A 56,977-nucleotide genomic window follows, 5' to 3' on the forward strand; every position below is an offset into this window, starting at 1 on the left:
AGGCGCGGTTCAATCTGGCCATGCAAAATAAAGCGAAACGCCAGTTCAAGGCAGAGAAACATCCCCGCCTGATAAACCATCAGCGAAAACACATCAGTTTTAATTGCCCGCCATAGCGCGCGAAATAGAGAGAAGCCTTCTATTTGTCTCAGGGCGAAAAATTGCAGCGCGACCCCAAAAATCAGCGACAGGATCAGCGACAGAATAGCGTGGGCGATCAACAAAGAGTGAAAAGGGATGTAGTTCAGCATTGAAATTATCGGAATCGCAACGATATCACCTAATACACAGCCGGCGGCACAGTGGCTGGTAGTGGAAAAAATTTGCTTTAACTCGGGTTGCTGCTTGCCTCGGGAGATGCGGAGTAAGGAGACCGAACGACTTTTCCGCGCAAAAAACCACCAAGCCAGCCAGCCAAAAAACGGCATATAAAGTCCGGTGATCGGCCACACCAGATTCATAATCCGCACCGGGTGCGGACGGCGTAGGATGTCTTTGATAATCATCAGGGAAGTACAAATGCCTAACAGGATAAACACCATCGCCAGTCTGTCTAACATCACTATTTCCTTACCGGTATAATGCGTCGAGGGAGGTTGGTTCTATTACATCCATTCAGCCAGTTAGATTATGGCTCTGCACCTGGCAAAAGCCAACGAGAGGTAAAGACTCATTTTAACGCAGTCAATCCCGCCGACAGACGGGTAAAACAGATTACGCTGATAAACCCTTTGGCGCATTAAGGTTATCATTCGTTTACTACAGCAATCTTTAACATTAAGCGGAAAGGCAAATATTCACCCTAAAAAATATAAATTTGTTTTATTTCATTGTGTTATTTGTTTTTACTATGGGTGGTAAAGGGCGGTTTAGGTGATTTAAATCGTCTAATCAGTAAAATGTTAGCAGGAATTATTAATCTTAGCAGGGTCAAAATTATTGAATATTTCCAGGAAAAATCCTATTCTAATTAGGTTAATGAGTTCGCGGGATGAGGCCTGTTTTTCGCGCTGCATAGGGAAAGTAAAGGCTCTTTTCCCGTTCTTTATAAATTTAATTGACTGGACTTTTAATGAATGCGGGTTTAACGCATCATTCGTCGGATGCAACAATCCGTAATTGCGGTTATTATCACCTGAAGGGAAAATTAATTTTATACATTAATTTTTTTTCTCGATTTAATTCATTTTTTTCCCACATCACTAAAAATTATAAGCAAAATTTGGGGCGATTTTCTCACCCTTGATGAGGAATAAATGACATCTGAGAATTATTTCAGTTGGCGTGAAAAAATACAGCTTGCATTCCTGAATGTCTCCGACATTTCAGAGATCACTGCGCTCATTGAGCAGCAGACGCTGGCGTTGGGATTTGACTTTTATGCGCTGTATATTCGCCATCCAGTGCCCTTTACCCGGCCTAAAATCTTTATTTACTCCAGCTATCCTAAAAAGTGGGTCAGCGCCTACCAGAAAGGGAATTTTGCCGCCATAGACCCGGTGATCGAAAATTGCCAGGTCCCGGGAAAAATAGTGTTATGGGATGAACCTCTCAGTCGTCGTGGGCAGAAAGTGTTTGATGCGGCGAAAGAGTATGGCATTCACAGTGGATTTTCCGCCTGCGCAATGGCTAAAAATAGATCCATTGGTATATTATCAATGGCATCGGGTAAGACTTTTGAAAAGATTATGTTAACGCCTGAAAAGCAACTTAAGCTTCAGTATTTATCGGTACTGATAATGGAGGCGTTACAACAGGTAAAAGATATTTCCATGTCGGTGATGAACATGGAATTAAGCCAGCGTGAGCTGGAAATCCTTAAATGGACGGCCGAGGGTAAAACTTCAGCAGAAATATCTCTGATCCTGTCCATTTCGGAGAATACGGTCAATTTCCATCAGAAAAAAATGCAAAAGAGGTTCAATGCACCCAACAAAACACAGGTGGCCTCTTACGCAGCCGCAATCGGTCTACTTTGAGGGAGATGCAACTACCAGATTTGGTAGTTTCGCAATATTAATCGGTTGTCTACCCTGCGCGCAGGGTAACAACCCTGATCTAGCCGTGAGGAGCGGCGTTCACGAGGGAATGCGATAGGGGATCAATGATGAAAATTATCCAAACGAAGCTCAGGGATATGCCGTCCTCTTTGCTGGCAGAACTGGGAAGTTACCGTTACAACGTCTTTGCCCGCGGGGAAGGGTGGTCAATTCCTTCCCGCCTGAGTACCCCGGGCCAGGAGTACGATCGTTTCGATCGCTCTGACGTGGTCTGGCTGATTGCCTGGAAGGCTCAACATGGCATCTGCGGCTGTGCCAGGTTGATGCAGTGGCAGGATCCGGAAGCCGGCTCGGCTGCCGATATTAACGAGAAAAAAAGCCAGGCGCCGGTGCCGGTCTGGGAAATGTCGCGTTTCTCGGCCAAGCTGGATATTGATGCCGAGCTGCCGTTAAGCATCTTATGGCACAGCGTGCAGCTAGCCGAGCAGTCGGGAATTGAGTATCTCTACAGCGCCGCTACGCCGATGCTTGAGCAGATGTTCGAGCAGCACCGGGTGGTTTATGAGCCGCTGAATGCTGGCGTGATCCAGTCGGAGGATAACCTGTTCGCGGTCAGGATCCCGGTGAATCAACCCGAGCTGGCGGAAAAGTTCCACGGTGCGCGTCGTTTCAGTCCGGAAGAAGTGTTACCCACGCTGGGTGTTTCCGTCAGCTGGAGTGCCAGAGGCCGCTAAGCGTGCCACTTGCTCCACAGCGTTATCAGCAGCCAGGCGGCCAGGCACCAACAGGCGACTGCGCTGCCGAGGGCATAGGGCAACCGCATCATGCTGACGAAATACCAGAGTGACAGTAGATAGATAAAATAGGGAATGATCGCCCACATACCAAAAATGATTGTGGTACGCAGCGCTTCAATGCCACGGTCGCTGGCCACAATATAGTGGGCTATCAGCGCAAAGGTGGGAAACAGAGGCAGAAGGCCGGCGATGTAATAGTTGCGGGTCTTCGATAACATGCCGATCAGCACAACGACCAGTGCACCGAGTACCGCTTTGATAAGTAAGCCCATTGTTCCATTCAGCTTGAGGGAAAATGTAACCATGTTACAACGCTGAAGGAAAAGCAATGGGCTAAGGCGTGGCAGAGAGAATTATTGGCGATAAGCCTGTTTGATCTGCTTGATGGTGCTGCTGAAGACGTCAGCCTGCTGCTGATCGGTCAGTTGATCAATGTACTTTTCCATATTAATGATGACTTTGCCGGCATCGGCCTGACCCATTCCCTTTAACATAAAGGTAACGAGGGCTTTCATGCAGGCCATTTCCTCTGACAGGGTTTTGGTTTCTTCACTGGTTGAAAAGTCAGTATTACTCATGATTTCTCCTTGTTGTCATCATCAATTCAACGCGGTATACGCACGGCGTTGAAAATGTAAATCAATAACAAGTATATCACATAACCCTGTGAGAGAAGCCACAGCGACAGTGGCTTACCTGAAATGCTTTCACCTGACAAAGTCCATTATTTCAGTTCTAACACCCGCTAAAAAGAGGTAAGATCCGGCCTCTTAACGCATCCTGAACCACGCTGGTAGTGCCCACTTGGAGAGACCTTTTTGATTAGCGTTTTTCTTGTTGATGACCATGAACTGGTCCGCGCGGGTATCCGTCGGATACTTGAAGATATAAAAGGTTTCCAGGTTACCGGAGAGGCAAGCTGCGGCGAAGATGCAGTGAAGTGGTGCCGTGCCAATAGCGTCAACGTTGTGCTGATGGACATGAACATGCCGGGCATTGGTGGGCTGGAGGCGACGCGCAAAATCGTGCGCTACAGCCCGGACATCAAAGTCATTATGCTGACCATCCACACGGAGAATCCGCTGCCCGCCAAAGTGATGCAGGCCGGTGCGTCGGGCTACCTCAGCAAAGGGGCAGCGCCGCAGGAAGTGGTTAATGCCATCCGTCAGGTCAACGCCGGACAGCGTTATATCGCGTCGGATATTGCTCAGCAGATGGCGCTCAGCCAGATTGAACCGCAAACATCCGATTCACCGTTCGACAGTTTGTCGGAACGCGAATTGCAGATTATGCTGATGATCACCAAGGGCCAGAAAGTTGCCGATATTTCCGAGCAGCTGAATCTGAGCCCTAAAACCGTTAACAGCTATCGTTACCGCATGTTCAGCAAGCTCAACATAAGCGGTGACGTTGAGTTAACGCACTTGGCCATTCGACATGGCCTGTTCAATGCGGAGTCGTTAATCAGTAGTGAATGAACAGTTTGATGCTAAATCCTTCCTGAAATCGGTTACCAGCCAGCCAGGCGTTTATCGCATGTATGATGCGGGTGGCACGGTTATCTATGTCGGCAAAGCCAAAGATCTGAAAAAACGGCTCACCAGTTACTTCCGCGGCAATTTAGCCAGCCGTAAGACGGAAGCGCTGGTTGAGGCCATTCGCCAGATAGATGTAACGGTCACCCATACCGAAACTGAAGCGCTGTTGCTGGAACACAACTACATCAAACTCTATCAGCCACGCTATAACGTGCTGTTGCGTGATGATAAATCCTATCCGTACATTTTTCTCAGTGCCGATGCGCATCCGCGCCTGGCAAGCCATCGCGGGGCGAAACACGCCAAGGGCGAGTACTTCGGTCCGTTCCCTAACGGCTATGCCGTGCGGGAAACCTTGTCGTTGCTGCAGAAGATTTTCCCGGTTCGCCAGTGTGAAAACAGCGTCTACCGCAATCGCTCACGTCCGTGCCTGCAATACCAGATTGGTCGTTGCCTGGGACCCTGCGTTACCGGGCTGGTCAGTGAAGAGGAATATGCGCAGCAGATTGAGTATGTGCGGCTGTTTCTCTCCGGCAAGGACGATCAGGTGCTCAATCAGCTGGTTGCCCGCATGGAAAGCGCCAGCATCAGCCTGAAATTTGAGGAAGCGGCCCGTTTGCGCGATCAAATTCAGGCGGTACGTCGGGTGACTGAACGCCAGTTTGTTTCCAATAATGGTGACGATCTGGATGTGATTGGCGTGGCGTTTGATAATGGCATGGCCTGTCTGCACGTGCTGTTTATCCGTCAGGGAAAAGTGCTGGGAAGCCGCAGCTACTTCCCCAAAGTGCCGAACGGCACCGAGCTGGCGGAAGTGGTGCAGACCTTTGTCGGGCAGTTCTACCTGCAGGGCAGTCAGGCGCGCACCTTGCCAACCGATATCCTGCTGGACTTTACCTTGCCGGAAAAAGATCTGCTGTCCGACTCGCTGACGGGGCTGGCTGGCCGCAAGGTTTCGATTCAAAGCAAGCCACGCGGTGACCGTGCACGCTATCTTAAGCTGGCGCGAACCAATGCCAGTACCGCGCTGGTCAGTAAGCTTTCCCAGCAGTCGACCATTCATCAACGCCTGAAGGCACTGGCTGAGATCCTCGATTTGCCTGAGATCACACGCATGGAGTGTTTTGATATCAGTCACACCATGGGTGAGCAGACCGTGGCGTCCTGCGTGGTGTTTGACCGCAATGGCCCGCTGCGGGCGGAGTATCGCCGCTATAACATTACCGGCATCACGCCGGGGGATGATTACGCTGCGATGAACCAGGTTTTACGCCGTCGTTATGGTAAAGATCTGGAAGAGAGCAAGATCCCGGATGTGATCCTGATTGACGGTGGTAAAGGCCAGTTAGGGCAGGCAAAGAATGTCTTCGCTGAACTGGATGTCGCCTGGGATAAAGATCGGCCTATTTTGTTGGGTATTGCCAAAGGCACCGATCGTAAAGCCGGACTGGAGACGCTGTTCTTTGAACCGGAAGGTGAGGGCTTTAACCTGCCACCGGACTCTCCGGCGTTGCATGTTCTACAGCATATTCGTGATGACTCTCACAATCATGCAATTACGGGCCACCGTAATAAGCGCGCGAAGGTGAAGAACACCAGTGCGCTGGAAACAATTGACGGAATTGGGCCTAAACGGCGTCAGATGCTGCTGAAATACATGGGCGGCCTGCAACCGTTGATGAATGCTTCGGTGGATGAAATAGCGAAAGTGCCTGGGATTTCACAGCTACTGGCGGAGAAAATCTTTTATTCGCTGAAACACTAAGCATTGCAACCCCTGGAGCAATGTAGGAACATAGGGACAAATTCTACTCTGCCCAAACAGTTAGCGTACCTATGCATTTTAACATTCCGACCTTACTTACCCTGTTTCGTGTCGTTTTGATCCCATTCTTTGTACTGGCTTTTTACCTGCCATTTGAATGGGCTCCTCTTGTATGTGCGTTGATCTTCATTTTTGCGGCGATCACCGACTGGTTCGACGGCTATCTTGCCCGTCGTTGGAAGCAAACCACCCGATTTGGTGCGTTTCTCGACCCGGTGGCGGACAAAGTAATGGTCGCCATGGCGCTGGTGCTGGTGGCTGAGTACTTCCACTCCTGGTGGATCACCTTGCCGGCGGCCACGATGATTGCCCGTGAGATTATTATCTCGGCGCTGCGTGAATGGATGGCGGAAATTGGCAAACGCAGCAGCGTGGCCGTTTCGTGGATCGGTAAAGTCAAAACCACCGCGCAGATGCTGTCGCTGTTTGCCTTGTTATGGCGTCCGGACAGTACCGTAGTGGGAATTGGCGTGGTGGCGTTGTACATTGCTGCCGTGCTGACTTTCTGGTCAATGTTCCAGTATCTCAACGCGTCACGCGGGGATTTGTTTGAACAGTGATCGATGCGATTCAAAAAGCAGCAAACGGACGGAAAGTGAGGATAATTGTGTTGACTCATTTCTCCAGGTCAGTAGAATGCAACGCATCGAAAGGCAGCTGGTCTGTCAGAAGATAAAGTAAATCAGCAAGTTCTGCGATTATCGCAGCTGTTGAATGCGGGAATAGCTCAGTTGGTAGAGCACGACCTTGCCAAGGTCGGGGTCGCGAGTTCGAGTCTCGTTTCCCGCTCCAAATTTTAATCATCAGAAAGTCTGGTGATACAGCAAGATTAAGGCGCGTTGGCAGAGTGGCCATGCAGCGGATTGCAAATCCGTTAACCTCGGTTCGACTCCGGGACGCGCCTCCACTTTACACCCATGCCCGGGTGGTGAAATCGGTAGACACAAGGGATTTAAAATCCCTCGGCTTATGGCTGTGCGGGTTCAAGTCCCGCCCCGGGCACCATATTTAGTACCGATTAAAATCGAATAAAATCAAAGCAATAAGCAGTGATGTCGTAACCGCCCAAGGGCGGTTTTTTTGTGCCTGAATTTCCTTTCATCTTACTTTCGCCATATGCTTTCGCCATTCATTATCCTCAAACTGGAACATCTCCAAGCTACGCCCATTTCTCTTAAGTCTATTGAACGTTAGTGTCTTTGACTGTGGTCAGGATTGTGTCGAAAGAATGCTGCTAAAAGGATTATGCATGCAATGATGAAACAGACTAAAAGGAGTTTTAAATGGCTATCCCCGCATATTTGTGGCTCAAAGATGATGGCGGTGCATCCATAAAAGGATCTGTTGATGTCAGGGATCGTGAGGGAAGTATCGAGGTACGTGGTTTTACCCATAACCTCAGCATTCCAACTGATGATAATACAGGAAAGTTAACCGGCACTCGTAAACATGCAGCAATGCTGATTGAGAAGGAATTTGATTCTTCCAGTCCCTATCTGTATAAGGCTGTGGCATCAGGACAGACGTTGAAAACGGCTGAGTTGAAATGGTACAAAATCAATGATGCTGGGCAGGAAGCGGAGTATTTTAATATGCTTATTGAAGGTGTGAAAATTGTATCAGTAACACCGGTAATGCATGATATAACCAGTGTCATTGGTACTGGGCACCTTGAGTCTGTCCAGTTACGTTATGAGAAAATTACCTGGAAGTACTGCGACGGCAACATTCAGTTCACTGATGCATGGAATGAGCGAAGTGGCGCTTGAATGAAAGGGGCTTTGCCCCTTAACCGTAAAGCCATCGACCAGCTTTTGCTGATTCGGCGAACATCCTTACACTCATTGGCTTACTTAGCTGGCTAATAGGTTTTTTGGTGAACCATTTTCTAAAAAACCACTCTGCACGCCAGGGATAATAATCATCAAGATTCAAATCAGCGGCGTCAATATTGAATCTCTCAAGTGCGTCATTGATAGCATAAATGACATCATCGGCATCGCAATAGGCTTGTAATACGTCGTCCATTTGCAAAGGTACAGGTCTGAACAGCAAAGTAGCCTGTTCTGGCAGTTTCTTTCTGAAAAAAACCAGCACCTCCTCGTCAGTCACCATATTTTATCACTCCCCCTCGCTATCCTGTTGTAATGAGAAGTTGCCTTAAAGGTTATCGTAACGAAATCATTGGTCAGTAGCACCCAGCCCGCGACGGGAACCGTACGGCCGACAAATTTACCCAGGTTATTAACCATCATGGGCTTCATGTAAGTGATGCTTTTATTTGTGAAGGTTGGCAGACGGAAGGGAAGCTCAACGTCCAAATACCGCCGCGCATATATTGAGGCAATGGAAGTGCCAACGGTAGCAGTGCGCATTTTTTGCCGGGTGGTCTGAGTCGGTTGCCCTAACAAAATTAGTGCGACAGCGCCCAGATCATCGAAACCTCCCATTTGTTCTGCAATCTCATCCAGGAGTATCCAGAAAAAAAGTTCACTGGCTGAAATGTTAGCAATACCTTTATAAAAATATGTCCCGTTTAACTCTTCGACTGAATCCATAGCTTGTTCCTTAAGCTTTATGAGTGATGGGCTAACTGGCCTGCGCAGGGATCAGGGATGTAAAGTGGCAGATGGCGTCAATGACCCGGGGATACTTTGTCGTTTTGAGGAAAGGGTGTAAAGAGTAAAAGGCCAAATTTTGCCGGGCAAAGGTTGCACCGACAAAGCCTGACGATCGATTACAACGATCAATGCGGCTGTATTGATCAGCTAAAGCAATTGGACTCAAATTCTCCAAGGCATAAAGTAACGTCAGGTAATCAATGGACCTAAAACGGGACAGGGAATGTGGGCTAAAAAGCATTGCAAGGGGTGCGGGAAACGGCGGGGATGGATCGAACGACTGGCGGGGCTTGATGACGAACTCTGTGATAACTGCTATTACCGTTTCTTTACTTCACTTCGTGAACGCCACGATGACGAGCAGGAAAGCACGCAGAAAAACAGCCCTGACGAGGATTGACGTCCCGCCACGAAGCCAGTTGAAATCAATTAAAAGTGAGCAGCCATAAAAAAAACCGGCCATAAAGACCGGTTTAAGCTGTGTGTTATCTTTGTTTTTATCCGTCAGCTTGCAGCATCCGGTGAGGTATTATCGGCAGCTGCCCGCAAATCATGAATGTCAGCGTCATTCGCCGTGGATACGTTGTTTCATCTCACGCTGGTGCTTGGAGTAGTCTTCGCCACAGTCAGCGGAGCAGAACGCGCTGTTGGGCACTACCGATTCATCTTCACACCAGATGCATTTGCCGTCAGGACTGGTGATCACCGGCTGCCGGGCTGACATGGCTGCCGTGATAAGGGCTTCCTCACGTTCTTGCGCTAAATCTACATCGTCCATTGCTTCTCCTCCTGTGAAACTTTACCGGTTTGGTTGAAGGGCCTGTACGCCGTCTTCAACCATGATGCGAAATCACATACTTTAATAAAACTTCTCAACACTATTAAAGTCAGGGCGACTATTATAGCCAAAGCGCATTCCCCTGCAAATTTTTCGCATCTGCAGACTTTCCTGAGTCTGCGGTAGGAAGATTGCCTGTGGGCGTGGGTGTGACAGCTAATGTGCTGATATTCAACCTGTATTTATGACATTGCCAAACGAATTACGGGAGGATAAATAAGCCTTTGCGGAGGTGTGTTGTCGTCATAAATAAAAATCCGCAGCGCGCGATGATAATAATTATATATTACGAATAAAGCATTAAATGCAGGCCCTGATAATCATTATTATCAGGGCGGGATAAGCGCTCGACGGCAAAAAATGAAATCAGCAAGTCACAAGGGTTTAACCAAATAGCTTTAGCTTTCCGGTGAGTTTACGCAGCGCTTTTTTCTCGCCAACGATGCCCAGGCCTAAATGCTGAAGTTGGTCAGTCGGGATCTGTCTGACGGCTGCTGAAAATGCGGCGTAGTCGACGGTCATCTGTCCTTCAACCGGGAACAAAATGGTATCGAAACCCTGTTCGGCACACTGACCGACCAATGATGCCAGCTGTTCATCACTGGCCGACAGCACCGGAATACCCACCGGGATCAGTCCTGGCCAGGCTTTTTCATCGCCATCAACCAGCTCTGTCCCGACAAATTGGGGATGGCGCTGCCCGAGAGTAAGGGAAATCACCGCCGCCGCATTAGCGGCTTTGCCGGCGGGCAGGTCGGCATTCAGGATAACTACACAGCGTAAATCGTTCATTGGGCTCTTCTTTAGGCAGGTAAAAACAGCAGGGTAGGGGATTGCTCAAGCGCCGTCTGGAAGATTTGTGCAGAGAGGCAAGTTGAATTTAAAGCGGCGTACAGCCTTGCTGATAGCGAGCCGGAGTTAACTGATAGGCGCGACGGAACCAGCGACCGAGATGGCTTTGGTCTGCAAAGCCCAGCTGGGCAGCCACGTTCGCCGGTGAAACGCCCTCAGCCAGTAACCGGCGTGCATGGGTGAGGCGCAGCTGGATCAGCCAGGCATGGGGCGGCAGGCCAAACTGGGCCTGAAACTCACGAGACAGACGAAAGCGATCAACTTCTAATGCCTGCGCCATATCACTCAGACCAATATTGTCGTGCAGATGATCGCTCAACCAGTCTCTGGCCTTCAGCGCCAGCGACGTTTCAACCTTCGGGGTAACCATCGACTGTCGCCAGTGCTGATGCTGGGTCAGTGCGGCAAACAGCTGCTGCATTGCCGCCTCCTTCACAATCTTTAACTCGCGGTCATACAGGCACTGAAAGGCATGGAACGTTGCGTGGGCCAGTCGGCGATCGCCGGAAAGCGTGCGGGCAAAATTCAGTTCAAAGCTGTCCGGAACATTGCCAAACACGGCTGCCAGCTGCTGGCGCATAAAGTCGGCATCGATATACAGCATCCGGTAGGTAAAGCCGATGTCATCAATGGCATCACCATCGTGCAGCTCACCCGGCTCAAGCAGAAAAACCGTACCGGGCCGACTCTGATGTTTCTTTCGGCGGGAGTGAAACTGTTGCACTCCCTGTTCGGTCACGCCAACCAGGTAGGTATCGTGCCAGTGCGGATCGTAGGCATGACCAGTGAAATGGGCACGGATCGCTTCCACCGGCATCTCATTATCTCTGGAAAGCTGCACCCAACCTGGCGTATTCATCACTCTGGCTCCCGTGGCGTTGTCCTGAGCAGGGTAAATTCTGCAGTAAACCCTGGCAACCGTTTGTTGATGACCTCATAGCGAAAACGCGGGTCTAAAAACGTAACTATTTCTCCATTTATTTACGTTTTTGTCACACCTTTCGCTTTCTAACGACTATGATCCTTGCATATAATTACCGCCATTATTTAGTTAGACCTCTAATTATCAGGCCTCTATATTTTGAACGCTCAGGAAGTCAACTTTTCCCGCTTACTCCATTTGACGGCCCATGCCTGGCGTCAGGCGATCGATCGCCGAATGAAAGACAACGGACTGAGCATGAGCAGCTGGATGGCGGTGGCCACCATTGCCATTCAGGAAACGCCAATCACCCAGAAAGAGCTGGCTCAGGCGCTGGGGCTGGAAGATGCCAGCGTGGTTCCCCTGATCGATCGCCTGGTTAAGCAACAGCTGGTCCAACGCTTTCAGCCGGAAGAGGATCGGCGCAAGCGTCTGCTGCACGTCACGCCGCAAGGTAACGCGCTGTATCAAAAGCTGAAGGTCGAAGCGGATAGCCTGCGCAATGAACTGCTGGCCGACATCAACAGCGATGAACTGGCCATTACCCAACGCGTGCTACAGCGTCTGCTGAAAGCCACCGAGGCGAAATAACATGCGCGGTACCCGACCCGATCCTTTCGCGCCGCGCGAGTGGGCACCAGGCGAAAAACCGATGCTGCCGGGATCGCCTTCCACACCGCTGCATCCCACCCATAAACGCATCGCCTTTGGCATCATCGGCCTGTTAATTTCTATTACAGGCGCGCTAAGTAATGCGCTGGTGACGGCGAATCTTACTAATCTGCAGGGCGTGTTCGGTGCCTACAGCAACGAAATTGCCTGGCTGCCCGCGGTGTATGTGATGGGGAACATCTCCATCAACTTGTTGTTGGTCAAATTCCGCCAGCAATTTGGCCTCCGCGCCTTCACCGAAGCCTTCCTGGTACTGTATGTGCTGGTGTCGTTTTTCCATCTGCTGGTCAATGACCTCAGCTCGGCCATTATTGTTCGCACCGCCCACGGCATGGTCGGCGCGGCGCTCAGCTCGTTGGGCATTTATTACCAGGTGCAGGCCTGGCCGGCGAAACACCGCCTGAAAGCCCTGACTATCGGCTTAGGCGCATCGCAACTGGCGATCCCGCTGGCGCGTCTGTTCTCGACAGAGCTTTTGCAGCTGGATGAGTGGCGCGGTCTGTATCTGTTTGAGCTGGGCCTGGCGATGATATGCCTGGGCGCGGTGCTGGTTTTAAAACTGCCACCCGGCGATCGCATCAAGGTCTTTGAGAAAAAAGACTTCCTGACCTTTATGCTGATGGCGCCCGGCATGGCGCTGTTCTGCGGCGTGCTGTCGCTGGGCCGCATTGAATGGTGGACCAGCACGCCGTGGCTGGGCATCTGCCTGGCATTGGGGCTGGTGCTGGTGATTGCCGCCGTGGTGCTGGAACATAACCGCAGTAACCCGCTGATCAATACCCGATGGCTGCGAACCGGGGCGATTTTCCGGCTGGGCATCGTGATGATCATGCTGCGCGTCACGCTGGCGGAGCAGAATACTGGCGCAATTGGCTATCTGCAGCAGGTCGGCCTGCTGAACGATCAGATGCAGCACCTTGCGATGGCGATCCTGGCGGGCGTGGTGACGGGGATTGTGGTCAGCGCCCTGACCATCAACGTTAAGCACCTGAGCTGGCCGATTGTCATGTCGCTGCTGTTGATCATCGTGGCCTCATTGATGGATTCACAGTCCAGCCCGCTGACGCGTGCAAACAATATGTATTTCAGCCAGTTTCTGCTGGGCTTTAGCAGCACCTTCTTTATTGCCCCGGCGCTGTTGCTGAATATTGGCAGCGTGGTGACGCAACCCAAAAACCTGGTCAGTCTGGTGGTGCTGTTTGGCATGAGCCAGAACATTGGCGGCCTGATGGGCTCTGCCCTGTTGGGAACGTTCCAGACCTGGCGGGAAAAATATCACTCCAGCCTGCTGGCCGATCAGTTGTCGTATCTCAATCCGAATGTCACCGACAGGCTGACCCAATACACCAATCTGTTTAACAGCTTTATTGGCGACAACGCGTTGCGCAGTGCGGAGGGCGCGGTGCAGCTGCAAACCGTCGCCACGCTGCAGGCCAGTGTGCTGGCCTATAACGATACCTATCTGCTGACGGCGGGCATGGCGTTTATCACCCTGATCTGGGTGCTGTGGCGTTTGTCACGGCTGCGCTATCTCAACTGGCAGCAGGCAAAACGTGAAGCAGCAGCCGAACTGCGCGCAATGCAACAATCCACATCTTCGATTAGCACGGGGCAATAATGAGTCAGCAGGAACAGAGCCAAATCTCTGAGCGTGAAAGAACCAACAGACTGCGTATTATCTCGATCGCCTTTGGCGCAGGCATTGCCTTAGTCGGCGTACTGGTGATCCTTTATGCCTGGCAACTTCCCCCGTTTACCAGCCAGATCCAGTCGACCGAAAACGCCTATGTCCGGGGTCAGGTCACCTTTATCAGCCCGCAGGTGAACGGTTACCTGACGTCGGTTGACGTGCTGGATTATCAGCCCGTCCGACAGGGCGATCTGCTGATGACCATTGATGACCGCATCTATAACCAGAAGGTGCACCAGGCGGACGCGCAGGTGGCGATGAAAAAAGCGGCGCTGGCCAACAACATTCAGCAACGCCGCAGCGCCCAGGCGGTGATCGAACGCAATCAGGCCGCGCTGCAAAATGCCAAAGCGCAGGCGGTCAAAAGCGGCCTGGATTTGAAGCGCGTCGAAAATCTGGTTTCTGACGGCTCGTTATCGATCCGTGAGGGCGATGCCTCCCGCGCCAGCAACAGCCAGACCATGGCCGATGTACAGCAGGCGAAAGCGACGCTGGACGTTTCGCGTCAGGATCTGCAAACGGTGATCGTCAATCGTGCTTCGCTGGAAGCCGATGTCGCTAGTGCGGAGGCGGCGCTGGAGCTGACCCAGATCGATCTGGCTAACACCAAAATCATCGCCCCACGCGACGGCCAACTGGGACAGATTTCTGTGCGCCAGGGCGCATATGTCACGGCGGGCACGCGGCTGACCTCAGTGGTACCAAAACAGCTGTGGGTGGTCGCCAATATGAAAGAAACCCAGATGGCGCGCATCAGGCCAGGCCTGCCGGTGAACTTTACGGTCGATGCGCTGAACGAAGAGCGCTTTGAGGGTGAGGTTGAATATATCTCGCCTGCCGCCGGGTCTGAATTCAGCGCCATCTCGCCGGATAACGCCACCGGGAACTTTGTGAAGATTGCTCAGCGTATTCCGGTGCGCATCAAAATCACCAGCGATAATGCTGCACACTTGCGTCCGGGCATGTCCGTCGAAGTGAATATTGATACGTCAGGCGAGCATGACGCGCAGGAGGCGAAGTAATGCGTTGGTCAACCTCACTGCTGGCGGCATTGTTGACCGCGCTGTTGGCAGGCTGTGCAACGGAAGTCGACAAAGCGCCGGGATCGCTGCCGATCCCTCAGCAATGGCGAAATCAGGTCGGGCCATCCTCTGCGGTGGAAGCCAACTGGTGGCGCGCCTTTGGTGATGCGGATCTGAACCGTCTGGTTGAGCAGGCGTTGCGCAATAACCTCGATATTCTTACTGCCCGTTCGCGGGTCGATCAGTATCGCGCGGAATTGCGTGGGGCGCAGGGGGACAACTTTCCCACCTTAGATGCCGGCGTTGCGGCCTCCCATGCGCGGGCGCTCTCATCGGTGACCGGCCAACCTTACGAATACGCGGTGTTCCAGGGGCTGCTGCAGGCGAATTATGAGGTGGATTTGTGGGGCGCGCGGAGCAGCAGTATTGATGCCGCAAAAGCCACGCTGGCCGCCCAACAGGCTGCCGCCTCTGCCGCTGAGTTAACCGTCGCCAGTTCGGTGGCTTCCGGTTACATGACGCTGGTCTCGCTGGATGAACAGCTGCAGGTTACGCAGGCGACGCTTGCCTCGCGGGAAGATTCCTCCAAACTGGCCCAGCGCCAGTATGAAACCGGCTATACCTCGAAACTCGAGTGGGTGCAGGCAGAATCCGAACTGCAAACGGCGAAAGCCCAGGTCCCGGTGTTGCAGCATCAGATCGCACAGCAAGAAAACGCGTTAAGCATTCTGGTGGGGATGAACCCAAGAGCGATTGCGCGACAAGGTCATCACGTTGCGCCGCAAACGCTGCCATCAGTGTTGCCTTCCGAACTGCTGCAGCGCCGGCCGGACATTGTTCAGGCTGAACGTCTGCTGCTGGCGGCCGACAGCTCGCTGGGATCCTCCCGGGCCAAATTACTGCCGTCGCTGAATCTGACCGCCACCGGCACAATGCAAAGTTCCGTGCTGCATCAGCTGATCGACGATCCTTTCCGCCTGTGGAGCATTGGTGGCAGCGTGCTTGCGCCGTTGCTGAACCGGGAAGCGTTAACCGCTCAGGTGGATGTATCGATGGCCTCACGGAATCAGGCGCTGTACAGCTATGAAAAGGTGGTCCGCAACGCCTTCAGTGAAGTGAATAACGATCTGGATGCGATAGATCGCTATAAGCAGCAGCTGGCAGAGCTGCAACAGCAGCAACAGGTCGTCAGCGAAGCACTGCGTATTTCCCGTAATCGCTATCAGAATGGTTATGCGTCGTATCTTGATGAGCTGGATGCGCAGCGCACCCTGTTCACCACTCAGCTGAACGTGGTACAGGTGAAAAACAATTTACTGCTGGCACAGATTGATCTCTACCGCGCGTTAGGTGGCGGCTGGAATCCGCAATAACCATTTCGCAGGCGGACAGGGACAGCGTCCGCTGATTTTCCTCTTTAAATACTGCCTTTCCGATCTGTGGTGGCGAAAAATCCACCCAGAATCCTCCGTAACAGTTATTCATGCTGATTAAAGTAGGCCTGTACTATTTGTGGACTTTTGCGCTTCGCATTCTTTAGCAACGGGTGCTATTATGCGCGCCATTATATTAAATAAACGCCACTAATGGCCGTTAATTGATTTTGGTGTTGCGACGTTTTTAACAACACACTGCCTATTTTTAAACAAATTTTAGGGTTATCTATGTATAAGAATCGTGTTATTCCTGCGCTGGCTATCGTATTTGCGCTGGCGGGTTGTGCCCGCACCGAACCTGTTCATAACATCAATGAAACTGTTTCCTTACAGTACAGCAATGAACAGCTGAAAGACGCCATCATTCAGGCCGGCCTGTCCCGTCAATGGGTGATGACGCCAGCCGCACCGGGGGTTATCAACGGCCATCTGTCACAGCGTGGACACACGGCGGATATTCGGGTGACCTATTCTTCCGGCAGCTACAGCATCAATTATGTCAGCAGCAGTAATTTGAAAGCGAGACGCGGTCAAATCCACAAAAATTATAATCACTGGATCAGCAACCTCGACCAGGATATTAAGCTGCGCCTCGCGTCTCAGGCTGCTAAATAAGCAAACGATCTGTTTATCCTCAAAAAATGCATCAGTAGTGTTAAAGAATAAGGATTGTCTGCCGACAATCCTTTCAGACAGCCCGTTGGGATAAACCAGAGACTCCCCGCAATTGCGGGTAAATCCGAGTGCTTTTCGGACCAGGCTGGCGCTATGCTTAGCGGAATGTTCTGCCCTGCAGTTAGCGGAACGCCTTGAGAAGATTGGACGTATGAAATTAGCTTTTACACCCCTCGACTGGCAGGCCAGCGCACCGGGACTGAACGAGCAGGCCGACTGGCAACAGTGGGCCTGCCAGACTCCCGAGATTGATGCCTCCCGGCCGATGGCCAAAACACGCTTTCTGCCGATGATGACGGCCCGACGACTGATGGGCGGAAGCCGCGCAGCCGTAGAAAGTGGTCTGGCCTTGATGGCGCGCCAGCGGGTCGATGCCATTGTGTTTACCAGCCGCCACGGCGAACTGGAGCGAAATCTGCGGATCCTTACCTCTCTGGCGAAGGAAGAAAGCCTTTCACCCACTGATTTCGCTATGTCGGTACACAATGCCGCCGTCGGCAGCCTGACGATTGCCGCCGCCGCGCCGCTGGTCAGTACCTCACTGGCCGCGGGCGTGGACTCTTTTCAGCAGGGGCTGGTCGAAGTCAGCGCGCTGCATTCCGCCGGTTACCAGCAGGTATTGCTGGTGGATTTTGACGGCGCGATCCCCGAATTTTATCACCCTCATGTCGCTGAGGGCGCGATGCACAGTCCTTATGCCGTCGCCTTATTACTGGCGGCGGGTGACGCCTGTTGCTGCCAGTCCAGCCCGGCCGACAATCAGGAAGCGGGCGGTTTGCCGCAAAGCCTGCTGTTTATCCATGCCTGGCTGGCCCGAACCTGTGCTTTTACTCTGAAAGGCGATCGGCTCAACTGGGCCTGGGAGTGTCGCTATGACTGACTCAACCTTTAGCCGCCGGTCAGGTACGTCGACCTTTAACCGCGCCTGGCGCATTGCGATGACGGGGATCTGTTTCACCCTGTTTGGCCTCGGTGGTCTGATGCTGTCGCTGGTGTGGTTCAATTTGCTGCTGCTGGTGCAGCGCAACCCTGAACGCCGACGCCAGTGGGCCCGCCGCAGTATTTCCTGCAGCTTTCGCTTCTTTATGCGCACCATGACCTTTCTGGGCGTGCTGGATTACCGCATTGAAGGGGCTGAAATCCTGCGCAGCGATCGCCGCTGCCTGGTGGTGGCTAACCATCCCTCGTTAATCGACTACGTGATGCTGGCATCGGTGATGCCGGACGTGGATTGCCTGGTGAAGGCCGATTTGCAGCGCAACGTTTTTCTGCGTGGCGTGGTGCGCTCAGCTAACTACCTGGTTAACAGCCAGGCCGAAACCCTGCTGCCCGATTGTCAGCAGCGTCTGGCGAAGGGCGAAGCAATCATGATCTTCCCGGAGGGAACCCGCACACGTTATGGTGAGCCGCTGAAACTCCAGCGCGGTGCGGCAAATATTGCCGTGCGCTGCCAGTGCGATTTGCGTATTGTGCACATCCGATGCAGCCAGCGAATGCTGGACAAACAGAGCCGCTGGTACGAGGTCCCGCCGGAAAAGCCGCTGTTCACCGTCACGGTGGGGCAGCGCATCGACAGTCAGCAATTTATGGCAGGGGATGAAGATGCACAGGCGCTGGCCGCCCGCCATCTGACCCACTATTTGCAACAGGCATTAACCCCAGAACATCAATAATTATTCGGAAACAGGTATGGAAGAGCTAGCGCTTGAAATAAAACAGATGATCATCGACACCCTCAATCTGGAAGAGATTGCCGCGGAAGAGATCGACAGCGAAGCCCCGTTATTCGGCGACGGACTGGGGCTGGACTCAATCGATGCGCTGGAACTTGGCCTGGCGGTGAAAAATCGCTACGGCGTGGTGCTCTCCGCCGAGAGCGAGGAGATGCGTCAGCATTTTTATTCCGTCTTCACGCTGGCGGCCTTTATCCTCAGCCAGCGCAAGCTGGGTGCCTGATCCTTAACATCGCGAGTTATTTATGGATAAGAATGAAATTTATCAGGAAGTTACCGGGCTGCTGGTAAAACTTTTTGAATTAGATGCGGATGACATTAAGCCTGAGTCGCGGCTGTATGAAGACCTGGAACTGGACAGCATTGATGCGGTGGACATGGTCGTGCATTTGCAGAAACGCATCGGGCGCAAAATCAAGCCTGAGATGTTTAAAGCCGTGCGCACGGTGCAGGATGTGGTCGACGCGGTTGACCAACTGATCCGCGAAGGGTAATCCGGCTTACATGCAGCGGCTGTTGCAGGCTGTCAGCGCGGTGATGATGATTGCCTGGCCGTTTCTGGTCTGGCTCTCTCTGACGCATCCGGCCTGGCGCTGGCTGTTGCCTTTGGCCGCGGTCCTGTTTTTACTGCGCTGGCTGGCATTACGCGGGCAACATGGCGCGCTTTCGCTGGTGGGGAAATGGCTGGCGCTGGCCGGGGCAGGGTTGAGCCTCAGCAGCCTGTTCCTTCGCGATCATCATCTGTTGTTGTGGTATCCGGTGATGGTCAATGGGCTGATGCTGCTGCTGTTTGGCAGTTCGTTATTCAGCCGGATGCCGCTGGTTGAACGGCTGGCGCGGCTGCGTGAACCCGATCTGCCGCCGCGCGCGATCCGATGGACCCGGCGCGTGACGCAAATCTGGTGTCTGTTCTTCATTTTTAATGGCAGCGTCGCGCTGGTGACCTGCCTGATTAACAATCTTCTTTGGTGGACGTGGTGGAACGGGCTGGTCAGTTATCTGTTGATGGGACTGTTGATGGCGAGCGAATGGCTGCTGCGTCAGCGAATGAGAAAGCAGGCATGAGCCAGGCGCTGCCTGTCGCACAATGGCTGACGTACTCCGCTGAAGGGCCAATCGCCCGCCGGGGATCTCAACTGTTCACGCGCCAGCACTGGCAGCGTGAGGTGCTGATCCTGGGCCACGCGTTGCTGGCCCGGCCGCAACAGAAGTGGGCGCTGTGCTTTGAGGACAGCTACCTGTTCAGCATCGCGCTGCTGGCCGCGCTGCATGCCGGCAAAGTCCCGGTGGTCCCCGGTCATTGCCGCGAATCTTTGTTGCAGGAACAGAGCAGCGAGTTTGACGCGGTGTTAACCGACATGCCGCTGGCGCTCAGCTGCCCGGTGGTCAACCTGACTGAATCTGCGGCCGGTAATGAGCCTCTGCCCGCGTTGCCGCCGATTGACCCGCAAGCCTGTATCGTCTTATTCACCTCCGGGTCGACCGGAACGCCGCGACAAATCGTTAAACCCGTGAGCTGCCTGGATGAAGAAGCCCGCTGGCTGGCGGATCGCTGGGGCGAGCGTCTTGAGGGATGCACCGTGATCGCCACGGTCAGCCATCAACATCTGTATGGTCTGACGTTCCGACTCATTTTGCCGTTAGCGCTCGGTCTGGTATTTGACTGCCGCCAGGTCTTTTACAGCGAGCAGCTGTCCGCGCAGGATCCGCACCTGAAATTCGCATTAATCAGCAGTCCGGCCTTTTTGCGCCGTCTGGATCGCACCCTTGCCGCACCGGATTGCCGACTGATCGTTTCGGCGGGCGGCGTACTGCCGTGGACCAGCGCGCAGGAGGTGAACAGCTGGCTTAAGCTGCCGGTGGATGAGATTTATGGCAGTACCGAAACCGGCGTGCTGGCGACCCGCAGCCGCGCAGCAGAAGACGAACTTTGGCAGCCGTTCAGCGGCGTGCAGTTCAGGCAGGATCATCAGCAGCGCTGGTGGGCCACGTCTCCGCTGATATCGGAGCCAGAAGGGCTGCAGCTGGACGATAAACTGCAGTTTACCGCCGTGGGCTTTCAGCTGTGTGGCCGCTACGATCGCATTGTGAAAATTGAAGACAAGCGCGTCTCGCTCAGTGAGATTGAACGACGATTGCTGGCGCTGCCGCAGGTGGTTGATGCCGTCGCACTTTCGGTCAGCCGCCCTGAGCGCAGTGGCATTGGCGTGGTACTGGTGCTGAATGCCGCCTACAGTGAGCAGCAGCTGATCCAGCTCAAGCGCGACTGGCGTCATGAGCTGCATCGCTGGCTGGAGCCCGTGGCCATGCCGCGTTACTGGCGGATCGTAGAGACGATCCCGCACAACAGTCAGAGCAAGCGTGCCTGGCCGCAAATACAGGAGTTATTTTATGCTGCCCGTTGAACTCTCCTGCCAGCAACAGGCTGATCAGGCGGAACTGGTATTGCTCGTTGATGCCGATCTGTTCTGGTTTCAGGGACATTTTCCCGCGCAACCGATCCTGCCCGGCGTTGCCCAGCTGGATTGGGTGATGCATTACGGCATCGCTTTGCTGGCGCCGGGCAAACAGTTCTCCGCCATCGAAAATATCAAATTTCAGCAGCCGATCCTGCCGGGGAAAACCCTCAGGCTGACGCTCAGCTGGCAGGAAGCGAAAAACTGGCTGCTTTTCGACTACCACATCCTCGACGGTGAACAGCCTTTGCGTGCCAGTAGCGGGAAAATCGCGCTGTGCTAACGGCAAACTTCTCGCCCTGCGTGGTGATCCCTTGCTACAACCACGGTGCGATGATGGCCTCGGTGCTGGCCAGGCTGGCGCCGTTTAATCTTGCGGTATTTATCGTTGATGACGGCAGTGATGAAGCGACACGCCTCCAGCTTGAGCCATTACGCAACGCGCAGGTGACGTTGATCCGTCTGGCTGAAAACCAGGGCAAGGGCGCGGCGGTGATGCGTGGGCTGCAGGTGGCTGCGGAGGCGGGATTCAGCCATGCGCTGCAGGTAGATGCCGATGGTCAGCACCAGATTGAAGACTGCCCGCAGATGCTGGCTGAAGCCCGGCAGCATCCGCAATGCCTGATTTCGGGCCAGCCGGTGTACGACGATTCAATACCAAAATCCCGCCTGTACGGCCGCTATATCACCCATTTCTGGGTCTGGGTCGAAACGTTGTCGTTCTCAATCAGGGACAGCATGTGCGGATTCCGCGTGTATCCGCTGGCCCCCACGCTGGCACTGGCCACCCGTCATCCCATCGGTCAGCGGATGGATTTCGATACCGAAATCATGGTGCGCCTGTACTGGGCCGGAACCCCAAGCCGCTTTATCGCCACCCGCGTGACCTATCCGCAGGACGGGGTGTCACACTTTGATGCCCTGCACGATAATGTGCGTATCTCGTGGATGCATACCCGGTTGTTCTTCGGCATGTTGCCGCGCATCCCGTCGCTGCTCAGGCGCCCGTGTGGCGAGCATTGGGCGCAGACGAAGGAGCGAAAAGGGCTGGCGGGCCTCAAGTTTATGCTGTGGATCTACCGCATTTTTGGTCGCGGCATCTTTACGCTGTTTCTCTGGCCGGTGATTGGCTTCTACTGGTTAAGCGGCGGCCCGCAGCGCGAGGCTTCACGCCAGTGGTTGCAGACGGTGAAAACGGTTGCGGCGCAAAAAAACCAGCCATTGCCCGCGCGCATGACCAGCTTTCATCATTTCCTGCGCTTCGGCGAGGCGATGCTGCAGAAGATCGCCAGCTGGCGCGGCGATCTGCGCTGGGGCAAAGAGATCGATTTTGCTGCGGGTGCAGAGCAGGCGCTGGCTGCGGGCCAGACTGGCGGCAGACTGATCCTCGCGTCGCATCTCGGTGATATCGAAGCCTGCCGCGCGCTGGCGCAACAGGTCAGCGGGCTGGTGATCAATGCGCTGGTGTTTACCGATAACGCCGAGCGTTTCCGTCAGGTAATGGATGAGATTGCGCCAGAAGCCAGCAAGCATGTGATCCCGGTCAGCAACATTGGCCCTGAGACCGCTATCCTGCTACAGCAGAAGCTGGACGCGGGCGAATGGGTGGCTATCGTTGGCGACCGCACGGCGGTGAACCGTCAGCGCGGCGGCGTAAGACGGGTGATCTGGAGCAACTTCCTTGGCAAGCCGGCCCCGTTTCCGCAGGGGCCCTTTGTGCTGGCTGCCGCACTGCGTTGTCCGGTGCTGCTGATGTTTGCCCTGCGCGAGCAGGGGCAACTGAAGCTGCATTGTGAACCCTTTGCCGATCCGCTGCTGTTGCCCCGGGCCACCCGGCAACAGGCATTGCAGGACGCGGTCGATCGTTATGCCGCCAGGCTGGAGCATCATGCGCTGATCGCGCCGCTGGACTGGTTTAATTTTTTTGATTACTGGCAGCTGCCGGATCAACCGCAAGATAAAGAGGAGTAACAGTGTTTAACGACCCGCGTTTTACTGTTGATGTTGAGCTGACCATTCCTTTCCATGATGTGGATGCGATGGGCGTGGTCTGGCACGGCAACTATTTCCGTTATTTTGAGATTGCCCGCGAAAAACTGCTCGGCACGTTCAACTACGGCTACCGCGAAATGAAAGCCTCCGGCTATCTGTGGCCGGTGGTGGATACCCGGGTGAAATACCGCGCGGCGCTGACCTTTGAGCAGACCATCCGCGTGCGCGCCACGCTGGACGAGATTGAAAACCGCCTGCGGATTAACTACCAGATTTTCGATGCCCACAGCGGCCAGCGGACCACCACCGGCTACACCATTCAGGTGGCGGTGGAAGAGGGCAGCCATGAGCTGAGCTTTGTCTCGCCGCCGATTTTGTTTGAGCGCCTGGGAGTGCAGCCATGATGAAGTCTCTGCTTGCGGGACTGCTGTTACTCAGCGCCGCCGCTCAGGCCGTCACGCTGGACGATTTACAGCAGCGTTTCGCCAGCCAGCCGGTGGTGCGGGCGGACTTCAGCCAGCTGCGTGAAATCAAAGGGATGGCGCAACCGCTGAAATCCAGCGGTGAACTGCTGATCGCGCAGGATAAAGGGCTGTGGTGGCATCAGGCCAAACCGTTCCCGCTGACGCTGGTGCTGGATGACAAGCGCATGGTGCAGGTGATGAACGGCCAGGCGCCGCAGATTATCACCGCCGACAGCAATCCGCAGATGTTCCAGTTTAACCATCTGATGCGGGCGCTATTCCAGGCCGATCGCCAGGTACTGGAGCAGAATTTTTCGCTGGACTTCAGCGATCTCGGCCAGCAGAAATGGCAGCTGGTGCTGACGCCGAAAACCTCGCCGCTGGATAAACTGTTCAACACCATCACCCTGCAGGGCGCGGAGTATCTGGATGTGATTAAGCTGAACGATCGTCAGGGTGACAACACCGACATCACGCTGAGTCACCAGCGCCTGACGCCTGCCAGCCTGACCGATGAAGAGCAGAAGCGTTTTGATTTCTAAGTCACCGCGCATACTGGCTCTCGCCTGGCTGGCGATTTGCCTGCTGCTTGCGGCGGTGCTGGTGATGCTACTGCCCAGAGCGACCATCAACAGCAGCGTGCTGGCTTTGCTGCCCGAGCAAACCATGGGCGACATTCCCAGCGATCTGCAACAGGGTTTTATGCAACGCCTGGATCGTCAACTGGTGTGGCTGGTGAGTGCCGGTGACAAAAACGATCCTCAGGTCGCCAACTGGATGCTTCAGCAGTTGCAGAGTCTGCCGGTACTGGAGAACGTTCAGGGGCCAATGACCGATGAACGACAGCAAGCCTGGGGCAAATTTGCCTGGCAGAACCGCAATGCGCTGATCGATCCGGCCACCCGCGCCAGGCTGCAACAGGCGGGTGCCGCGCAAGGCGACTGGGTGCTCGGCCAGCTCTATTCGGCCTTTGCCGGCGTCAGCGGCAAGGAGTTGACTCACGATCCGCTGCTGCTGGTGCGCGGCGCGCAACTGGCGATGCAGCAAAACAGCGGTCAGCTTGGGCTGAGCCAGGGCTGGCTGACCACCACCGATAAGCAGGGGAGGGTCTGGTATTTCCTGCACGCGGAACTGAAAGGTAGCTCCTTTGATATGCAGCAAAGCCATGCGCTGGTGGCGCAGCTTACGGCGTTCAAAGCCCGTCTGCAGGCGAAATATCCTGATGCCCAGCTGCTGTCCCGCGGCACGGTCTATTTCAGTGATTTTGCCAGCCAGCAGGCGAAGCATGATGTTTCTACCCTCGGCGTAGCGACGATTATTGGCGTGCTGCTGCTGGTGTTCTCGGTGTTCCGTTCTCCGCGTCCACTGATTTTGTGTGCTCTCTCGGTGGGCATCGGTGCGCTGGCGGGCATTACCGTGACGCTGCTGGTGTTTGGTGAGCTGCATCTGATGACGCTGGTGATGAGCCTGAGCATCGTAGGCATCTCGGCCGACTACACGCTGTACTATCTGACCGAACGGATGGTGCATGGCGCAGACGCCACGCCAGCCGAAAGCCTGAATAAGGTAATCCGCGCCTTGTTGCTGGCGCTGGGCACCACCGCCATTGCCTGGCTGATCATGGTATTTGCGCCGTTCCCGGGCATCCAACAGCTGGCCGTCTTTGCTGCGGTCGGGCTGACAGCGTCGTGCCTGACGGTGATCTGCTGGTATCCGCTGTTGGTGAAAGGGCTGCCGGTGCGGCCGGTGCCTGCCATTTCCCTGATGGGACGCTGGCTGGGCAGCTGGCGGCGCAATCGCACCGTTCGCGTCGGGCTGCCGCTGCTGGTCGCCGCGATTTCGCTGGCAGGGCTATGCAGACTGCATATCGATGATGATATTTCCCAACTGCAGACGCTGCCGCCGGCATTGATGGCACAGGAAAAGCAGATCACCCAGTTAACCGGTCAGAGCGCCGACCAAACCTGGATGGTGGTCTATGGCGACAGCGCGGAACAGACCCTGCAACGTCTTGAAGCGCTGGCGCCACAACTGGCAAAGGCCAAAAGTCAGCAGTGGCTGGGCAATTATCGCCTGTTGCCGCTGTCGTCACTGGCGATGCAGCAGAAAGATCATCAGCTGCTGCAACGTGCGGCACCGGGCGTGATGGCGCAACTGCGTCAGGCTGGGGTAGAGGTCGCCAACCCGGATCTGTCAGCAACCCATCTTACGCTGCAGCAATGGCTTTCCAGCCCGAACAGCGAAGGCTGGCGTCTGTTGTGGCTGACCGTCCCCGCCGGACGTAGCGGGGTGCTGGTGCCGATCGAAAGCGTGAAAAATAGCGCCGCGCTGGCCGGACTGGCAAAAAGCTTGCCTGGGGTGAGCTGGATCGATCGCAAGGCCAGCTTTGATCGGCTGTTCGCCTTCTATCGCACGCTGCTGGGCTGGCTGCTGGTCGCGGCACTGGTGGCGATCGCGCTAAGCTATATGCTGCGCCTCGGCCTGCGTCAGGGCGCAATCAGCGTTCTGCCGTCGATCCTCTCACTGGGCGGCGGCCTGGCTGCCTTAGCCTTGTCCGGCCATTCACTGAATCTGTTTTCGCTGCTGGCGCTGGTGCTGGTACTGGGTATCGGCATTAATTACACCCTGTTCTTCAGTAATCCGCGCGGCACGCCGATAACCTCGTTACTGGCCGTCACGCTGGCGATGGCGACCACTTTACTGACGCTGGGCATGCTGGTCTTCAGCAGCACCCAGGCGATTGCCAGTTTTGGCATTGTGCTGTGCAGCGGCATATTTACCGCCTTCCTGCTGGCTCCGCTGGCGATGCCGCCAAAAAGGAAAAAAAGATGAAAGTAATCGCGGCGGCCGCGCTGGCCGTGATGTTACTGGCCGGATGTGCCGGTAAACCCGATAGCAGTCAGCCCGAAGCCTGGCTCAAGCCAGGGGTAAAAGTGACGCTGCCGGCACCGGGGATCGATCCGGCATTCAATCAGCAGCAGCTGCTGACCGGCACCTTTAAAGGCAAACAGCAGTCGCTGTTGGTATTACTGAGCGCCGATCGACAGCAGTTGACGCTGGCCGGGCTCTCCTCGCTGGGGATCCGCTTGTTCAGGGTCACTTACGATGGCACCGGCATCCACACCGAGCAATCCATGGTGCTGCCTGAGATGCCGCCAGCCAGCCAGGTGCTGGCCGATATTATGTTGAGCCACTGGCCGATCGCCGCCTGGCAGCGGCACTTGCCTGAGGGCTGGACCCTTAAAGACAGCGGCGATCGCCGCCAGCTGCGTGACAATCACGGCAAGCTGATTACTGAGATCCGCTACCTGCAACGCGGGACGCAACGTGAGCCGATCAGCATTCAGCAGTTTGCGTTTGGCTATCAAATTCTTATTCAACATCTGGACGCCTGATGATCTACATTTCGGCAGTCGGCATGCTTAGCGCACTGGGTAACGACATGACCGCCACGGCGGAAAATCTGGCGAAGAATCATGCGCCAGGCATGCGCCCCGACAGCGGCTGGCTGTTGCAGGGCAAACCCTGTTGGAGTGGACGGATTGACGCGGCCTTGCCGCCGATCCCGGAGGCGCTGGCTGCGCACCGCAGCCGCAATAATCAGCTGTTGCTTGCCGCGTTACGGCAAATTCAGCCGCAGGTTGATGACGCCATCAGCACCTTTGGTGCCGACCGGGTGGCAGTGGTGCTCGGCACCAGCACCTCGGGATTGCATGAGGCCGACCTTCAGGTGGCCGAAAACGCCGAGGGCTACCACTACTATCAGCAGGAGCTGGGCGATCCGTCGCGGTTTCTGGCCCAGCATCTGCAGTTAACCGGCCCGGCATATACGCTCTCGACCGCCTGTTCTTCCAGCGCCCGGGCGATCATCAGCGGTCAGCGGCTGATTGCGTCAGGGATGGCGGATGTGGCAATCGTGGGTGGCGCGGATACCTTAAGCCGCATGCCGATGAACGGTTTTGACAGTCTCGAGTCCCTGTCGGCGGATCGGTGTGCGCCGTTCAGCAAGCAGCGTAACGGCATCACTATCGGCGAAGGTGCCGCATTAATGTTGCTGACTAACGTTCCGCAGAAAGTTGCCGTATTAGGCACAGGCGAGTCGTCAGATGCTTATCATATGTCGGCTCCCCATCCTGAAGGCGAAGGCGCGATCCGTGCCATTGAGATGGCGCTTAAGCAGGCGCAGCTGGCGCCGGGTGCGTTGGGCTACATCAATTTGCACGGCACCGCGACGCGGCTTAACGATCAGATTGAAGCCGGGGTGGTCAGCAAACTGTTTGGTACAGCAATCCCCTGCAGCTCTACCAAGCATCTGACCGGCCACACGCTGGGCGCGGCCGGGATCTGTGAAGCGGCGATAAGCTGGCTGATCCTGACGCAATCCGTTCCGCTGCCGGCGCAGGATTTCACCGACAACGAGCAGGATGATACGCTGCCTGCCTGTGGTGTGTTACTGCAGGCGCATCCGTTGCAGGGAACGGCGGTGATGAGTAATTCTTTTGCCTTTGGCGGCAATAATACCTGCCTGATTTTAGGAAAGAGTGATGGTTGAATATAAATGCGCGGCAGAGTATTTGCCCCACGATGCGCCGATGGTGCTGCTTGAAAAGGTGCTCTCCGTTGGTGAAGAGCAGGCCAGCTGTCAGGTGACGGTCGGCGAGGGCGTGCTGGCACCGTTTCTGACGCCGGATGGCGATCTGCCCGCCTGGTTTGGCATCGAAATTATCGCGCAAACCATCGGCGTCTGGTCCGGCTGGCATGGCCGCCAGCGCCATGACAGCAAGCCGTCGCCGGGCATGTTATTAGGCGGGCGCGGTTATCGCTGTCAGGCTGCGGTATTTCCGGCCGGCGCCACGCTGGAAATCACCGTCACGCTACTGATGCGCGACGAGAAAATCGGCAGTTTCGACGGCGTGATTACGATTGATGGCGAACGTTACGCCAGCGGCAGGTTGAACACTTATCAACCTGACCGGGAAGAACTCCACCAACTTTTGCAACAGGGTAATAACGGATGACGCGTTCAGTATTGGTCACGGGTGGCAGCAAGGGGATTGGACGGGCGATTGCCTGCCGCCTGGCTGCCGACGGTTTCACGGTGGTGGTTCACTACCACAGCGATCGCGCGGGCGCGGAAGAGACGCTGCGCCTGATACAGCAGGCTGGCGGTCAGGGGCGCTGTATCGGATTTGATATCGCCAACCGCGAACAGTGCCGCACCCTGATTGAACAGGATATTGAACAACACGGTGCCTTTTATGGCGTGGTCAGCAATGCCGGGATCACCCGCGATGGTGCTTTCCCGGCGCTGAGCGAAGATGACTGGGACAGCGTGATCCATACCAATCTGGACAGTTTTTATAACGTGATCCATCCGTGCATTATGCCGATGATTGGTCTGCGCAAAGGCGGCCGGATCGTTACGCTTTCGTCGGTTTCGGGCCTGATGGGCAATCGCGGCCAGGTGAACTACAGCGCGGCCAAAGCGGGCATTATTGGCGCCACGAAAGCGCTGGCGATTGAGTTGGCGAAGCGCAAAATCACCGTTAACTGCATCGCACCCGGCCTGATTGATACCGGGATGATCCAGATGGAGCCGGTGGCAGTTGAAGAGGCGATGAAGATGATCCCGATGAAGCGCATGGGGCAGGCTGATGAAGTCGCCGGGCTGGCAAGCTATCTGATGTCCGATATCGCCGCATACGTCACGCGTCAGGTGATTTCAATCAATGGAGGTATGCTGTGAACCGCAGGGTGGTGATTACAGGGATGGGCGGCGTCACCGCCTTTGGTAACAGCTGGCCAGAGATTGCCGACAGAATGCGGGCTGGCCGCAATGCGGTCCGTAAAATGCCCGAGTGGCAGGTTTATGACGGTCTGAATACGCTGTTGGGCGCGCCGGTGGATGATTTCACCTTGCCGGAACACTATACGCGTAAGCGCATTCGCTCAATGGGCCGGGTGTCGTTAATGGCGACACGGGCCAGTGAGCTGGCGCTGGAGCAGGCCGGTTTGTTGGGCAATGCCGTGCTGACCAATGGCGAAACTGGCATTGCCTACGGTTCGTCAACCGGCAGCACCGGGCCAGTCAGTGAATTCGCCACCATGCTGACCGAGAAGCACACCAATAACATTACCGGTACCACCTATGTGCAAATGATGCCGCACACCGCAGCGGTCAATGCCGGATTGTTCTTTGGTCTCCGCGGACGGGTCATCCCGACGTCCAGCGCCTGTACCTCGGGCAGCCAGGCGATCGGCTATGCGTGGGAAGCGATCCGTCACGGTTATCAGACGGTGATGGTCGCCGGTGGAGCCGAAGAGCTCTGTCCGTCAGAAGCGGCGGTGTTTGATACCCTGTTCGCCACCAGCCAGCGCAATGATGCGCCAGAGACCACGCCGTCGCCGTTTGATAAGCAGCGCGATGGCTTAGTGATCGGCGAGGGTGCCGGAACGCTGGTGCTGGAAGAGCTGGAACATGCCCGGGCGCGTGGCGCAACCATCTTCGCTGAGATCGTGGGTTTCTATACCAATTGCGATGCGGCACATATCACCCAGCCACAGCGGGAAACGATGCAGATTTGCATCGAAGGGGCGCTGCGCATGGCCGGACTGAAAGCGGAAGATATCGGCTATATCAATGCCCATGGCACCGCCACCGAGCGCGGTGATGTCGCTGAAAGTCAGGCAACCGCCGCGATATTTGGCGACCGGACACCGATTTCCTCGTTCAAAAGCTATTTCGGCCACACGCTGGGTGCCTGCGGTGCGCTGGAAGCGTGGTTGAGCATTGAAATGATGCGGGCAGGGTGGTTTGCTCAGACGCTGAACCTGACCGAGCCGTCAGAGGATTGCGGTAAGCTGGACTACATCATGCACCAGCCGCGCGAAATCCAAACCGACTACGTTCAGTCGAACAATTTCGCCTTCGGTGGCATTAACACCTCGCTGATATTCCGTCGCTGGACCGAATAGCATCGCGGTAACACGGCCACCTCATATCCGCCAGCTTCCCAGCGGAGCGCGGTGGCCTTACCTCATTAAGCCCAGTCAGACTCGCGCTTTTACCCCCTCTCAACCACCCGTTCAATACTTCAATACGCCTTAATAGTTCATCTTCTAAACGCTAACTGGCTGAAAATAAATCAGTTGAACAAATTGCCGCGATGCGTGCCCTGCTGACATTTTCAGCTTGCATTTCGGACTTCCCTGAGGATAATCGCAATCCGAATAATAATTATTATCAATTGTATTAATTATCAGGGAAATGTAATGGCCTCTTCTTCCACTCAGAATCGCTTCCGGTTATCACTGCTGGCAGCGTTGATTAGCACAGCGACTGCGCCCGCTCTGGCAGCAACCACCGACAGTACCACCGGTAAAAAATCGGCAACCCCCGAAGAAACCCTGACGGTGGTGGCGAAACCCGATGACAACTTCAAAGCGGGCGGCGACCAGCTGGTCCCTGCCTATCTTGATGGCCAGATCGCCAACGGCGGCCGTGTGGGCATGCTGGGCGAGCAGGACGCCAAAAACGTGCCGTTTAACGTTATCGGCTATACCAACAAAATGATCCAGGATCAGCAGGCGACCACGCTGAAAGACGTTGTCGCCAACGACGCTTCGGTGCAGAACGTGCAGGGCTACGGCAACTTTGCCGAAACCTACCGCATCCGGGGTTTTGATCTGGACGGCGACGACATGACTTTCGGCGGTCTGGCGGGCGTGATGCCGCGTCAGGTTGTCTCTACGCAGATGATTGATCGCGTTGAAGTGTTTAAAGGATCCAACGCGCTGATCAACGGCTCTGCCTCGTCTGGCGTGGGTGGGATGATCAACCTTGAGCCAAAGCATGCGGAAGACACGCCGCTGACCCGCATTGGCGTTGACTACACCTCCTCTTCACAGATTGGTACCACGCTGGATGCGGGCCGGCGTTTTGGTGACGATAACCAGTGGGGCGTGCGGGTAAACGTCCTGCACCGTGAAGGCGAAACGGCGATCGACAATGAGAAACGCCGCGCCACCGTGGCGTCAGTTGGGCTGGACTATCGTGGTGATAAGCTGCGCACCTCGCTGGACATGGGTTATCAGAAGCAGGAATACCACGGTGGCCGCCTTGGCGTGAACGTCAGCGGCGTGGATTTTATCCCTGAAGTCCCGCGTGCGACCAGCAACTACAGCCAGGACTGGGTTTACAGCAACCTGGAAAGCGAATTTGGTATGGCGCGTGCGGAATATGATATTGCACCAGACTGGACGCTTTACGGCGCAATGGGTGGCCAGCACTCGCACGAAACCGGCGCGTATGCTTCACCATCACTGAAGGATGAAGACGGCACGGCCACTATCGGCCGCATGGACACCAACAAAATCGTTGATGCCTTCAGCGGTATGGCCGGCGTTCGCGGTAAGTTCGATACCGGCTTTGTCAGCCACAGCGTTAACGTCGGCTACTCCGCGCTGACCAAGCGTGAAAAGACCTCTTACGGCATGGCGCTGACCCCGCAAGCCACCAATATTTATGACACCTCGCCGGTGGCCGCGCCAACTAACACCTACTTTGGTGGCGATCTTGATGACCCGCGTCCAACCAGCCGCGTGCGGACGGAAGGGCTGCTGCTGTCGGATACGCTGGGCTTTGTTGACGACAAAATCCTGCTCACCGTCGGTGCCCGTCATCAGAAAGTGGTGGTGCGTAACTATGCCTACGGCACCGCAGAGGAAGATACCGATGCGCGCTTCACCAAATCCCGCTGGACGCCGGGCTACGGTCTGGTGGTTAAGCCATGGGAGACCGTCTCGTTCTATGCTAACCACATTGAAGCGCTGCAGCCGGGTGACACCGCCAGCAGCGGGGCGGTCAACGTCGGTCAGGTAACCGGCATTTCCCTGTCGAAGCAGAATGAAGTGGGGATGAAGGTAGATTACGGCAACATAGGCGGCACGCTGGCGCTGTTTGAAATCAAAAAACCAACCGGTATCATCAACCCGCAAACCAACGTGTTTGGCCTGTACGGCGAACAGCGTAACCGCGGCGTGGAGCTGAACGTATTTGGTGAGCCGATCTACGGTGTGCGTCTGAACGGCAGCGCCACCTGGTTGGATCCGAAAATGAGTAAAACGGAAGATGGCACCTGGGACGGCAAAAATGCCATCGGCGTGGCCAACTTCTATACCGTGCTGAGTGCGGAATACGACATCAAACCGATCGAAGGTCTGACCGCTCTGGCCCGCGTCACGCATTCTGGTTCGCAGTATGCTGACGAAGCCAATACCAAGAAACTGGACAGCTATACCACGCTGGATCTGGGTATGCGCTACCGAATGAAGGTGCAGCAGAACGATCTGACCTGGCGGCTGGGCGTGGAAAACGTCACCAACGAGAAATACTGGTCCGGAGTGGAAAGCTACGGGACCTACATTTATCAGGGCGACCCGCGAGAGCTGAAACTTTCCCTCTCCTACGATTTTTAAATCACAGGCCGCGAAAGCGGCCTTTTTTCTTTACAGAATTCTTACGCTATTTGCCTGAACCGCCGGGACTATTCATTTTATCAGCGGGCGACTGTGCTATAGTACAGTCCATAAGAAAATACTGGCGTTAAACACAGGACGTTTGGCCAGCAAATGATGAAGAAAAATGAGCGAACGTCCTGAAAACGATTACCCTAAAGAGCCCCGCTTTCCGCTTGATGATGCGCAGTTTGCCATTGTGGTTCTGGCCCTGACCTCCTTCACGCTGATCATGTTTGTGCTGGTGATCACCCTGTGCATGACCTGATTACTCTCTCTGCTTAAACTTAATCTGCTGGCTGCGGATCTCCAGCGCATACGGCTCATAAATGGTTCGGTTGCCGTTGGCATCTGGCAGGCCGAACAGGCCGCCAGGCGAACGTCGGTCGTCAGCCCAGGATGGGTAGTCCACCGCCGGAAACAGTGAGATCCCCTCGATTTCGCATCCCCGATCCATCGCCATCCCGACCTGCTCAATCACCCTTTTTAGCCACGGCACCCTGGCGTCGCCTTCCGCACCGGTTTCCGCAATCAGCAACGGGCGTTGATAACGTTGCCATACCTCGCTCAACAGCGATGAAAGCGGGCGGTAATCGGGATGGTGGGCCTCCAGCGGATCGCCATTAACAAACCACTGATTATCGGGATACCAGGTCAGGCCGATAATATCCATCAGCGCCGGATCGCCTCCCAGTTCCGGATTCAGCCGACCGCTGAGCATATCCCAGGCTTCGTACTGCGCCTCGTGCTGGCGGCTGGCTTCCTGACGACTGGCCTCGCTGCTCTCCAGCGCGGCGACGTTAACCAGCGGATCGGTCAGCACAAATCGCGCCGCCGGAAGCTCTTCCCTGATGGCGTGCATGGCGGCGACAGACGCCCGTACCAGCTGCTGTTTTAACTCGCGGCCGCGACCGGTCACATTGGGGTTAAACCAGGCGACATCGGCACCGGCCCATGACCAGAAAGAGATTTGATTCATTGGCGTAAAGAAAGGGGCGGTAAACCCTTCATCGCGCATCAGACGGGCGGCAGCGCGTGAGAACGCCGCAAAACGATCGATAAACTGCGGTTGCCAGATATCCAGTCCGTCGGGCCAGCCAAAATGGGCCAGCTCCCAAATCATCTCAATTTCGTGCTGTTTGGCGGCCAGTAACATCGGTAAAAATGTTGACCAGTCATATTCTCCGGCGGTTTTCTCGATCAAATACCAGCGTGCGCCATCGCGCGCGGTATAAAGATGTTCAGCCGCCAGATGGGCGTAATCCTTCTCTAACAGGGTGTCATGGCCGCTGTTGATCACCAGGTCCAGGCGTTTGCCTTCGCTGCGGCAGGCGGTTGAGCAGGCGAAGCTGCCCTGAAAGAAACTTTTAAACAGCTGTGGCCTGTGGCGCAGGGGAGAGTCTTGACGCGTTTCGTTATTCATGGCATTTCCTCATCACAAGGGCTATCGCAACGCACTGGGCTAAGTCTAGACTAAATGCCATTGCAGGCCGCAATCAGAACAGTCGCATGACAATACAGGCAAACAGCATTGATAATAGAACCAGCAGGACCTTTCCTTCGAACTAAGGACCATTGATGGCCGAAGCCTATACCCCTGAACCTGACGAGCCTGATTTTGAGCAGACGCGTCTGACCCGTGCCGTCTCTCCCCTGGTGGACAATCATCCCGACCACAGCGGCATTCACCCGCTTGAAGATGGCCTGGACGCGTTTGCGGCCCGCTATCTGCTGATGACCATGGCCGAGCACACGCTGGATATTCAGTACTACATCTGGCAGAACGACATGTCCGGGCGACTGTTGTTTAGCGCGGTACTGGAAGCCGCGGAACGTGGCGTTAAGGTCCGGCTGCTGCTGGATGACAACAACACCATGGGGCTGGATGAAACCCTCAGCCAGCTCAGCAAGCATCCGAATATCGAGATCCGGCTGTTCAATCCCTTTTCGTTCCGCACGCTCAGAGCGCTGGGCTATCTCACCGACTTTGCCCGGCTTAATCGCCGTATGCACAACAAAAGTTTCACCGTAGACGGCGAAGCCACCATTGTTGGCGGACGAAATGTGGGCGATGAGTACTTTGGCGCGGGAGAAGAGCCGCTGTTTTCCGATCTCGATGTGCTGGCGATTGGCCCGGTGGTGGCCGAGGTGACGAAGGACTTTGAGCGTTACTGGAAAAGCCGCGCGGTTGAACCCTTCAGCAAAGTGGTTGATCTCGATGACGCGGCGGCCAACAGTGCGGTGTCATTACCAGAAGCCTGGCACAGCGACCCGCAGGTTGAGCGCTATCTGGAACGGATTCACGCTTCGCCATTCGTCGCACAGCTGGAAAGTGGCGACCTGCGGCTAATCTGGGCCAACACCCGCTTGCTGAGTGACGATCCGCGTAAAGGATTAGGCCGGGCGAAAGCCGGGAGCCTGTTGCCTCAACGCATGCTGGAGGTGATTGGCAAACCCCAAACGCAATTCGATATTATCTCGGCCTACTTTGTCCCAACGCGAGCCGGCGTGGCGCAGCTGCTGTCGCTGGTGCGCAAGGGGGTGAAGATAGCCATTCTGACCAACTCTCTCGCGGCCAATGACGTCTCGGTGGTGCATGCCGGCTACGCCAAATGGCGCAAGAAGTTGCTGCGCCACGGCATCACCTTATATGAGCTGAAACCGCATACCGATAACCGCGATAAGCCGCATGACCGGGGATTAACCGGTAATTCAGGTTCCAGCCTGCATGCGAAAACCTTCAGCGTCGACAACGAAAAGGTGTTTATCGGTTCGTTCAACTTTGACCCGCGTTCCGCCATGCTCAACACCGAAATGGGCTTCGTGATTGAGAGTGAATATCTGGCATCCAGTATTCACCAGCGCTTTATCACCCGGATGCGCGACCGGGCCTGGACCTTACGTCTGGACAAATGGGGTCGGGTAAACTGGGTGGAGTATCCGGGAGAAGGGGAGAAAGAGATTGTGCATAAGCATGAACCCCGAACGCGCTTTATGCAGCGGTTGCTGGTTCGTCTGGTCTGGCGGCTGCCGATTGAGTGGCTACTGTGAGGTGATAACACGCCCGTTCAGCAGATGAACGGGCGTTTTTTTAACTGACTTTTTCAGCGGCAGTCTTTTTGCGCTGGGGTTTTCCTGAGAACAGGAAGCGCAGTAACGGCACGCGCAGATGGATTTCGTACAGCATAAACGCGATACCAAACACAAAGACCAACCCGGCAAAGAAGCCAAGGGTGTTGCTGCCGATCTCGGGTACGAACAGGATGCCGTAGATAATGGTCAACGGATGGTGCACCAGGTAGATAAACAGTGAGGCATTCACCAGGTAGGTTACGCGTGGGGAATGCGAGTTCAGGAAGCGATGTCCCAGCGAGAACACCACGTTCACCATCCACAGGCCCATCATCATCGACACCACCGCATCAATCTCGTACAGCCAGCCTTCGCCTTTGTTGTAAGTCTGGTTAGCCACGTACGCCACAAACGCCAGCGCTGAACCGACAAAAGTCCAGGGCACCGGTTTGACGAACAGGGCTTTAATCGCCGGATACTTCCACGACATGGCGCCCAACATAAAGAAAGGCAGGAAGAACAGTGACTGCATTACCGCATAATTAAACAGGCCATCGCCCAGCAAATCGGGGGCAAAAATAAACAGCAGGCGACGAATGGCTCCCCAGGCCAGGCTACAAAGCAGGATGGCGAGGGATAATTTGCTCCAGGTTATGTCGGAATAGTCTGTTTTTGAGCCTTTGCCATCGCGCAGCCATTTAAAGGCCCAAATTCCGACAACGGTCAATACCACCAGCACCAACAGGAACCAAAGATGGGAAATTAAATTCCACGCCAGCGCATTAAACCGTTGGTAAAAACTGAAGTCATGCCAGTCGCCAATCTTGCTGGTCCAGTCTTTTATCAGGTAGAACTGCGGCAGCGTAAGCAGCGGAACCGCCGCCAGCATTGGGATGCCGACACGTTCAAGCCGGACCTTCAGCCAGTGCTTCGAACTGTATCGCAAATAAAGCATGTAGGAAAAATACCCGGAAATGACAAAAAATACCTGCATACGGAAAGCATGAATAAAGTCATTTAACAGGGTCAGCCACTCAGATGGGGCCGGGCTGTTCACCGTCCAGATCTGGGTGGAATAAATCAGGGAGACGTGAAATGGCACGCCCAACAGCATCAAATAGGCCCTGATCGAGTCGAAAAAGTATTCTCTTTCCTGTGTGTTTTTAGTCATATATATCCAATATTCAACACGTTAACGCGTTGGCTCGCCCTGAGCCACGCTAAAGCCTTACGCTCACTTTAGGGTAGAAATCGCGGGTATACTATCAGGCTAATCTGGATCCGTTAAACACTTGAGAATAAGGCGATTAGCGCAGGTAACACGAGGAACTAAATGATTGCCGAGCTGTCGGAATGCTGAATAATCCATTAAGATGGATAGGATTGATTTAAGCACACGAAAGGGGGGGATGTGCTGATTAAAATGAAAAATAAGCCAAAACTGATGAAATTGCGCTGGTTAGGCGTAACAGTTTTGCTGTCGATGTATGCCAGCTCCAGCTGGGCTTTCAACATTGATGACGTAGCAAAGCAGGCTAAAGATTTGGCAGGGAAAGGGTACGAAGCGCCGAAAAGCAATTTGCCTTCCCAGTTGCGGGACATGAAATATGCGGATTATCAGCAGATTCAGTTCAATCGCGATAAAGCCTATTGGAGTAAGCTGAAGACCCCATTCAAGCTTGAGTTCTATCATCAAGGAATGTACTTCGATACACCGGTGCAGATTAATGAAGTCACCGCTTCGACGGTTCGACAGATTAAATATTCACCAGATTACTTTAACTTTGGCAACGTAAAGCACGATCCGGAAACGGTTAAAAACCTCGGTTTTGCCGGGTTTAAAGTGCTGTACCCGCTAAACAGTAAAAACAAGAAAGATGACGAGATCACCAGCTTCCTGGGCGCGAGCTACTTCCGCGTGATTGGCGCCGGCCAGGTTTATGGTCTTTCTTCTCGTGGTCTGGCTATTGATACTGCATTGCCGTCTGGCGAAGAGTTCCCACGCTTTAAAGAGTTCTGGATCGAACGTCCAAAACCGTCTGATAAGCATCTGGTGATCTATGCGCTGCTGGATTCGCCACGGGCGACGGGAGCCTATCGCTTCCTGATCACCCCAGGCAAAGAAAGCACGGTTGACGTGCAGTCTAAAGTCTATCTGCGCGACAAAGTGGGCAAGCTGGGCGTGGCTCCGCTGACCAGTATGTTCTTGTTTGGGCCGAACCAACCTTCGCCAAACACCAACTACCGTCCGCAGTTACATGATTCCAACGGTCTTTCTATCCACGCCGGCAACGGTGAGTGGATCTGGCGTCCGCTGAATAACCCGAAACATCTGGCGGTGAGCACCTTTACCGTTGAGAACCCGAAAGGCTTCGGACTGTTGCAGCGCGGACGTGATTTCGATCAGTATCAGGACCTGGACGATCGTTACGATCTGCGTCCAAGTGGCTGGATCGAACCACAGGGTGACTGGGGTAAAGGCCGCGTAGAGCTGGTCGAGATCCCAACGGCTGATGAAACCAACGACAACATCGTTGCTTTCTGGACGCCGGAAAACCTGCCGGATCCGGGCAAAGAGATGAACTTTAAATACCGTCTGCACTTCACTCGCGACGAGAGCCAGCTGCATTCGCCAGATGTGGCGTTTGTGAAAAGTACGCTGCGCTCAACGGGCGATGTGAAGCAGTCTAACCTGGTTCGCCAGCCGGATGGCACGGTCGCCTTCGTGGTGGACTTCACTGGTCAGGACATGAGCAAGTTGCCGGAGAATACCCAGGTAACGCCTCAGGTCAGCATCGGTAACAACGGTGAGCTGGTGGAAAACAGCGTACGCTATAATCCGGTAACGAAAGGCTGGCGTCTGATGATGCGTTTACGCGTCAAAGACAACAAGCAAGCGACCGAGATGCGTGCTGCGCTGATGAGCGGTGATAAGACGCTGACAGAAACCTGGAGCTATCAGTTGCCTGCCAATGAATAAGCCTACAGTTTTACCCACTGACTATATCGATGCGCTGCCCCTTTCCGCCGAGCGGAAGGGGGCGCTGCGTGAATCGCTGCCTGAACAACCTGAAGAGGCGTTCAGCCAGCTGCACCAGTCGCTTGCGGATGGCGGCCCGGTAGAGTGTCGTCCTGACGATGCGCCACTGGAGTCGGTTAAGTCGCGTATCGAAATGAGCTGGCCGGAGTCCGTCGGGGAAGGGAAACAGTTCGATACTGATGAACTTGACCGCACCACGCTGAAGGCCATGCCTCGCCATACTCGCTCTTCCATGTACCCGGAAGCCTGGCGCACCAACCCGGTTGCGCGCGCCTGGGATTCCGTTCGTGGCCGCAAAACCACTCATCGTTATGCCGATCCTGAAGAACAGCGGCAGGAAGATAAGTGGCGTCATGTTGGTTCGATCCGTCGCTACATCTTGCTGTTGCTGACCATCGCACAGACCGTTGTCGCGACCTGGTACATGAAAACCATTCTGCCTTACCAGGGCTGGGCGATGATCGATCCGCTGGAGATGATCAACCAGAACTGGCAGCAGTCGGTGCTGCAGATCCTGCCTTACGTGCTGCAAACGGGGATCCTGTTCCTGTTCGCGGTGCTGTTCTGTTGGGTCTCCGCTGGCTTCTGGACCGCGCTGATGGGCTTCCTGCAGCTGATGATCGGCAAGGATAAGTACAGTATTTCCTACGGGCTGAATGGCGATGAGCCCATCAATCCGGAGCACCGTACTGCGCTGATCGTGCCGATCTGTAACGAAGATGTCGGACGTGTTTTTGCAGGTGTGCGTGCTACCTGGGAATCGGTGGCCAGAACCGGCGAAGAGAAGAATTTTGACGTCTATATTCTCAGCGACAGTTACAACCCGGATATCGCCATAGCGGAACAGAAAGCCTGGATGGATCTGGTGCGTGATGTTGGCGGGGAAGGGCGCATTTTCTATCGCCGTCGCCGTCGCCGTGTGAAGCGTAAAAGCGGCAACATCGATGACTTCTGTCGTCGTTGGGGCAGCCAGTACAGCTACATGGTGGTGCTGGATGCGGACAGCGTGATGAGCGGTGAGTGTCTGACCGGTCTGGTGCGCATGATGGAAGCCAACCCGAACGCCGGTATTATCCAGTCGTCGCCAAAAGCGTCAGGCATGGATACGCTGTATGCCCGTTGTCAGCAGTTTGCGACCCGCGTTTACGGTCCGCTGTTTACCGCCGGCCTGCACTTCTGGCAGTTGGGTGAGTCCCACTACTGGGGGCATAACGCCATCATCCGTATTGCGCCGTTTATCGAGCACTGTGCGCTGGCACCGTTGCCGGGTGAAGGGTCATTCGCCGGTTCGATCATGTCCCATGACTTCGTGGAAGCCGCGCTGATGCGTCGTGCCGGTTGGGGCGTGTGGATTGCTTACGATCTGCCGGGTTCTTATGAAGAGCTGCCGCCTAACCTGCTGGATGAGCTGAAGCGTGACCGCCGCTGGTGTCACGGTAACCTGATGAACTTCCGTCTGTTCCTGGTGAAAGGGATGCACCCGGTTCACCGTGCGGTGTTCCTGACGGGCGTGATGTCCTATCTGTCGGCACCTCTGTGGTTTATGTTCCTGGCACTGTCAACCGCGTTGCAGGTGGTGCATACGCTGATGGAGCCGCAGTACTTCCTGCAGCCCCGGCAGCTGTTCCCTGTCTGGCCGCAGTGGCGTCCGGAGCTGGCGATCGCGCTGTTCTCCACCACCATGGTATTGCTGTTCCTGCCGAAGCTGCTCAGCATCATGCTGGTGTGGTTCAAAGGGGCGAAGCCTTACGGTGGCGTGGTCCGCGTAACGGTATCTCTGTTCCTGGAAATGCTGTTCTCGGTACTGCTGGCACCGGTACGTATGCTGTTCCATACGGTGTTCGTGGTAAGCGCATTCCTCGGTTGGGAAGTGGTGTGGAACTCTCCGCAGCGTGATGATGATGCAACGCCATGGAGCGAAGCCTTCAAACGTCACGGTTCGCAGATGGCTCTCGGTATTGTCTGGGCTGCAGGAATGGGCTGGCTTGACCTGAACTTCCTGTGGTGGCTGGCGCCAATCGTCTTCTCGCTGATCCTGTCGCCATTCGTGTCGGTGTTCTCCAGCCGTTCAACGACCGGTGCCGCGTCGAAACGCGCCAAACTGTTCCTTATCCCGGAAGAGTACGATCCGCCGAAAGAGCTGGTGGATACCGATCGCTACGTGGAAGTGAACCGTGAGCGCGCGCTGAAAGATGGCTTTATGCACGCTGTGTTTGACCCATCGTTCAACGCCCTGGCCAGTGCGTTAGCGACCTCCCGCCACCTGAAAAGTGATGTGCTGGAATTCGCCCGCGACCGTCAGGTTGATCAGGCACTCAGTGAATCGCCGGCCAAGCTGGATCGCGATCGCCGTCTGGCGTTGATCAGCGACCCGGTGACGCTGTCGAGGATGCATTACCGCTTGTGGGCGCATGCTGACAAGTATCACGACTGGTTCGATTGCTACAAGTCGTTGAAAATGAATCCGCAGGCGCTGCAGAACACCAAGCCTGAAACGGTGTAAACGCTGAAACTTAAAAAGGCCGGGAATTGTTTCCCGGCCTTTTTTATGCCCAACGCCTGTGGCGCTTTACGCAACGCTTACGGAAATTTTGCGTTTTTTGCCAGATAGCGTTTGCGCAGTTACTCTACAATGGCGCGTTTTTCTTCAGTTAAAGGTGGTTATGATTAAGCTTATTTACCGCGGCATTCTGACGGGAGCGATCGTGGTGCTGTTGACGGGCTGCGGCAGTATTATCAGCCGGACGTTTCCGGGACAGGGGCACGGCAACCAGTATTATCCTGGCGTGCAATGGGATGTGCGCGACACGCCATGGCGCTTTCTGACTATTATCGACCTGCCGCTGTCACTGGTGGTGGATACGCTGTTGCTGCCTGTCGACGCGCACCACGGTCCTTACGAATAAAAAGCCCGGCAGTTCAGCCGGGCTTACTTCAGCGCTTAGATCGGCACACAGGGCCGCAGCAGGGACTATTGGTAGCGTTCAGACTCGCTGTTGTCATCTTCCCACTCATCCGCTGCCGCTTTGCCTTCTTCGGTGTCCGTAGGCGGCTCAAGCTGGAACTCACCTTCATCCCACTCGTGCAGCGTATTTTCAGGCAGCCATTCCTGACGGATTTCAATCTCATCGAAATCGTCATCAAAAATCGCCTGGGCAGCCTCGCCGCCACGAAGGGATAAGCATTCCCCTTCATCGCCTTCGTTAGCGAAGAACTCGGCCTGCCACATGATATCGCCATCCTGCATCACATATTTCTGCAGGTTGAACTGGCCCACTGAGGCGTCCTCTTCTTCCATTTCCGGGTTTGCAGCCAGAAACTCTTCACGTGCGGCATCAATGGCTTCTTCAAGCGTTGCATATAATGACATACCAATTCGTCCTTTCTAAGATAAGATGATTAGCAAAGGATAGTAGATCTTCTGCCACGGTAAACCTATGACCGCAAAAAAAATGAAAGCATATTTGTATACGCGTATCAGTGGGTTACATGCAAAAAGGGCTTGCTTAACGATCTTTAAATCGGTTTTGTTATTAATTGCCATGCACACTCACAAACTTGGCCGCCGCTTCAATAAATCATTTTTATTAAAACTTAGTGTTGTATCAACACTATTAGCCTGTGGGTTAGTTGGAAAATGTTGTTTCAGTAAATTCACGTTAATTGAAGATGCTAAATGAAGCTGACTTAAAAAAACGGGTTCTTCAAACGATTTATTTTTACAAACAGATAATTACAAATAGAGGTGACATGAACAGAAAGCAATTCATCCAATCTGAGGGGGCGACATGTAGCAACTGGACATGGAGTTGGTCTTTTGTGAATCATCAAAAGCGAATGGTGATCTTTGGTACATGGGATGTTGAGCAGGAGCGAGAGAGAGCTGTTATTCTTCGTGAAGGATGGAAGAAGAACAGTAAAGATAAGAAACAGCCTGGTTATGCTCAGGCCATAGAACATCTCCAACTGGTGACTGAGGGCTACGAGCTTTACACATTCAAAATGAAATTTGCTGAACACCCTGATAATTCTGAGGTAGGAGTCATTGAAAACTTCGAACGTAAACTGGTTAAACGATTTCTAAGCAAAGAAGGTGACGTTTGGTATGCAGACTTTGCCGCTAATCCTTTCCCTGATGAAATCCCAATGCCCGATAACTTCATCGAAGGGGCAAAGACACGAGTTACAGTTAATTCTTATGAAAGGGATCCCCGAGCAAGACAGGAATGTATCCGGCATTATGGTACTGCATGTAAGGGATGTGGGTTCGATTTTGGAAAAGTCTATGGTGAGCATGGTAAGGGATTTATTCATGTACACCACATCAAACCCATTCATACTCTGGGTGAGGGATATAGTATCGATCCTATCGTTGACCTTATTCCACTCTGCCCAAATTGTCATGCCATGGTACATTTAGGTAACAAGCTAATGACAATTGAAGAACTGAAGATCAAAACAGGGTACATTTAAAAATAATAAACAGTCGGAGTGACTATTGAATTCCTCCATGAAAAATCACCATACGTTTATATTATGAGTTGAATTACTTCATGGCATTCCTACAGTTGATTTATAATAAAAACAAGAGTAACTTATGGATGTCGTGGTCTAGAGGATTTCTTATGGAGCTCAAAAAATTCGCAAGGATTAAATATTGTTGCTTTAGGATTTTATGGAATGACAATAGCAACCCATTTTTTAATTAGACGCATTCTATTGGTTGGTGCTACTTAGGTTCAGATGGGCTCTGAAAGTTATTTTGAACCTATTAGAATGCGTCATATCAAGCTTATTCGCGGTTTTCTTTTATGTTCCAGCTTGATTGGGTTTCTGCACCCTTACCGCCAGTAGTCGACTGCTCCCAGTACTGGGTTTTAACTTTTGCAGCCTGGAACTGGTATGTCATACCAACAAGATCACGCTGGCTTGCACCATTGAACATTGCATCAATGATCAGTACATCCTCAAGGGTAATACGGCAGTACTCAAAGAGTTTTTCAGAATACTATCTGACAATGGCAAACCTTCAAGCAAATCAACTCAATAGCATTGCTAATACAGTATCTTTGCTTCATATTCAGGATGCGATGCTTAGGATAAATTTTAAGGATGAAATTCAGTCGTTCATTAGCCTGCAGCTTGATGTTATCCGCGCTGCCAGTACCGATAATGAGTGCCAGGCTTGCATACAGAATCTCAAGCAAGAGCATGAATATCTAACCATACAAGACAGGATGCTTCGTTCAGGCCATGCTGTAGTGTCTGCATCTGTTCAGTTCTATCATGAACATGAAAAAATTATCGGTTATATAATCGATGGCATAGGTGTTGTTGTGGGTGGGTTGCAGATGGTTGCAGGTGCTACCTTGATTGCTGGTTCAATGGCTACTGGGAATGTAATTGGAGTTGTAGCTGGTTCGAGTTTGGTTCTGAGTGGTGCTGGCTCAACTATAGAAAGTGCTGAAAAACTCCTTGGACGTGCCAATCCAACAAATTTCATGCGAAATGCATATGAAGATGCTGCTGAATTTATGGGCTTCGACAAAAGATTGGGATTTTTAGCTTATCAGGCGGTAGATTTTACTACATCGTATTATGGGGTTTTGAAGTTAAGTTTAAAACCGGAAGCATGGAGGCTATTTAACTATCTGCCATCAGATTATTACAGAAAGGTTCAGACAATGAGCAAACCTGCTCTCGCATTAAAAGGAGCTGGTGCGGCAAAGAAAGGTATAGAGATCGGCATTAACATTAAAGATATGAACACTGATCCCAAATAATGTTACTTTTTCTTAGCCATGTAGCGATGTGCTTTCCATGCTAATTTCATTGGAGTGACAATATAAACAACGGTGACTCCAAAAAGAATAACTATCAGGTAGATGATAAAGTTTTCCGCTGAGTCATAGATACTGCCAAAAATGGCAATAACTGCCATCAGTAACATCCCAATAACACCACCCCAGAAACGTTTACTTAAGTCAAGTACTATAGAGGAAAACGTTTGATCCTTAGTAGGAACACTCTCAACTATTGTTCTTAATCGACTTATATCCTTGTCAGTAAAGCCATTGGCCTTAAGATCATTAACAAAATCCATATCGTTCAAAATTGACTCCATCTATAATTTTCTATGAATTGATAATGATTATTCTAACATATGGCTGCTTAATAGGTACATCCATTAGTTGATTGTGCATCTTTTTTTAAGTGAAGAGGGAGGTTTTACTTAATAGAGCCAAGGTTGAATTGGTGACATAGATTATATATCTTGTAAAAAATTAATCGCCCTTGACCCGCTCCCCATTGATTAATAAATCCCGATGTTAGTAATGGCGCCATAAGTCACATGAGGACATGTCCATGGAAATGTGATTTTCCGACAAGATATAATCAGTATTCACCATGCTGCCCCAAACGGGGTTACCTTCTATGAAATCTGCAGCAAACATGCCATTTCCAACACTACGTCTACACCCGGCGTAAGAAGTAAGGCGGTATCGAGGTGCCTTAGGTTAGCCCCTGAAGTTGTTCGAGGAGAAGAACATCAGGCTCAAAAAGCTGCTTGCCGTAGCTATGTAGGATCTTTTCTCCATAACAACTGATTCAGGTTTTAGAAAGGATAGTCGAAGATTGCTGAGGGGAAACATCTGAGGATAAAAAAAGATGAAAGGAATTTTGTGCAGGCCTTTCAGCAGGTTAATGAAAGGACTGGGCAGGATTGAGCACAAACTCGGCGCGATCCTGCCAGCAAATTCACTCATCCAGCATTGAACTGCGATCCACGCGGCGGCGCAGGGTGATCCACGAGTAAATGGCGTTAAACAGCACCACGCAGGCGGTCACCACGAACACGGCGCGGAATCCCCAGTGAGCCGACACGGCAGCGCCCATTAGCGGACCGGTGACATTGCCGATGTCTCTGAAAGACTGGTTATAACTGAATATTCGTCCCGCCACCTGATTGCTGGCGTTATAAATCAGCAGCGTCTGCACCGCAGGAAGGAGCGCACCATCTGCGGCGCCGAGCAGGAACCGCAAAATACCCAACTGCAGCGGATTCTGCACCATCGACATCGGGATTAACAACAGCACCGACACCAGCAGCATCGCCACCAGAATCCGTTCCGGGCCAATCCGGTCACCCAACTTCCCCAGCCGTGGCGCGCTGATCAGCGCAGCAACGCCGGGCACTGAGGCGATCAGCCCGCTGACGAACGCCAGGTTCTGAATATCTCCGGCCAGATCCCGCACGTACAGCGTCAGAATTGGCGCTATTGAGCCAGTCGCCACCTGAATAATCATCGTGGTAACAAACAGCGTCAGCACCAGTCTCGGGTTTTTCAGGGTGGTAAACACCTGATGGGCGTGCAGCATGTCCTTTTTTTGCACCGGCACAAACTCTTCGCGCACGGCAAACAGCGTCATGATAAAGCAGACGAAGAGAACCGAAGCGGTGATAAAGAACACCGGACGCAAACCAAAACTGTCCGCCAGTAATCCGCCGATCAGCGGGCCAATCAACGCGCCGCTGACGGCACCGGTGGAGAGCCAGCCGAGCGCCCAGCCGCTTTTGTTGCGGGGAACCTGCGTCGCTATCAGCGCATTGGCATTGGGCACAAATCCTCCCAACAAGCCCAGCACCGCACGCAGCGCCAGGAACTGCCAGATTGACGTCGCCAGGCCCATCAACACCATCACGACAGACATGCCCAACGCCGAGCGCAACAGCATGATCTTACGGCCCTTACGGTCAGCCAGACCACCCCAGAAAGGGGAGGCAATGGCTGAAAACAGAAAGGTGATGCTGAACACCAGTCCCGACCACATATTCAGTGAATGAGGATCGGTAACGCCCAGCAATTCGACATACAGCGGAAGGAACGGCATCACCAGGCTGAAGGCGATACCGGTAAGAAAGCAGCCGCACCAGGCGACAAACAGATTTTTTTGCCAGTTGATCGAGGAGAGCGGAACGTCAGCAGTAGCCATAGTTCAGTGTAAGACCTGTAGGGTAGATTTTATTATTAGCAGGCTAATTATGCGCGCAAAAAATCTGCATTAACAGGGGGTGCATAAGGAAAAGAAACAGCGTTGAAAAAGGGTTTCAGTTGGGTAGCAGGCGAGGAAAACCCTGCGACCCACCAGATTTAATAAAGGGAGGATTCACCGGCGGGACGGGTTTTAAAGCGGCGATGCAGCCACATATATTGCTCCGGTGCCATCAGCACGCCGCGTTCAATCACCTGATTCATCCTGGCCGCCGTGGCGGCTTCATCATCCAGCGGCATGTCTTTCTCTTCCGGCAGGATCACCATTTCATAGCCTTTGCCATGCGGCAAACGGCGTGGCACAAACGGAATTACCGCTGGATGACCGCTGCGGATAAGCACATAGCTGCCTTTGGTTGAAGCGGCCTTATCGACGCCAAAGAACGGCACAAACACGCTGCTCTTCGGGCCGTAATCGTGATCCGGCGCGTACCAGATGATGTCGCCGCTTTTTAGCGCGCGGATCATGCCTTTCAGGTCTTTACGATCCAGCATACTTTTATTGGAACGCATGCGGCCCCAGGTCTGTAACCAGTCCAGCAGCGCATTGTCATTGGGACGATACACGCCGATGCCGGGATTATGGATGCCGAAAATACGGGCGCCCAGCTCCAGCGTCAAGAAGTGCATACCAATCAGCAAAATGCCTTTGCCGTCTTCGTGTGCCTTATCGATGTGTTCAAGTCCGCTAACGTGGAACCACTTATTAATGCGCCAGTTCGGCCAGAACCAGGCCATGCCGGTTTCAATCAGTCCCATACCAACGGATTCAAAATTACGTACCACCATCGCTTCACGTTCTGCTTCCGGCATGGTTGGAAAGCACAGCTCCAGATTACGGTGAGCGATATTCACGCGCTTACGCAGGAAACGCATTGAAAGGCGTCCCAGGCCGCAGCCAATATAATAGAGGACCGGGTAAGGCAGCAGGACCAGCAGGTAAAGGAAGCCAATACCCAACCAGGTATGCCAATAACGAGGATGCAACAACGCGCGCGTAAATTGAGGCAGTTGAGTCATGAGAGTCCAGATCGCATAAAAAGGGCAGTATTATGCTGCCCAAGAACTTTTAATTATGGCCTATTGTGCCATTTCTTAAGGACAGATTGAAATAACCCGCTGTGGTAACGTTGATTTGGGTCGCCAGCAGCATAAACAGGCTGTAGCGACCCCGATAAGGCTTACTGCTTAAACAGCCCTTTGACCTCATGAGGCTCGCAGCGCCAGTATTGCTCTGGTGCATGCACCTTCGCACCGAGTTTCGCCGCCGCGTGCCATGGCCAGCGAGGATCGTAGAGCATACCGCGCGCCAGCGCGACCATATCGGCCTGCTGTTCAACCAGCACCGCTTCGGCCTGTTCCGGCTCGGTGATCATACCCACCGCAATAACCGGGATCGTGACGGCTTTTTTGATCGCCGCGGCAAAAGGCACCTGATAATTCGGCCCGACTTTAATTTGCTGCGCCGGTGACAGGCCGCCGCTTGACACGTGGATGTACGCGCAGCCTTCGGCCTCCAGCGCCTGACTTAACGCAATGGATTGTTCCACATCCCAACCGCCTTCCACCCAGTCGGTAGCGGAAATGCGTACGCCAACCGGTTTGTTCGCCGGGAAGGCACGGCGGACTTCGCGGAAAATTTCCAGCGTCAGGCGCATTCTGTTTTCCAGCGAGCCACCGTAGACATCATCACGCTGGTTCGACAGTGGTGACAGGAACTGATGCAACAGATAGCCATGTGCCGCGTGGACTTCAATCAAATCCAGGCCCAGCCGATCGGCGCGAATGGCACTGTCAACAAAGGACTGTTTGATCTCTTCGATGCGCGCTTTGGTCAACGCCACGGGCGTGGCGTCGGTCTGATTAAACGGTACGCCAGATGGCGCAGAGGTTTGCCAGCCGCCTGCTTCAGGCTGCAGGAAACCGCCGCCACGCCATGGCACATCGGTAGAGGCTTTACGTCCGGCGTGGGCAAGCTGGATACCAATCGGCATGGAGGAGTGCTGACGTACGTCTTTTAACACCGAACCCAACGCCTGTTCAGTTTCATCATTCCACAATCCTAAGTCCTGCGGCGTGATGCGGCCCGCGGCTTCAATCGCGGCGGCTTCAATAATCAACAGGCCCGCACCAGAAAGCGCCAGATGGCCAAGGTGGATGCGGTGCCAGGCGGTTGCGTTGCCGTGGTCGGCAGAATACTGGCACATCGGTGCGATGGCGATGCGGTTCTCGAGGGTTAGCTTACCGAGGGATATCGGACTGAAAAGCTGGCTCATGCAGGTTCTCCGGTGGGTTAACAGTGTCAGTGACAAAGGCTAACTATAGGCAAATTATATCATGGCGTTGAGCAAGCCATGCTTTTACCAGAAGCCGTCAAGACATCGGCATCGGACCTTTTCACCGCTTTTACCGGATTCCGGTTTGATTTTTCTGCTATTCAGGTATGATAGCGCCCGCAAAATTTCTCTCTTGAACGCAGGAACGTACACCATGCCAGTGTTACATAACCTTGTTTCCAATGAAGAGCTGCGCGCGCGGATGTTGGCCGAAAGCGAACCGCGTACCACAGTCTCTTTCTATAAATATTTTACCCTCGACGATGCTAAAGCCTTCCGCGATGCGCTGTATGTTGCGCTGACTAAGCTGAAAGTTTTTGGGCGCGTTTACGTTGCCAGTGAAGGGATTAACGCCCAGATCAGCGTGCCTGCCAGCCAGTACGAAACGATGAAAGCGATGCTGTATGCTTTCCATCCGGCGCTGGATAATCTGCGCATGAATATCGCGCTGGATGACGACGGAAAATCGTTTTGGGTATTACGCCTGAAAGTGCGCGAGCGCATTGTCGCCGACGGCATTACCGATGACACCTTCGATGCCAGCGATATTGGCGGCTATCTGAAGGCCAACGAAGTCAACGCGATGCTCGACGATCCGGATGCGGTGTTTGTTGATATGCGTAACCACTACGAATACGAAGTGGGGCATTTTGACAACGCGATGGAAATCCCGGCCGATACCTTCCGCGATCAGCTGCCGATGGCGGTTGAGATGCTGAAAGACGATAAAGAGAAAAAAATCGTCATGTATTGCACCGGTGGCATCCGTTGTGAGAAAGCCAGCGCGTGGATGCGTCATAACGGCTTTGAAAACGTCTACCACGTTGAAGGCGGCATTATTGAATATGCCCGCCGTGCGCGTGAGCAGGGCTTGCCGGTACGCTTTAAGGGCAAGAACTTTGTCTTTGATGAGCGGATGGGTGAACGCATTTCTGACGATGTGATTGCTAACTGTCACCAGTGCGGTGCCGCCTGTGACACTCACGTCAATTGCAAAAACGATGGCTGCCATTTGCTGTTTATCCAGTGCGCCAGCTGTGCCGAGCAGTATAAAGAATGCTGTAGCCCAATCTGCATGGAAGAGTTGGCATTAACGCCTGAAGAGCAGCGCGCCCGCCGTGCTGGCCGTGAAAATGGCAATAAGGTGTTCAATAAGTCACGTGGCAAGCTCACGATGACGCTGAAAATCCCCTCAGCAGAGTAATAGAATCCGGCCGGGTGTCAGACATCCGGCCGGGTGGTTATCCGTCAGTTACTGACGGATCCCTTCTACCGAGATCATCAGCTGCACATCCTGTGAGGCTGGCCCCAGATCGGTTTTAATGTTGAAATCTTTCAACGCAATTTTGGTTTCGGCTTCAAAGCCCGCACGATAACCTCCCCACGGATCCTTGCCTTCACCCAGCTTTTTCGCTTCCAGCGTCACCGGTTTAGTCACCCCGTTCAGCGTCAGGTTGCCGGTAATATCCAGTTCGTCGCCATCCTTTTTCACACCCGTTGAGACAAAGGTCGCCTGAGCGAATTTCGCCACGTTAAGGAATTCCGCGCTGCGCAGATGCTTATCGCGTTCCGCATGGTTAGTGTCGACACTGTTGGTATTGATGGTCACATTGACCTTATCTTTCGACGGATCGGCTTCATCAAACGTGAAGCTGCCGTCAAAGTCTCTGAACGTGCCGTACAGCCAGCTATAGCCAAGGTGCTGAATGCGGAACTGCACAAAGGCATGTTGCCCCTGTTTATCAATTTTATAGTCAGCGGCTGAGGCGGTTGCCGCACTCGCCAGCAGAGCGGCAGTGGTCAGTGCTAACAGGCTTTTCTTCAACATAGTTCTGTTCCTTTCAGAGGTTAATCAACGCGGCTACCCAGCATCCGCTTCAATGTACTGTCGCGATCGACAAAATGGTGTTTCAGGGCGGCCAGGCCATGCAGAACGGAGAGGATCACCACGCTCCAGGCCAGCCACAGGTGAATATCGCCGGCCAGGTCGGCCTGCTCGCCAAAGCCTTCCAGCGTGGCCGGTACGGAGAGCACGCCAAAGACCTCAATCGGTTTGCCATCGGCGGTTGAAATCAAATAGCCGCTGATAAAAATGGCGAACAGGATGCCGTACAGCAGCAGATGAACCGCAACGGCGCTCACACGGGTCAGTGCGGAGTAACTGCTTAACGGCTTTGGCGGCGGGGAGATGAATCGCCAGATGACCCGCAACACCATGACGGCAAACAGGGTGATGCCAATGCTTTTGTGCAATTCCGGGGCAGGGTGATACCAGCTGTCGTAATAGCCGAGGGTGACCATCCACAGGCCGAGCGCAAACATGCCGTAGAGGGCAATGGCCACCAGCCAGTGCAGCATTACGCTGACGGTGCCAAAGCGGGTGGGGGTGTTTTTCCAGCGCATGCTTACATCCTGCAATCAATTTTTGCCAAGACTGGATAATCCGAAACATAAAATCAACAACTAATTACCCGTAGTAAACAAATAGTGATTATCATTCAAAAATATTGAATGTTAAATCGGGTTATTATCATTAAATTTGGTTTTCAGAAGGTTGGTTTAGCGTTATGTGGCTTATTTATGTGGGGTTGATTGTGGGGTGAAGTGAAGTTGTTAATGTCTGTTTATTTGATGGTAAATTAAGTATTCGTCAGTAGTTTGTCACTTTTCGTCAATATTACGCCCTAAAATAGGTAATATTTATTGATGTGTCTGCTTAAGGCGTAATGTAAATGAATAGCGGATGCCAGCAATTTGTCTATCGACTCTGACGCAGATGTCTGAGAATCGGCATTTCTCTGGAGGTCTGTATGGTTTTTGAGGATAAATTCAGCGATAACGGTCACAAACTTGAAAAAATCCGGTCTGTCGTATAGAGTCAGTTACCGTAAAGAGATGTTGTTTATGTGTAAATCATCGTCTTATCCCGCTGCTTTATAGCTTTCTTTCCCTTCATTACTTCCATCCCGGCAACGAAAGCTATGACGCTGCTCTCTACATTCAGTCACTCCGGAGACCGTATGAGCACTGCATCAGATTCAAATAACAAGCTTAAGAAGCTTTTCTCACGGCATAAGAAGCCGAAAGAGCTGACCGTAGACGACATCACCATTGTTGATGGCGACATGCTTAAACGCGCGGTGGGCGCCGCAGCCTTGGGTAATGCCATGGAATGGTTCGATTTCGGTGTCTACAGCTACCTGGCAGTCACCCTGGGGAAAGTCTTCTTCCCGGGCGGTGACGCTTCGGCGCAGCTGCTGGCAACCTTTGGTGCCTTTGCGGCAGCCTTCCTGGTTCGTCCGATTGGTGGACTGGTGTTTGGCCCGCTGGGTGACAAAATCGGCCGTCAGAAAGTACTGGCGATCACCATGATCATGATGTCTATCGGTACCTTTTGCATCGGCATCATTCCGTCCTATGCCTCGATAGGCATTCTCGCGCCCATCCTGCTGCTGGCCGCTCGTCTGCTGCAGGGCTTCTCAACCGGAGGCGAATACGGCGGTGCGGCGACCTTTATTGCCGAATACTCCACCGATAACCGTCGCGGGTTTATGGGCAGTTTTCTCGAATTTGGTACCCTGGGCGGCTATCTGCTGGGCGCCGGACTGGTCACTATCCTGACCGTTGCTATGCCGCAACAGACCTTGCTGGACTGGGGCTGGCGTATCCCGTTCTTTATCGCCGCGCCGTTGGGCCTGTTTGGTCTGTATATCCGCCTGAAGCTGGAAGAAACGCCGGCGTTCCAGAAGCATATGGAGAAGCAGGAAGCCCTTGAGCAGAGCAAACCCCGTCTGACCCTGTGGCAGATGCTGAGCAAGTATCGTAAGCAGATGCTGAAATGTATCGGCCTGGTGCTGCTGTTCAACGTGTCGAACTACATGCTGACCTCCTATATGCCAAGCTACCTGACCGGTATCCTCGGCCTGAGCGAAATCAGCAGCCTGTTGCTGATCCTGGTGGTGATGTTTGTGATGATGCCGCTGACGCTGTTCTGGGGACACTGGAATGACCGTCTGGGCCGTCGTCCGGTGATCTGGGCTGGCGCAATCGGGCTGATTGTGATGGCGATCCCCTGCATGATGATGATTGGCACCGGCAATCTTTACCTGGTGTTCCTCGGTCTGATTATCCTTGGGGTGATCCATACCTGTTTCAGCGGCTCGATGCCGGCGACCTTACCGGCGCTGTTCGCTACCGATATCCGCTACAGCGCGCTGGCCATCGGCTTCAACCTGTCCGTTTCACTGTTTGGCGGCACCACACCGCTGATCACCACCTGGCTGGTGGAGAAAACGCATAATCTGATGATGCCGGCCTACTATCTGATGGGTGCTGGTGTGATTGGGGTGCTGACGGTGTTTACGCTGCGTGAAACCGCCCGTAAACCGCTGTCAGGATCTGCGCCTGCGGTGGCCACCGAAGCCGAGGCACACTCGCTGGTGAAGAAGCTACGTCTTCGTCAGCAGAAGAAAGAGGCTGACGCGACGCGTTAAGCGATAAGCCAGACAATAAAAAACCGGGCCTGGCCCGGTTTTTTTATTGCCTGAAAACATTATTTAAAGCGCGAAAGCGAGAAGGGCGATAAATCAAATTCGGTATTTTTCCCTTGCGCAAACCCAGCGGCAATCTCACCTAATACGCTGGCAAATTTAAATCCGTGGCCGCTTAACCCGCTAATAATAAGCCGATCGGGCGAGCCGGGAAGCGTGTCGATAATAAAGTCTTCATCCACCGTATTATCATAGGTACAGGCTTCGCCGCGCAGACAAACGCCAACACCCGGCAGGAAATGGCGAATGAAAGAAAACAGTTCGCTGCCATCTTCTTTTACCGATCCAAAGGGTTTACGTTCTTCAGGTGCGCTAATCAGCTGCCCGCCGTCATGACGGCCAATTTTAAGTGCGTTATTATCCGCCGGGAAACCGTAAAAATGGCTGCCGTCCGGCATTTCGCAGGTAAATGCCGGGAATTTATTATTTTCACTGTAGCGGCCATCGGCCTGATGCCAGGCGAACACCTTTCTTACTGGCGCGATCGGCAACTCGGGTAGCAAGCTTTTTACCCAGGTGCCGGCGCTCAGCAGCAGCTTACGGCCACTGTAGGTGCCATCTGCCGTATGCACATGCTGCAATCCATCACGCTCTTCCAGCGCGTCGACGCCGCAGTTGAACAGCTGGGCACAACCCGCTTCGCGCGCCAGGCGGATCAGCTGGCGGACCGCCACTTCAGATTTCAGGTAACCGGACTGCGGCTCAAAAATGCCGGTATAGCCATCGGGAACCGTTATCTGCGGCCAGCGAGCCATCACCTGCTCACCGCTCAGGGTTTCAACGTTCAGGGAGAAGGCTTGCGCGCTCTGGCTGACGTTACGAATAAATTCAGAGGTTTCCGGGGCCAGATTGATGATACCGCTGCGGTGCATAATGCGTTCACCACAGGCGGTTTCCAGCTCATCCCACAGCTGTTGCGCGCGTAAAACCATTGGGACATAGCGGGCACCCTCACCATAAGCATGGCGGATCAGGCGGGACTCACCGTGGTGGCTACCCTCGCTGTGCGGCGGATGCGCGCGGTCAATCATCAGCACTTTCAGGCCGGCCTGCGTTGCATACCAGCCGGCGGCGGCACCTACCGATCCACTTCCCACCACAATTAAATCGTAAACCATCTGCACCGGTTCCTTTGTTGATCAGGCAATCCGTGCAGGATAGCAAAATGTAGCAGGAATGAAAAAGGCACCCTTAGGGTGCCTTAGAGAGTAAACCAACAGGATTTAATGCTTTTTATAATCGCGATCTACGTAGTCTGTTGCTTCAATCTTCGCTATGCCAGCTTCGAGAATGGAGATAAATTGCCTGGCAACATCAGTGGTTAACCAGTAAGTCTGACCTACTTCCGCGTCTTCATTCTGCTGCTCGTTTGACGTTAGTGAATGAAGACGGATCATCATGGCATCGTAAGAATCTACAGTACTGATATCCCACCCAATGAGGGGATGTGTCTGGATTACGTCTTTGTTTCTGTCCATTATAACCCCCTTATTACTCGTGTTAATGATGACAACGAAGTGATTTATCGAGGTTCAATGCGGCTTTTTTTCATAGAGCAAAGTAATTATAACAGGGATTTTAATTCTCGCAGGCGGAAAATTTATGGCGAAAGGAGAAGAGAGTTTGATTAAAGATTTTATATAAGCGGGTGCAATGAACAAATAATGCGCAAAAAAGATAAAAAAGCCGGATGGCGAAACCCGGCAAACAACGGCAAAAAAGGAGAGAAAAGCGCTAGTCGGTAATAAACCAGTCGTCGGCACTTTCCCAGGTTTCCTGCAGAATTTCAGTGATGCGATCTTTGGCCTCTTTGCCACCGCCCATCACCGTCAGATTATTTCCTCCCGCATAGCGAACCGAAACGCTGTTGCTGGATTCAGGGAACTGTTTGTCGATACGTTTAACCAACTCAGAAGAGAGCGCATCAATTGCGCCAGCAGGAAGAGAAGTGGTTTTTGCTACAGTGACTTCAATACGCATAAAAGCCTCCGAATAAGATACTGTAAATATATACAGTAATCTCACGGGAGGCAATCATTTAATGCAGGGCGTTCGATTGGATTACAGCTCGACGGTCCAGTTCAGGGTTTCACCGGCAAGGAAAGGCACCAGCGTGTGCTCGCCAAGGGCAATACTGTCAGCGACTTTCCACGGCTTGCGAACCAGCGTAATGGTGCCTTCGTTCAGCGGCAGGCCATAGAAACGTGGGCCGTTTTCAGAGCAGAAGGCTTCGAAATGTTGCAGCGCATTCATCTCTTCAAACACCGTGGCATAAGCCGGCAGAGAAGACGGGGCGTTGAACACACCGGCACAGCCACAGCTGGCTTCTTTCAGATGCCGCAGGTGTGGCGCGGTGTCGGTTCCCAGGAAGAAGCGATCGTTTCCGGTTGCCACCACCTTACGTAACGCTTCCTGATGCACATTCCTTTTGAGGATCGGCAGGCAATACAGATGCGGGCGAACGCCGCCAACCAGCATATGGTTACGGTTAAACATCAGATGCTGTGGGGTAATGGTCGCGGCGAGGAAACGATTGCCTTCCTCGACATAGGCAGCCGCTTCTTTGGTGGTGATATGCTCAAACACCACTTTCAGCTCCGGGTACTGCTTACGCAGCGGCTCCATCACCGTTTCAATAAAGCGCGCTTCACGATCGAAGATATCGATCTCTGCGGCGGTCACTTCACCGTGGATCAACAACGGCATACCGATCTTTTGCATACGCTCCAGCACGGTGGCGATGCTGGCGATATTGGTCACGCCGTGGCTGGAGTTCGTGGTCGCATGTGCCGGATACAGCTTGGCGGCGGTAAACACGCCTTCGGTGAAGCCTTTTTCCACTTCATCCGCATCCAGTGAATCGGTCAGATAGCAGG

Annotated in this window: 58 protein-coding genes, 3 tRNA genes and 1 pseudogene (2 of these 62 cut by a window edge); 40 read left to right on the plus strand and 22 right to left on the minus strand. The window is 53.7% G+C overall.

Annotated elements, in window-relative coordinates; translation table 11 throughout:
• Positions 1-461: the 5' portion of a DUF4396 domain-containing protein gene (locus EBC_RS09610; RefSeq protein WP_231853682.1), read on the minus strand. The gene continues 106 nt to the left of window position 1, outside the view; the window shows 461 of its 567 coding nt (coding positions 1-461); the start codon lies at positions 459-461; the stop codon falls past the left edge of the window.
• Between the two features lie 795 nt (positions 462-1,256).
• Between EBC_RS09610 and sdiA the strand changes: the two genes are divergently transcribed.
• Both sdiA and EBC_RS09620 read left to right on the plus strand, forming a co-directional pair.
• Positions 1,257-1,979 carry a transcriptional regulator SdiA gene (gene sdiA, locus EBC_RS09615; protein ID WP_013201595.1) on the plus strand — a complete coding sequence of 241 codons (723 nt, stop codon included), beginning with the start codon at positions 1,257-1,259 and terminating at the stop codon, positions 1,977-1,979.
• Between the two features lie 128 nt (positions 1,980-2,107).
• Positions 2,108-2,734: an acyl-homoserine-lactone synthase gene (locus tag EBC_RS09620; protein ID WP_013201596.1), complete on the plus strand. Its 627-nt coding sequence runs from the start codon at positions 2,108-2,110 to the stop codon at positions 2,732-2,734.
• On the opposite strand, the gene EBC_RS09625 is transcribed toward EBC_RS09620, so the two are convergent.
• Together EBC_RS09625 and EBC_RS09630 are read right to left on the minus strand one after the other, a co-directional pair.
• Entirely contained in the window at positions 2,731-3,069 is a 339-nt protein-coding gene (locus tag EBC_RS09625) for a GlpM family protein (RefSeq protein ID WP_013201597.1), read from the minus strand. The genes EBC_RS09620 and EBC_RS09625 overlap by 4 nt on opposite strands.
• Before the next feature lie 81 nt (positions 3,070-3,150).
• The gene (locus EBC_RS09630; protein WP_013201598.1) at positions 3,151-3,375 is read right to left on the minus strand and encodes a DUF2594 family protein; all 225 of its coding nucleotides are present in this window, start codon (positions 3,373-3,375) and stop codon (positions 3,151-3,153) included.
• Positions 3,376-3,615: 240 nt separating this feature from the next.
• Between EBC_RS09630 and uvrY the strand changes: the two genes are divergently transcribed.
• The 7 genes from uvrY to EBC_RS09665 all read left to right on the plus strand — a co-directional run bounded on the left by uvrY (position 3,616) and on the right by EBC_RS09665 (position 7,929).
• Positions 3,616-4,275 (plus strand): UvrY/SirA/GacA family response regulator transcription factor, encoded by a 660-nt coding sequence (gene uvrY, locus EBC_RS09635; protein ID WP_013201599.1) that lies wholly within the window; start codon positions 3,616-3,618, stop codon positions 4,273-4,275.
• Entirely contained in the window at positions 4,268-6,100 is a 1,833-nt protein-coding gene (gene uvrC / locus EBC_RS09640) for an excinuclease ABC subunit UvrC (RefSeq protein ID WP_013201600.1), read from the plus strand. The genes uvrY and uvrC overlap by 8 nt, the downstream gene beginning before the upstream one ends.
• Before the next feature lie 71 nt (positions 6,101-6,171).
• A complete protein-coding gene (pgsA, locus tag EBC_RS09645; protein WP_013201601.1) occupies positions 6,172-6,720 on the plus strand; it encodes a CDP-diacylglycerol--glycerol-3-phosphate 3-phosphatidyltransferase in 549 nt (182 codons plus the stop codon).
• 156 nt (positions 6,721-6,876) lie between these two features.
• A tRNA-Gly gene (locus EBC_RS09650) sits at positions 6,877-6,952 on the plus strand.
• 41 nt (positions 6,953-6,993) lie between these two features.
• A tRNA-Cys gene (locus EBC_RS09655) sits at positions 6,994-7,067 on the plus strand.
• A gap of 12 nt (positions 7,068-7,079) precedes the next feature.
• Positions 7,080-7,165 (plus strand) — tRNA-Leu (locus tag EBC_RS09660).
• Between the two features lie 278 nt (positions 7,166-7,443).
• On the plus strand, positions 7,444-7,929 hold the full coding sequence (locus EBC_RS09665; protein ID WP_013201602.1) for an Hcp family type VI secretion system effector: 486 nt from the start codon (positions 7,444-7,446) through the stop codon (positions 7,927-7,929).
• A gap of 19 nt (positions 7,930-7,948) precedes the next feature.
• Here EBC_RS09665 and EBC_RS09670 read toward each other — a convergent pair whose 3' ends face one another.
• From EBC_RS09670 to EBC_RS09695, 5 genes are all read right to left on the minus strand, one after another.
• Positions 7,949-8,275 (minus strand): DUF1493 family protein, encoded by a 327-nt coding sequence (locus tag EBC_RS09670; protein WP_041691959.1) that lies wholly within the window; start codon positions 8,273-8,275, stop codon positions 7,949-7,951.
• Positions 8,269-8,718, minus strand: coding sequence for an STM2901 family protein (locus tag EBC_RS09675; RefSeq protein WP_013201603.1), 450 nt, complete (start codon positions 8,716-8,718; stop codon positions 8,269-8,271). Before EBC_RS09675 ends, EBC_RS09670 begins: the two co-directional genes overlap by 7 nt.
• 628 nt (positions 8,719-9,346) lie before the next feature.
• Positions 9,347-9,559 (minus strand): DUF2116 family Zn-ribbon domain-containing protein, encoded by a 213-nt coding sequence (locus EBC_RS09685; protein WP_013201604.1) that lies wholly within the window; start codon positions 9,557-9,559, stop codon positions 9,347-9,349.
• A gap of 444 nt (positions 9,560-10,003) precedes the next feature.
• Positions 10,004-10,411, minus strand: a complete 408-nt coding sequence (locus EBC_RS09690; RefSeq protein WP_013201605.1) for a DUF2000 domain-containing protein — start codon at positions 10,409-10,411, stop codon at positions 10,004-10,006.
• 88 nt (positions 10,412-10,499) lie between these two features.
• The gene (locus tag EBC_RS09695) at positions 10,500-11,330 is read right to left on the minus strand and encodes an AraC family transcriptional regulator (protein WP_013201606.1); all 831 of its coding nucleotides are present in this window, start codon (positions 11,328-11,330) and stop codon (positions 10,500-10,502) included.
• A gap of 222 nt (positions 11,331-11,552) precedes the next feature.
• Between EBC_RS09695 and EBC_RS09700 the strand changes: the two genes are divergently transcribed.
• The 23 genes from EBC_RS09700 to EBC_RS25965 all read left to right on the plus strand — a co-directional run bounded on the left by EBC_RS09700 (position 11,553) and on the right by EBC_RS25965 (position 33,317).
• Positions 11,553-11,984, plus strand: a complete 432-nt coding sequence (locus EBC_RS09700; RefSeq protein WP_013201607.1) for a MarR family winged helix-turn-helix transcriptional regulator — start codon at positions 11,553-11,555, stop codon at positions 11,982-11,984.
• A gap of 1 nt (position 11,985) precedes the next feature.
• Positions 11,986-13,683 (plus strand): MFS transporter, encoded by a 1,698-nt coding sequence (locus tag EBC_RS09705; protein WP_013201608.1) that lies wholly within the window; start codon positions 11,986-11,988, stop codon positions 13,681-13,683.
• Positions 13,683-14,777, plus strand: coding sequence for an HlyD family secretion protein (locus EBC_RS09710; RefSeq protein WP_013201609.1), 1,095 nt, complete (start codon positions 13,683-13,685; stop codon positions 14,775-14,777). The genes EBC_RS09705 and EBC_RS09710 overlap by 1 nt, the downstream gene beginning before the upstream one ends.
• Positions 14,777-16,150 (plus strand): efflux transporter outer membrane subunit, encoded by a 1,374-nt coding sequence (locus EBC_RS09715; RefSeq protein ID WP_013201610.1) that lies wholly within the window; start codon positions 14,777-14,779, stop codon positions 16,148-16,150. Before EBC_RS09710 ends, EBC_RS09715 begins: the two co-directional genes overlap by 1 nt.
• Positions 16,151-16,441: 291 nt before the next feature.
• Positions 16,442-16,828: a hypothetical protein gene (locus EBC_RS09720; RefSeq protein WP_013201611.1), complete on the plus strand. Its 387-nt coding sequence runs from the start codon at positions 16,442-16,444 to the stop codon at positions 16,826-16,828.
• Positions 16,829-17,039: 211 nt separating this feature from the next.
• Positions 17,040-17,768 (plus strand): beta-ketoacyl synthase chain length factor, encoded by a 729-nt coding sequence (locus EBC_RS09725; protein WP_013201612.1) that lies wholly within the window; start codon positions 17,040-17,042, stop codon positions 17,766-17,768.
• On the plus strand, positions 17,761-18,561 hold the full coding sequence (locus EBC_RS09730) for a lysophospholipid acyltransferase family protein (RefSeq protein WP_013201613.1): 801 nt from the start codon (positions 17,761-17,763) through the stop codon (positions 18,559-18,561). The genes EBC_RS09725 and EBC_RS09730 overlap by 8 nt, the downstream gene beginning before the upstream one ends.
• Positions 18,562-18,577: 16 nt before the next feature.
• A complete protein-coding gene (locus EBC_RS09735) occupies positions 18,578-18,844 on the plus strand; it encodes a phosphopantetheine-binding protein (RefSeq protein ID WP_013201614.1) in 267 nt (88 codons plus the stop codon).
• Positions 18,845-18,866: 22 nt separating this feature from the next.
• On the plus strand, positions 18,867-19,115 hold the full coding sequence (locus tag EBC_RS09740; protein WP_013201615.1) for an acyl carrier protein: 249 nt from the start codon (positions 18,867-18,869) through the stop codon (positions 19,113-19,115).
• 10 nt (positions 19,116-19,125) lie between these two features.
• Positions 19,126-19,686, plus strand: coding sequence for a COG4648 family protein (locus tag EBC_RS09745; RefSeq protein WP_013201616.1), 561 nt, complete (start codon positions 19,126-19,128; stop codon positions 19,684-19,686).
• On the plus strand, positions 19,683-21,026 hold the full coding sequence (locus EBC_RS09750; protein WP_013201617.1) for an AMP-binding protein: 1,344 nt from the start codon (positions 19,683-19,685) through the stop codon (positions 21,024-21,026). Before EBC_RS09745 ends, EBC_RS09750 begins: the two co-directional genes overlap by 4 nt.
• Entirely contained in the window at positions 21,013-21,360 is a 348-nt protein-coding gene (locus tag EBC_RS09755; protein WP_041691962.1) for a 3-hydroxyacyl-ACP dehydratase FabZ family protein, read from the plus strand. Before EBC_RS09750 ends, EBC_RS09755 begins: the two co-directional genes overlap by 14 nt.
• Complete coding sequence (locus tag EBC_RS09760; protein WP_013201619.1) at positions 21,354-23,048, plus strand: glycosyltransferase family 2 protein; 1,695 nt, start codon at positions 21,354-21,356, stop codon at positions 23,046-23,048. Before EBC_RS09755 ends, EBC_RS09760 begins: the two co-directional genes overlap by 7 nt.
• A 2-nt stretch (positions 23,049-23,050) precedes the next feature.
• Entirely contained in the window at positions 23,051-23,473 is a 423-nt protein-coding gene (locus tag EBC_RS09765) for an acyl-CoA thioesterase (protein WP_013201620.1), read from the plus strand.
• The gene (locus EBC_RS09770; protein WP_173363025.1) at positions 23,473-24,075 is read left to right on the plus strand and encodes an outer membrane lipoprotein carrier protein LolA; all 603 of its coding nucleotides are present in this window, start codon (positions 23,473-23,475) and stop codon (positions 24,073-24,075) included. Before EBC_RS09765 ends, EBC_RS09770 begins: the two co-directional genes overlap by 1 nt.
• Positions 24,047-26,365 (plus strand): MMPL family transporter, encoded by a 2,319-nt coding sequence (locus EBC_RS09775; protein ID WP_041691963.1) that lies wholly within the window; start codon positions 24,047-24,049, stop codon positions 26,363-26,365. Before EBC_RS09770 ends, EBC_RS09775 begins: the two co-directional genes overlap by 29 nt.
• Positions 26,362-26,928 (plus strand): DUF3261 domain-containing protein, encoded by a 567-nt coding sequence (locus EBC_RS09780; protein ID WP_013201623.1) that lies wholly within the window; start codon positions 26,362-26,364, stop codon positions 26,926-26,928. Before EBC_RS09775 ends, EBC_RS09780 begins: the two co-directional genes overlap by 4 nt.
• Positions 26,928-28,085, plus strand: coding sequence for a beta-ketoacyl-[acyl-carrier-protein] synthase family protein (locus tag EBC_RS09785; RefSeq protein ID WP_013201624.1), 1,158 nt, complete (start codon positions 26,928-26,930; stop codon positions 28,083-28,085). Before EBC_RS09780 ends, EBC_RS09785 begins: the two co-directional genes overlap by 1 nt.
• Positions 28,078-28,551 carry an ApeP family dehydratase gene (locus tag EBC_RS09790; protein WP_013201625.1) on the plus strand — a complete coding sequence of 158 codons (474 nt, stop codon included), beginning with the start codon at positions 28,078-28,080 and terminating at the stop codon, positions 28,549-28,551. Before EBC_RS09785 ends, EBC_RS09790 begins: the two co-directional genes overlap by 8 nt.
• The gene (locus tag EBC_RS09795) at positions 28,548-29,279 is read left to right on the plus strand and encodes a 3-ketoacyl-ACP reductase FabG2 (RefSeq protein WP_013201626.1); all 732 of its coding nucleotides are present in this window, start codon (positions 28,548-28,550) and stop codon (positions 29,277-29,279) included. Before EBC_RS09790 ends, EBC_RS09795 begins: the two co-directional genes overlap by 4 nt.
• Positions 29,276-30,508: a beta-ketoacyl-ACP synthase gene (locus EBC_RS09800; RefSeq protein WP_013201627.1), complete on the plus strand. Its 1,233-nt coding sequence runs from the start codon at positions 29,276-29,278 to the stop codon at positions 30,506-30,508. Before EBC_RS09795 ends, EBC_RS09800 begins: the two co-directional genes overlap by 4 nt.
• A gap of 297 nt (positions 30,509-30,805) precedes the next feature.
• Positions 30,806-33,010: a TonB-dependent receptor gene (locus tag EBC_RS09805; protein WP_013201628.1), complete on the plus strand. Its 2,205-nt coding sequence runs from the start codon at positions 30,806-30,808 to the stop codon at positions 33,008-33,010.
• A gap of 166 nt (positions 33,011-33,176) precedes the next feature.
• Positions 33,177-33,317 (plus strand): hypothetical protein, encoded by a 141-nt coding sequence (locus EBC_RS25965; protein ID WP_167738402.1) that lies wholly within the window; start codon positions 33,177-33,179, stop codon positions 33,315-33,317.
• Here EBC_RS25965 and EBC_RS09810 read toward each other — a convergent pair whose 3' ends face one another.
• The gene (locus EBC_RS09810) at positions 33,318-34,472 is read right to left on the minus strand and encodes a glycoside hydrolase family 1 protein (protein ID WP_013201629.1); all 1,155 of its coding nucleotides are present in this window, start codon (positions 34,470-34,472) and stop codon (positions 33,318-33,320) included. It lies immediately after the preceding gene.
• Positions 34,473-34,627: 155 nt separating this feature from the next.
• Here EBC_RS09810 and EBC_RS09815 point away from each other — a divergent pair, with 155 nt between their 5' ends.
• Positions 34,628-36,100, plus strand: a complete 1,473-nt coding sequence (locus EBC_RS09815; RefSeq protein ID WP_013201630.1) for a phospholipase D family protein — start codon at positions 34,628-34,630, stop codon at positions 36,098-36,100.
• Between the two features lie 40 nt (positions 36,101-36,140).
• Here EBC_RS09815 and mdoC read toward each other — a convergent pair whose 3' ends face one another.
• Complete coding sequence (gene mdoC, locus EBC_RS09820) at positions 36,141-37,292, minus strand: glucans biosynthesis protein MdoC (protein WP_013201631.1); 1,152 nt, start codon at positions 37,290-37,292, stop codon at positions 36,141-36,143.
• A 270-nt stretch (positions 37,293-37,562) separates the two neighbouring features.
• On the opposite strand from mdoC, the gene mdoG reads away from it, so the two are divergent.
• From mdoG to EBC_RS09835, 3 genes are all read left to right on the plus strand, one after another.
• The gene (gene mdoG, locus EBC_RS09825) at positions 37,563-39,101 is read left to right on the plus strand and encodes a glucans biosynthesis protein MdoG (RefSeq protein ID WP_173363026.1); all 1,539 of its coding nucleotides are present in this window, start codon (positions 37,563-37,565) and stop codon (positions 39,099-39,101) included.
• Positions 39,094-41,664 carry a glucans biosynthesis glucosyltransferase MdoH gene (mdoH, locus tag EBC_RS09830; RefSeq protein ID WP_013201633.1) on the plus strand — a complete coding sequence of 857 codons (2,571 nt, stop codon included), beginning with the start codon at positions 39,094-39,096 and terminating at the stop codon, positions 41,662-41,664. Before mdoG ends, mdoH begins: the two co-directional genes overlap by 8 nt.
• Before the next feature lie 160 nt (positions 41,665-41,824).
• Entirely contained in the window at positions 41,825-42,067 is a 243-nt protein-coding gene (locus EBC_RS09835) for a YceK/YidQ family lipoprotein (RefSeq protein WP_013201634.1), read from the plus strand.
• Positions 42,068-42,132: 65 nt separating this feature from the next.
• Here the strand turns inward: EBC_RS09835 and EBC_RS09840 are convergent, their stop codons facing one another.
• Positions 42,133-42,531 carry a MysB family protein gene (locus EBC_RS09840; RefSeq protein ID WP_013201635.1) on the minus strand — a complete coding sequence of 133 codons (399 nt, stop codon included), beginning with the start codon at positions 42,529-42,531 and terminating at the stop codon, positions 42,133-42,135.
• 299 nt (positions 42,532-42,830) lie between these two features.
• Between EBC_RS09840 and EBC_RS09845 the strand changes: the two genes are divergently transcribed.
• Positions 42,831-43,634, plus strand: coding sequence for an HNH endonuclease (locus tag EBC_RS09845; RefSeq protein ID WP_231853684.1), 804 nt, complete (start codon positions 42,831-42,833; stop codon positions 43,632-43,634).
• 319 nt (positions 43,635-43,953) lie between these two features.
• Here the strand turns inward: EBC_RS09845 and EBC_RS26115 are convergent.
• Positions 43,954-44,151, minus strand: a pseudogene (locus EBC_RS26115) (type VI secretion system tube protein Hcp); the annotation flags it as partial.
• A gap of 28 nt (positions 44,152-44,179) precedes the next feature.
• On the opposite strand from EBC_RS26115, the gene EBC_RS09855 reads away from it, so the two are divergent.
• The gene (locus tag EBC_RS09855; protein ID WP_049789594.1) at positions 44,180-44,944 is read left to right on the plus strand and encodes a DUF4225 domain-containing protein; all 765 of its coding nucleotides are present in this window, start codon (positions 44,180-44,182) and stop codon (positions 44,942-44,944) included.
• Positions 44,945-44,946: 2 nt separating this feature from the next.
• Here EBC_RS09855 and EBC_RS09860 read toward each other — a convergent pair whose 3' ends face one another.
• The 4 genes from EBC_RS09860 to EBC_RS09880 form a co-directional block, all read right to left on the minus strand.
• Positions 44,947-45,273, minus strand: a complete 327-nt coding sequence (locus tag EBC_RS09860; protein WP_013201638.1) for a hypothetical protein — start codon at positions 45,271-45,273, stop codon at positions 44,947-44,949.
• 647 nt (positions 45,274-45,920) lie between these two features.
• Positions 45,921-47,156: a multidrug efflux MFS transporter MdtG gene (mdtG, locus tag EBC_RS09870; RefSeq protein WP_013201639.1), complete on the minus strand. Its 1,236-nt coding sequence runs from the start codon at positions 47,154-47,156 to the stop codon at positions 45,921-45,923.
• Between the two features lie 158 nt (positions 47,157-47,314).
• Positions 47,315-48,235, minus strand: a complete 921-nt coding sequence (locus tag EBC_RS09875; RefSeq protein WP_013201640.1) for a Kdo(2)-lipid IV(A) acyltransferase — start codon at positions 48,233-48,235, stop codon at positions 47,315-47,317.
• 161 nt (positions 48,236-48,396) lie between these two features.
• On the minus strand, positions 48,397-49,491 hold the full coding sequence (locus tag EBC_RS09880) for an NADH:flavin oxidoreductase/NADH oxidase (RefSeq protein ID WP_013201641.1): 1,095 nt from the start codon (positions 49,489-49,491) through the stop codon (positions 48,397-48,399).
• Between the two features lie 214 nt (positions 49,492-49,705).
• On the opposite strand from EBC_RS09880, the gene trhO reads away from it, so the two are divergent.
• The gene (trhO, locus tag EBC_RS09885) at positions 49,706-50,755 is read left to right on the plus strand and encodes an oxygen-dependent tRNA uridine(34) hydroxylase TrhO (RefSeq protein WP_013201642.1); all 1,050 of its coding nucleotides are present in this window, start codon (positions 49,706-49,708) and stop codon (positions 50,753-50,755) included.
• Between the two features lie 48 nt (positions 50,756-50,803).
• On the opposite strand, the gene EBC_RS09890 is transcribed toward trhO, so the two are convergent.
• Together EBC_RS09890 and EBC_RS09895 are read right to left on the minus strand one after the other, a co-directional pair.
• Positions 50,804-51,376: a YceI family protein gene (locus tag EBC_RS09890; protein ID WP_041692258.1), complete on the minus strand. Its 573-nt coding sequence runs from the start codon at positions 51,374-51,376 to the stop codon at positions 50,804-50,806.
• Positions 51,377-51,399: 23 nt separating this feature from the next.
• Positions 51,400-51,954, minus strand: a complete 555-nt coding sequence (locus EBC_RS09895) for a cytochrome b (protein WP_013201644.1) — start codon at positions 51,952-51,954, stop codon at positions 51,400-51,402.
• 617 nt (positions 51,955-52,571) lie between these two features.
• Between EBC_RS09895 and proP the strand changes: the two genes are divergently transcribed.
• Positions 52,572-54,044, plus strand: a complete 1,473-nt coding sequence (gene proP, locus EBC_RS09900) for a glycine betaine/L-proline transporter ProP (RefSeq protein ID WP_013201645.1) — start codon at positions 52,572-52,574, stop codon at positions 54,042-54,044.
• A gap of 59 nt (positions 54,045-54,103) precedes the next feature.
• Here proP and solA read toward each other — a convergent pair whose 3' ends face one another.
• The 4 genes from solA to pyrC all read right to left on the minus strand — a co-directional run.
• Complete coding sequence (gene solA, locus EBC_RS09905) at positions 54,104-55,219, minus strand: N-methyl-L-tryptophan oxidase (RefSeq protein ID WP_013201646.1); 1,116 nt, start codon at positions 55,217-55,219, stop codon at positions 54,104-54,106.
• Between the two features lie 105 nt (positions 55,220-55,324).
• Positions 55,325-55,579 carry a biofilm formation regulator BssS gene (gene bssS / locus EBC_RS09910; protein WP_013201647.1) on the minus strand — a complete coding sequence of 85 codons (255 nt, stop codon included), beginning with the start codon at positions 55,577-55,579 and terminating at the stop codon, positions 55,325-55,327.
• A 256-nt stretch (positions 55,580-55,835) separates the two neighbouring features.
• A complete protein-coding gene (dinI, locus tag EBC_RS09915; protein ID WP_013201648.1) occupies positions 55,836-56,081 on the minus strand; it encodes a DNA damage-inducible protein I in 246 nt (81 codons plus the stop codon).
• An 81-nt stretch (positions 56,082-56,162) separates the two neighbouring features.
• Positions 56,163-56,977, minus strand: partial view of a dihydroorotase gene (gene pyrC, locus EBC_RS09920; RefSeq protein ID WP_013201649.1) — the 3' portion only. The gene runs 232 nt beyond the window's last position; only the last 815 of its 1,047 coding nucleotides appear in the window; its start codon lies off the right edge, out of view — the gene reads right to left on this strand; the stop codon is at positions 56,163-56,165.

The organism is Erwinia billingiae Eb661 (assembly GCF_000196615.1).
In the GTDB taxonomy this organism is placed as follows: Bacteria; Pseudomonadota; Gammaproteobacteria; order Enterobacterales; family Enterobacteriaceae; genus Erwinia; species Erwinia billingiae.

Coding starts and splice junctions, on each gene's coding strand:
- solA (WP_013201646.1), bottom strand. CDS start 55,219: ATGGTTTACGATTTAATTGTGGTGGGAAGTGGATCGGTAGGTGCCGCC.
- EBC_RS25965 (WP_167738402.1), top strand. CDS start 33,177: ATGAGCGAACGTCCTGAAAACGATTACCCTAAAGAGCCCCGCTTTCCG.
- EBC_RS09785 (WP_013201624.1), top strand. CDS start 26,928: ATGATCTACATTTCGGCAGTCGGCATGCTTAGCGCACTGGGTAACGAC.
- EBC_RS09730 (WP_013201613.1), top strand. CDS start 17,761: ATGACTGACTCAACCTTTAGCCGCCGGTCAGGTACGTCGACCTTTAAC.
- EBC_RS09810 (WP_013201629.1), bottom strand. CDS start 34,472: ATGAATAACGAAACGCGTCAAGACTCTCCCCTGCGCCACAGGCCACAG.
- proP (WP_013201645.1), top strand. CDS start 52,572: ATGAGCACTGCATCAGATTCAAATAACAAGCTTAAGAAGCTTTTCTCA.
- EBC_RS09840 (WP_013201635.1), bottom strand. CDS start 42,531: ATGTCATTATATGCAACGCTTGAAGAAGCCATTGATGCCGCACGTGAA.
- EBC_RS09815 (WP_013201630.1), top strand. CDS start 34,628: ATGGCCGAAGCCTATACCCCTGAACCTGACGAGCCTGATTTTGAGCAG.
- EBC_RS09670 (WP_041691959.1), bottom strand. CDS start 8,275: ATGGTGACTGACGAGGAGGTGCTGGTTTTTTTCAGAAAGAAACTGCCA.
- EBC_RS09740 (WP_013201615.1), top strand. CDS start 18,867: ATGGATAAGAATGAAATTTATCAGGAAGTTACCGGGCTGCTGGTAAAA.
- EBC_RS09720 (WP_013201611.1), top strand. CDS start 16,442: ATGTATAAGAATCGTGTTATTCCTGCGCTGGCTATCGTATTTGCGCTG.
- bssS (WP_013201647.1), bottom strand. CDS start 55,579: ATGGACAGAAACAAAGACGTAATCCAGACACATCCCCTCATTGGGTGG.
- EBC_RS09695 (WP_013201606.1), bottom strand. CDS start 11,330: ATGAATACGCCAGGTTGGGTGCAGCTTTCCAGAGATAATGAGATGCCG.
- EBC_RS09805 (WP_013201628.1), top strand. CDS start 30,806: ATGGCCTCTTCTTCCACTCAGAATCGCTTCCGGTTATCACTGCTGGCA.
- EBC_RS09875 (WP_013201640.1), bottom strand. CDS start 48,235: ATGACTCAACTGCCTCAATTTACGCGCGCGTTGTTGCATCCTCGTTAT.
- EBC_RS09715 (WP_013201610.1), top strand. CDS start 14,777: ATGCGTTGGTCAACCTCACTGCTGGCGGCATTGTTGACCGCGCTGTTG.
- mdoC (WP_013201631.1), bottom strand. CDS start 37,292: ATGACTAAAAACACACAGGAAAGAGAATACTTTTTCGACTCGATCAGG.
- sdiA (WP_013201595.1), top strand. CDS start 1,257: ATGACATCTGAGAATTATTTCAGTTGGCGTGAAAAAATACAGCTTGCA.
- EBC_RS09845 (WP_231853684.1), top strand. CDS start 42,831: ATGCTAAATGAAGCTGACTTAAAAAAACGGGTTCTTCAAACGATTTAT.
- EBC_RS09710 (WP_013201609.1), top strand. CDS start 13,683: ATGAGTCAGCAGGAACAGAGCCAAATCTCTGAGCGTGAAAGAACCAAC.
- EBC_RS09780 (WP_013201623.1), top strand. CDS start 26,362: ATGAAAGTAATCGCGGCGGCCGCGCTGGCCGTGATGTTACTGGCCGGA.
- EBC_RS09855 (WP_049789594.1), top strand. CDS start 44,180: ATGGCAAACCTTCAAGCAAATCAACTCAATAGCATTGCTAATACAGTA.
- pgsA (WP_013201601.1), top strand. CDS start 6,172: ATGCATTTTAACATTCCGACCTTACTTACCCTGTTTCGTGTCGTTTTG.
- EBC_RS09880 (WP_013201641.1), bottom strand. CDS start 49,491: ATGAGCCAGCTTTTCAGTCCGATATCCCTCGGTAAGCTAACCCTCGAG.
- EBC_RS09735 (WP_013201614.1), top strand. CDS start 18,578: ATGGAAGAGCTAGCGCTTGAAATAAAACAGATGATCATCGACACCCTC.
- trhO (WP_013201642.1), top strand. CDS start 49,706: ATGCCAGTGTTACATAACCTTGTTTCCAATGAAGAGCTGCGCGCGCGG.
- EBC_RS09775 (WP_041691963.1), top strand. CDS start 24,047: ATGAAGAGCAGAAGCGTTTTGATTTCTAAGTCACCGCGCATACTGGCT.
- EBC_RS09750 (WP_013201617.1), top strand. CDS start 19,683: ATGAGCCAGGCGCTGCCTGTCGCACAATGGCTGACGTACTCCGCTGAA.
- EBC_RS09755 (WP_041691962.1), top strand. CDS start 21,013: ATGCTGCCCGTTGAACTCTCCTGCCAGCAACAGGCTGATCAGGCGGAA.
- EBC_RS09665 (WP_013201602.1), top strand. CDS start 7,444: ATGGCTATCCCCGCATATTTGTGGCTCAAAGATGATGGCGGTGCATCC.
- EBC_RS09625 (WP_013201597.1), bottom strand. CDS start 3,069: ATGGGCTTACTTATCAAAGCGGTACTCGGTGCACTGGTCGTTGTGCTG.
- EBC_RS09685 (WP_013201604.1), bottom strand. CDS start 9,559: ATGGACGATGTAGATTTAGCGCAAGAACGTGAGGAAGCCCTTATCACG.
- EBC_RS09795 (WP_013201626.1), top strand. CDS start 28,548: ATGACGCGTTCAGTATTGGTCACGGGTGGCAGCAAGGGGATTGGACGG.
- EBC_RS09620 (WP_013201596.1), top strand. CDS start 2,108: ATGAAAATTATCCAAACGAAGCTCAGGGATATGCCGTCCTCTTTGCTG.
- EBC_RS09630 (WP_013201598.1), bottom strand. CDS start 3,375: ATGAGTAATACTGACTTTTCAACCAGTGAAGAAACCAAAACCCTGTCA.
- EBC_RS09745 (WP_013201616.1), top strand. CDS start 19,126: ATGCAGCGGCTGTTGCAGGCTGTCAGCGCGGTGATGATGATTGCCTGG.
- EBC_RS09725 (WP_013201612.1), top strand. CDS start 17,040: ATGAAATTAGCTTTTACACCCCTCGACTGGCAGGCCAGCGCACCGGGA.
- mdtG (WP_013201639.1), bottom strand. CDS start 47,156: ATGGCTACTGCTGACGTTCCGCTCTCCTCGATCAACTGGCAAAAAAAT.
- EBC_RS09770 (WP_173363025.1), top strand. CDS start 23,473: ATGAAGTCTCTGCTTGCGGGACTGCTGTTACTCAGCGCCGCCGCTCAG.
- EBC_RS09690 (WP_013201605.1), bottom strand. CDS start 10,411: ATGAACGATTTACGCTGTGTAGTTATCCTGAATGCCGACCTGCCCGCC.
- mdoH (WP_013201633.1), top strand. CDS start 39,094: ATGAATAAGCCTACAGTTTTACCCACTGACTATATCGATGCGCTGCCC.
- EBC_RS09895 (WP_013201644.1), bottom strand. CDS start 51,954: ATGCGCTGGAAAAACACCCCCACCCGCTTTGGCACCGTCAGCGTAATG.
- EBC_RS09705 (WP_013201608.1), top strand. CDS start 11,986: ATGCGCGGTACCCGACCCGATCCTTTCGCGCCGCGCGAGTGGGCACCA.
- EBC_RS09675 (WP_013201603.1), bottom strand. CDS start 8,718: ATGGATTCAGTCGAAGAGTTAAACGGGACATATTTTTATAAAGGTATT.
- EBC_RS09835 (WP_013201634.1), top strand. CDS start 41,825: ATGATTAAGCTTATTTACCGCGGCATTCTGACGGGAGCGATCGTGGTG.
- EBC_RS09790 (WP_013201625.1), top strand. CDS start 28,078: ATGGTTGAATATAAATGCGCGGCAGAGTATTTGCCCCACGATGCGCCG.
- dinI (WP_013201648.1), bottom strand. CDS start 56,081: ATGCGTATTGAAGTCACTGTAGCAAAAACCACTTCTCTTCCTGCTGGC.